The organism is Stenotrophomonas sp. ZAC14D2_NAIMI4_6, from assembly GCF_003086875.1.
GTDB lineage: Bacteria > Pseudomonadota > Gammaproteobacteria > Xanthomonadales > Xanthomonadaceae > Stenotrophomonas.
The window spans coordinates 3,131,810-3,189,349 of sequence record NZ_CP025996.1; the positions used below are offsets into that span (position 1 = coordinate 3,131,810).

The following is a 57,540-nucleotide window of genomic DNA, read 5'->3' on the forward strand; positions in this document are numbered from 1 at the left end:
ATGGTGAATCATTGGGCGAAAAGGGCTTGTTCCTGCATGGGGTGCCCTACGCCATCGCGCCGGCAGAGCAGACCCGGGTACCGATGACGATGTGGTTCTCGCCGGGCTTCGCGCACAGCCGTGGCTTGGATCTGCAGTGCGTGCGCAAGCGCGCGGCGGCGTACACCGACCACGACAACCTGTTCCCCTCAGTGCTGGGGCTGATGCAGGTGAAGACCGCACTGTACGAACGCGACCGCGACGTGTTCGCCAACTGCGCACGGTAGGGGTGTTTGTGGCAGGGCTTGCAGCCCTGCACCTGCCGAATCAACGTCAATGTCAACATCAACGTCAAAAGCGGGTGTGCTGAGGGTTGGCGGGGTGGGTCCGGTCGAGGGGGACGCTGCAAGTACGTCCATGTAAGCTCGGTCGCCGCATCCATGCGGCTCACGCCCCCTCGACCGGACCCACCCCGCCTTCGACAGATTCCTGCGATCTGTCGGAATGACGGGGTCGGATCCCGTTGCTTCGCAACGGGCTCTGACCCCAGATTCATCTGGATATCCGACACAATTCATCCACGCATGGCGTGGATCTACTGGCCGCCGACCAATTGTCAGAGGTGGGGCGGTGTCGGATTGCGGGGTGTCCGCGGCATGGATGCCGCGGCCAAGCCTACACGGGTGAGGGCGCTTTGCTTGCGAAGCACTGCTTCGCAAGCGCCCGAACGCACAGCCGCCAGCGGCTGGGCCGGGCCCCGGAGGGGTACTTGCGGCGTCCCCGCAATCCGACACCGCCCCGCCACCCCACGGATACCCAGCTTTTGACGTTGCCGTTGCAGTGAGCGGGTGCAGGGCGCAGCCCTGCCGGACCTTTGCCACTTGCGGTGGCTGCGGCTGCCCACTAGCCTTCGGCCGTCGTTCACCACCCAAGGACTACCCGTGAAACACCGCCATCTGCTGCTGGCCTCGGCAATCGCCGCCGCCACGCTGGCCCTGGTTGCCTGCAAGAAGGAAGCTACCCCCGGTTCTGAAGCCGCCGCCCCCAGCGCGCCGGCCGGGGAAACCGCCGACCAGTTCGTTGCCCGCATCAACGCTGAATACAAGGCCGCCTACCCCGAGATGACCTCGGCGCAGTGGCTGTCCTCTACCTACATCAACAGCGATTCCGAACGCATCGCCGCCAAGGCCAACGAACGCTCGCTGACCCAGCTCAACAGCTGGATCGAACAGGCCGCCAAGTTCGAAGGCCAGCCGATGAGCGAGGACAGCAAGCGCGCCATCCACCTGCTGAAGCTGATGTCGTCGATGCCGGCGCCGCGCGATGCCGCCAAGCTGGCCCAGCTGACCCAGATCGCCACCCGCATGGAAGGCAGCTACGGCGCCGGCAAGTACTGCACCGACGCCAACGATCCGGCCTCCTGCCGCCAGCTGGGCGACCTGGAACAGGTGCTGTCGCGCAGCCGCGACTATGACAAGCAGCTGGACGCCTGGCAGGGCTGGCACAGCACTACCAAGGGCATGCGCGGCGACTACCAGCAGTTCGTCAGTCTGGTGAACGAAGGCGCCAAGGGCATGGGCTTCAGCGATGCCGGGCAGATGTGGCGCAGCGGCTACGACATGCCGCCTGAGCAGATCGGGCCGGAAACCGACCGCCTGTGGGAACAGGTCAAGCCGATGTACGAGCAGCTGCACTGCTACACCCGCGGCAAGCTGGACAAGACCTACGGCAAGGACAAGGCCGAAGTGGGCAACGGCCTGATCGCCGCGCACCTGCTGGGCAACATGTGGCAGCAGGACTGGTCGAACCTGTGGGACCAGCTGGAGCCCTACCCCGGCGCCGGCAGCCTGGACATCACCGCAGCGCTGGAAAAGCAGTACCAGACCAACCTGAGCGCGGCGCTCGACAAGGCCGGCAAGGACGCCGATGTGACCGCGCGCTACAAGGCGCAGCGTGAGGCCGAGCTGCGCACCGCACGGCAGATGACCGAACGCGCCCAGGACTTCTACGTCTCGCTGGGCATGCCTTCGCTGCCGCAGTCGTACTGGGACAAGACCCAGTTCATCAAGCCCGACGACCGCGACGTGGTCTGCCACGCCAGCGCCTGGGACATGAACATGGAAGGCGACGTGCGCACCAAGATGTGCATCAAGCCGAACGAAGAGAACTTCACCACGATCTACCACGAGCTGGGCCACATCTATTACGACCTGGCCTACAACCCGCTGCCGCCGCTGTTCCAGGGGGGTGCCAACGATGGCTTCCATGAAGCGATCGGCGACACCATCGTGCTGGCGATGACGCCCAAGTACCTCAGCTCGATCGGCCTGGTCGATGCCCCTACCGAAAGCCGCGAAGCGGTGATCAACAACCAGATGCGCATGGCGCTGTCGGGCGTTTCGTTCCTGCCGTTCGGCCTGATGATCGATCGTTGGCGCTGGGGTGTGTTCGATGGTTCGATCACCCCGGACAACTACAACAAGTCGTGGTGGGACCTGAAGGCCAAGTACCAGGGCGTGGCTCCGGCCAGCGCGCGCGGCGAGGAGTTCTTCGATCCGGGCGCGAAGTACCACGTGCCGGGCAACACCCCGTACACCCGCTACTTCCTGGCGCGCATCCTGCAGTTCCAGTTCTACAAGGGCCTGTGCGATGCGGCTGGCTACAAGGGCCCGCTGCATGAGTGCACCTTCTACGGCAACAAGGAAGCCGGGCAGAAGTACTGGGCGATGCTGAGCAAGGGCGCCAGCCAGCCGTGGCAGGCCACGCTGAAGGAGCTGACCGGCAGCGACAAGCTCGACGCCGGCCCGATGATCGAGTACTTCACCCCGGTCAACGAGTGGCTGAAGCAGCAGAACGAAGGCCAGATGTGCGGCTGGCAGGCCAGCGCGGCACCGGCAAAGTAAAACGGAAAGGGGCGGATCCGCGAGGATCCGCCCCTTTCAAGCAATGCAGTCGAGCATGGCTCGACTCTACAAACGTAAGGCAGGCCTCAGCCCTTCTTCGCCGCCATCACTGCGGCCAGCTCGGCCTTGAACTCGTCGAAGGTCTGACCCTTCTCCTGCACTTCGGCCTGCGCCGCATCGCGCAGCGCATCGGAATAGATCAGGCGCACCGGCGTGCCATTGCGCTCGTGCAGCTCACCGGCCTGCATGATCATGGCCAGCACGTGCGCGGCGCTGTGGGTCTGGCCGGCAATGCGGCCATCCATGCCCAGCACCCATTCGCCATCGCGGCGGACCACACCGGCCAGCAGCGCACGCTGCGGATCGCGCAGTTCGGCATGCGGTTCGACCGGCGAAGCGGTGGCCGCCGCCTTGTTGGCAGCCTGCTTTTCCTGGCGGCGACGCTGGTCGCGGCGGATCTTGGACGTGGTGGACATGGGGGGTCGTATCGCACAGCAAGGGGGCGCAAGAATAACCCAGCCCGGCCGCCGCGCCGCTTCACGCCAGCGGCGGCTGCTCCTGGACAGGGGCCTGCAGGGCGCGCGGGCGCAGATGTTCCCAGTACCAGAACACGAAGCCGGCGGCGAAGAAACCGGCCTGGCCCAGCGCCAGATGCAGGGGGCTGGCACTGAGCAGCGGCGAGACCACACCGGCCACCACGGTGCTGATCATCAGCTGCACGAAGGCCTGCAACGACGAGGCCAGGCCACGCTGGTGCGGGTACATGTCCAGCACCGCCAGGGCCAGGATCGGGAAGATCAGCGCCATGCCGGTGCCGCCCAGGAAGATCGGCAGCACCGCCCAGGGCAGTGCCAGCTGCGGCGCCAGCGCCACGTAACCGATGTTCAGCAGCGCCGACAGCGCGCACAGGGTGAAACCGATGCTGATCTGGCGGGTCGGCAGGGTCCGCCCGGCCATGCGCCCGGACAGGAACGAGCCCAGGGTCATGCCGCCGATGGTGGGAATGAACAACCAGGCAAAGCCGCCTTCGCCCAGGTGCAGGTGCTGCATCACGAACACCGGCGCCGAGGCGATGTACAGGAAAATGCCACCGAAGTTGATGCTGCCGGCCAGCGCCAGCCGCAGGAAGCGCGGGTTGAAGCCGATGCGCACGTAGTCGCGCAGCAGGCCGCGCGGTGACAGCGGTACGCGGGCCTCCACGGGGTGGGTTTCGGGCAGGAAACGTGCCGCGGCCACCAGCAGCAGCAGCGAGAACACCACCAGGAACCAGAAGATGAGCGGCCAGCCGGCGCCGCTGAGCAGGATCCAGCCGCCGATGATCGGTGCGATGGCCGGGGCGATGCCGAACAGCATGGACACCTGGCTCATCAGCCGCTGCGCGTCATGGCCGTGGTACAGATCGCGGATGACCGCGCGGCCGACGATCATGCCCACGCCGGCCGACAGGCCCTGCACGGCGCGGAACACCAGCAGGGTGCTCAGATCGGTGGACAGCGCGCAGCCCACCGAGGCGCCGACGAACACCACCAGACCGCCCAGGATCACCCGCTTGCGCCCCCAGGCGTCGGAGAGCGGGCCGTGGGCCAGGCTCATCAGGCCGTAGAACAGCAGGTACACGCTGATGGTCTGCTGCACCGCCACTTCATCCACGGCCAGGCGCTGGGCCAGCTGCGGAAAGGCCGGGAAGATGGTGTCGATGGAGAACGGCCCGAACATGGCCAGGCCGGCCAGCAGCAGGGCCATGCGACGGGTGGAGGGTGCAACGGCGGCGGTCATCGGCGGGCGTCCGGCAGGGCCGTGCGCAGCATGCACGGCAGGCGCCGCTTCCCCGTGGCAGGGACGGCGCCAGATGAATACGAGAGTCCGCCCATGATAGGCGCCCCGGCCTGCCGGCGCCATGCATGAACGCGGTCGCTCACGGTCAGGGCCATCCTTCATTCAGCCCCGTCAACGCGGCCGCGACCCACTGCGCCGGCCCGGCAACCGGCTATAATCGGCGGGCAACACGGTGGGAGAAGCGGAACACCGCTGCCGAAGGCGCAACGCCCGTAATCGCTCAGGCCCGATACCACCCGTAACACAACTCTGGAGAGACCGGTTCGATCCGGCGCCGAAGGGGCACGAAGCTGCGGTTTTCCGCGCTTTTAAACTCTCAGGCAAAAGGACAGAGGGGCGCCCCGCAGACCGCCGACCGGCGGCTTGTGCCCGTGCGTGTGCCCTTCCCTGACGGATCCTTCGCCATGTCCCAGAACACCCCCTCCCTGCGTGAGCTCGAGCACCACAGCGCGTTCGTTGAACGCCACATCGGCCCCAACGACGCCGAGATCGCGCAGATGCTCGACGTGGTTGGCCACGCCACGCTGGATGCGATGACCGATGCCATCGTGCCGGCGAAGATCAAGTCGCCCGCGCCGCTGGCCCTGCCCGAATCGATCACCGAAGTGCAGGCACTGGCCAAGATCCGTGCGATCGCCGACAAGAACACCGTGCTGCGCAGCTTCATCGGCCAGGGCTACTACGGCACCCACACGCCGAACGTGATCCTGCGCAACATCCTGGAAAACCCGGCCTGGTACACCGCCTACACCCCCTACCAGGCGGAAATCTCGCAGGGCCGCATGGAAGCGCTGATCAACTTCCAGACCCTGTGCGCCGACCTGACCGGCATGGAGATCGCCAACGCCTCGCTGCTGGACGAAGCCACCGCCGCCGCTGAAGCGATGACCCTGGCCAAGCGTTCGGCCAAGTCGAAGTCGGATACCTTCTTCGTGCACGACGCCGTGCACCCGCAGACCCTGGAACTGCTGCGCACGCGCGCCGAGCCGATGGGCATCGTGCTGCGCGTGGGCACCCCGGCCGAAGCGCTGGAAGCCGAAGCCTTCGGCCTGCTGCTGCAGTACCCCGATACCTTCGGCCAGGTGGGCGACTACAAGGCGCTGGTCGATGCCGTGCACGCGCGTGGCGGCCTGGTGGCCGTGGCCACCGACCTGCTGGCGCTGACCCTGCTGGCCGCCCCGGGCGAATGGGGCGCGGACATCGTGGTCGGCAACAGCCAGCGCTTCGGCGTGCCGTTCGGCTTCGGTGGCCCGCATGCGGCCTTCATGGCCTGCCGCGATGCCTACAAGCGCTCGATGCCGGGCCGCCTGATCGGCGTGTCCATCGATGCGCAGGGCAACCCGGCCTACCGCCTGACCCTGCAGACCCGCGAGCAGCACATCCGCCGCGAGAAGGCCACCTCCAACATCTGCACCGCGCAGGTGCTGCTGGCGGTGATGGCGTCCATGTACGCCGTCTACCACGGCCCGGATGGCCTGACCCGCATCGCCCGCCGCACCCACCGCCTCGCCTCGATCCTGGCCGCGGCGCTGCGCACGGCCGGCGTGCAGGTCGGTGGCGACTTCTTCGACACCCTGCACATCACCGGCGTGCACGCCGATGAGATCCACGCCAAGGCGCGCGCCGCCGGCTACAACCTGCGCGCGATCGACAGCGACTCGGTGGGCATCAGCCTGGACGAGACCACCACCCGCGCCGATATCGTGGCCCTGGCCGCCGTGTTCGGTGCCGGCCTGGACGTGGAAGCGCTCGATGCCAGCACCGCCGATGCGCTGCCGGCCGGCCTGCTGCGCCAGTCCGCGTTCCTGACCCACCCGGTGTTCAATACCCACCACAGCGAGCACGAACTGCTGCGCTACCTGCGTTCGCTGGCCGACAAGGACCTGGCGATGGACCGCACGATGATCCCGCTGGGCTCGTGCACCATGAAGCTCAACGCCACCGCCGAGATGATCCCGGTCACCTGGCCGGAGTTCTCGCAGATCCACCCGCTGGTGCCGGCCGACCAGGCGCTGGGCTACAAGGAACTGATCGAATCGCTGGAAGCCATGCTGGTGGAATGCACCGGCTACGATGCGGTCAGCCTGCAGCCGAACTCCGGCGCGCAGGGTGAGTACGCCGGCCTGCTGGCGATCCGCGCCTACCACCGCTCGCGCGGCGAAGGCCACCGCGACATCTGCCTGATTCCGGATTCGGCGCACGGCACCAACCCGGCCTCGGCGCAGATGTGCGGCATGAAGGTCGTGGTGACCAAGACCGATGCCAACGGCAACGTCGATGTCGAAGACATCCGCGTCAACGCCGAGAAGTACAGCGACCGCCTGGCCGCGATCATGATCACCTACCCGTCCACGCACGGCGTGTTCGAGGAAGAAGTGGTCGAGATCTGCGAGATCATCCACCAGCACGGCGGCCAGGTGTACACCGACGGCGCCAACATGAACGCCCTGGTCGGCGTGGCCAAGCCGGGCAAGTGGGGTTCGGACGTGTCCCACCTGAACCTGCACAAGACCTTCTGCATTCCGCACGGCGGCGGTGGCCCGGGCGTGGGCCCGTGTGCAGTGAAGGAACACCTTGCACCGTTCCTGCCGGGCAAGCTGGGCGACAACGGCCCGGTCGGCATGGTCAGCGCGGCCAGCTTCGGCAGCGCCTCGATCCTGCCGATCAGCTGGATGTACATCGCCATGATGGGCACCGAAGGCCTGCGCAAGGCCACCCAGGTGGCCCAGCTCAACGCCAACTACATCGCCAAGCGCCTGGCCCCGCACTTCAAGACCCTGTACACCGGCCGCAACGGCCTGGTGGCACACGAGTGCATCCTGGACGTGCGCCCGCTGGAGAAGACCAGCGGCGTGGGCGCCGAGGACGTGGCCAAGCGCCTGATCGACTTCGGCTTCCATGCCCCCACCCTGAGCTTCCCGGTGGCCGGCACGCTGATGGTCGAACCGACCGAAAGCGAATCGCTGCACGAGCTGGACCGCTTCATCGACGCGATGATCCAGATCCGCGAAGAGATCCGTGCGATCGAAGACGGCCGTCTGGACCGCGAGGACAACCCGCTGAAGAACGCCCCGCACACCGCCACCGCGGTGACGGCCAGCGAGTGGACCCACGCTTACCCGCGCGAACTGGCCGCCTTCCCGCTGCCCAGCCTGAAGCTGCAGAAGTACTGGCCGCCGGTGGCGCGCGTGGACAACGTGTACGGCGACAAGAACGTGATGTGCGCCTGCATCCCGGTCGATGCCTACAAGGACGACGAAGTCGAGGCATGATCGACAAACGGCCCGCGCAAGCGGGCCGTTTTCGTTCAGGGTAGCGCCGGGCCATGCCCGGCGAGCGCAGCGGCTGAACCGATCACGGGTCCGGCATCTGCCCCAGGCTCAACTGCCACGACACGCCGAAGCGGTCCTGCACCCAGCCATAGCGGTTGCTGAAATCGTAATCGCCCACCGGCATCAGCCAGTGCCCGCCCTCGCCCAGCACCCGCGCCGCACGCTCGAACTGCTCGGCGCCGGAACATTCCACGAAAAGGGAGATCGACGGGCTGAAGGTGAAATCGTGCACGTCCAAGCTGTCGAAGCACAGATAGTGCGTGCCACCCAGCAGGAAGATCGCCTGCCGCACCTGCCCCGGCACGCCCGCGCCGGCGCCTTCGGGATGGCGCTGCAGGGCCAGCAGGCGGAAATCGGCGAAGGCTTCGGCGTACAGCGCCAGGGCGGCCTCGGCCTGGCCGGTGAACATCAGGAAAGGACGGCTGCGCAGCATGCGGTGCTCCTGTTCGACGGGTCGTTCAGGACCCAGGCCATCAGGATCGCACCGCAGATGTAGGCAGCATGTATCGATCACGCCGGGCCACGCCCGGCGGCTTCGATCCGAAGGCGGCGGTCAGGCCTCGCGCAGGCGCCGTGCGATCGCGCTGCCGGCCGCGATGGTCGCCGTCAGCGCCACCATGGACAGGAACTGCAGACGGGTCTGCGCTTCGCTGAGCAGCAGGCCGAAGATCAGCGCCAGGATGGCCAGCGCGCACACCGTCAGCCACGGGAAACCGGCCATGCGGAACGGCAGGCGCGTGCCCAGGCGGTCGGCGCGGCGGCGCAGCACCAGCTGCGAGACCAGCGACAGCGTCCACACCAACAGGCAGGTGGAGCCGACGATGTTCAGCAGCACCGGCAGCACCTTGTCCGGGAACAGCAGTTCCATGATGGTGGCGGCGAAGCCGAACAGCACGCTGGCCAGCACGGCGATCACCGGCACCTGGCGCGGGTCGGTCCAACCCAGCACGGCCGGCGCTTCGCGGCGCTGGGCCAGCGAGAAGATCATGCGCGAGGCACCGTACAGGTTGGCATTGAGCGCCGACAGCAGGGCAATGACCGCGATCAGGGTGATGGCCGTGGCCGCGCCTGGAATGTTGGCGACCTGCAGCACGGCGGCAAACGGCGATTTCAGCGACTCGCTGTTCCACGGCACCACCGCGATGATGACGCTGAGCGAACCGATGTAGAACACCAGGATGCGCCAGGCCACGGTACGGATCGCGCGGGCGATGCTGCGCTCGGGGTCTTCGGTTTCCGCGGCGGCCACCGCCACGATCTCGGTGCCGCCAAAGGCGAACACCACCACCAGCAGGGCCGCACCGATGCCGGCCAGGCCCTTGGGCGCGAAGCCGCCGTGCTGGGTGAAGTTGCTCAGCCCCGGCGAGGTGACCTGCGGCAGCCAGCCCATCAGCAGGGCGATGCCGATGGCGATGAAGGCCAGGATCGCGGCGACTTTCAGGATGGCGAACCAGAACTCGAACTCGCCGAAGTTCTTCACCCCCAGCAGGTTGATGGCGGTGAAGAACAGCATGAAGGCCAGCGCAGCCATCGGTACCGGTACTGCGGGCCAGACGGTGGCCAGCAGCCCGGCCGCGCCCACCGCCTCGGCAGCGATCACGATCACCAGCTGCACCCACCACAGCCAGCCCACGGTGGCACCGGCGGTGGCCCCCATGGCATCGGCGGCATACACCGAGAACGCACCGCTGGTCGGCTTGGCCGCGGCCATCTCGCCCAGGGCGTTCATCACGATGATCACCAGCGCGCCGGCCACCAGGTACGACACCAGTACCGCCGGCCCGGCCGCCTGCACGCCTACACCGGAGCCCAGGAACAGCCCGGCGCCGATCGCGCTGCCCAGGCCCATCATGATCAGCTGGCGCGGCTTGAGCGAATGGCCCAGGCGCGAGGTCGAAGCGGTCGAAGAAGGGTTGGCGGGCATCGGCAGGGCTGGCGGCGGCTACAGGGGCGACACCTTACATTGTCCCCCACCCGGCGGGATAGGCACAGTGCAGCAGGGCGCTCAGGCCGGCAGCGGTTCGCCGATGCGGGCCCGGTAGGCGCGCGGCGAAAAGCCGGTTTCCGCCTTGAATTTACGGGTGAAGGCGCTCTGGTCGCTGAAACCGCAGGCCTGGCCGATGCAGGCAATGCTGTCCTGGCCGTGCAGCAGGTGCATGGCCATCTGGATGCGCAGGCGGGTCAGCACCTGCTGCGGGGTCATCTGGAACACCTTGCGGAAGCTGCGCTCGAGCTTGGACAGCGAGAAGCCGGTGATGTCCAGCAGGGTCTGCATGCGCACGTTTTCGGCGTAATGCGCGTTCAGATGGGCCAGCGCCAGTCGCAGCTGTTCGTACTGCGCGCCCAGGCTGTCCTTCTGCCCCAGATCGCGGGAGATACCGATCAGCCCCTGGATCTGCCCCTCCACCAGCAGCGGTCGCTTGCAGGTCAGGCACCAGCCCGGCTCGCGGTTGGCGAACAGGTGCAGCTCCATCAGGTTCTCGATCACTTCACCGCCCAGCACGCGCGCGTCCTGGTCCACGTAGTCGGCGCTCAGGCCGGTGGGATAGATCTCGGCGGCGGTGCGCCCGATCACGTCCTTGCGCGCACGCAGCCCCAGCCGCCGCAGCATGGTCTGGTTGACGTGGGTATAGCGCCCCTGCCGGTCCTTCATGAAGAACAGCACGTCCGGAATGGCGTCGAACAGGGCTTCGATGTCGGTGGGCTCGACTCGCATGCGGCAAGCATACCCGAGCCGGCTTTTGCCCGTACGTTCACCCGCGGCGGACCGTGGGTTAACGGACCGGGCGCGACTGTCATGCCCTGCCCCCTCGTACCCCGGAGATACCCTGATGGCCGCCAGCAAGCCCACCGGCAAGCGCGCAACCGCCCCGTCGCAGAAGACCCAGAACCCGCCGCGCGGTGAGGGTGACGAACTGCACCTGCAGGCCGGTGGCACGCACCCGGCCATGACCACCGCCCAGGGTATCCCGGTGGCCGACAACCAGAATTCGCTGCGGCAGGGGCCGCGCGGCCCCACCCTGCTGGAGGATTTCATCCTCCGCGAGAAGATCACCCACTTCGACCATGAGCGCATTCCCGAACGCATCGTGCATGCGCGCGGCACTGCGGCCCATGGCTATTTCCAGTTGACCACGTCGCTGGGCAAGTACACCCGCGCCCGCGTGCTCACCGAGGTGGGCGCGAAGACGCCGGTGTTCACCCGCTTTTCCACCGTGGCCGGCGGTGCCGGCTCGGTCGATACCCCACGCGATGTGCGCGGCTTCGCGGTGAAGTTCTACACGCCGGAAGGCAACTGGGACCTGGTCGGCAACAACATCCCGGTGTTCTTCATCCAGGACGCGATGAAATTCCCCGACCTGGTGCACGCGGTGAAGATGGAGCCGGACCGCGGCTACCCGCAGGCCGGCAGCGCGCACGATACGTTCTGGGATTTCATTTCGCTGATGCCCGAATCGATGCACATGATCATGTGGGCGATGAGCGACCGCGCCATTCCGCGGTCACTGCGCATGATCGAAGGCTTCGGCGTGCACAGCTTCCGCCTGTTGAACGAGGCCGGTGATTCCACCTTCGTCAAGTTCCACTGGCGGCCGAAACTGGGAATCCAGTCCACCGTCTGGGACGAAGCGGTGAAGCTGCAGGCCGCCGACAATGACTTCCACCGTCGCGACCTGTTCGAGGCCATCCAGCGCGGCGACTTCCCCGAATGGGAACTGGCCGTGCAGCTGTTCAGTGAGGAAGATGCCGAGTCGTTCCCGTTCGACCACCTGGACCCGACCAAGATCATTCCCGAATCGCTGGTGCCGCTGCAGGTGATCGGCAGGATGGTGCTGGACCGCTGGCCGGACAACTTCTTTGCCGAAACCGAACAGGTGGCGTTCTGCCCGGCCAACGTGCCGCCGGGCATCGACTTCAGCAACGACCCGCTGCTGCAGGGCCGGTTGTTCTCGTACCTGGATACGCAGCTGACCCGGCTGGGCGGCCCGAACTTCCATCAGATTCCGGTCAATGCGCCCAAGTGCCCCTTCGCCAACCACCAGCGCGATGGGCACATGCAGATGCAGGTGCCGAAGGGGCGCGTGGCCTATGACCCCAGCTCGCTGGAAGACGACAGCCCGCGCGAGACGCAGGCCGGTTTCCGCAGCCACGCCACGGCCGACGACGGACGCAAGGGGCGCACCCGTGCGGAGAGCTTCGCCGACCACTACAGCCAGGCGCGTGCGTTCTTCCGCAGCCTGGAAAAGCCCGAGCAGGCACATCTCGCCTCGTCCCTGGTGTTTGAACTGTCGAAGGTGGAAACCCTGAAGGTGCGCGTGCGCACCGTCAGCCATCTGCGCAACATCGATGAATCGCTGGCCAAGCGCGTGGCCGACGGACTGGCCCTGGTGGAGCTGCCCGAACCTGCGCCGACCGCAACGCCCGCACGCGACATGCCCGCCGTTCCGGAAGTGCGCATCATCGGCCGTACCAAGGACACGCTGCAGGGGCGCTGCATCGGCATCCTGTTCGACGAAGGCTCGGACGCGGGGTTGATCGCCAGCCTGCGCAAGGCCGCACAGAAGGTCGGCGCCGAGGTGAAGCTGCTCGCGCCGAAGGTAGGCGGTGCGCGCCTGAGCGACGGCAAGGTGCAGGCCGCCGACGGCCAGTTGGCCGGCACGCCGTCGGTGCTGTTCGATGCGGTGGCGGTGGTGCTCAGCGCTGACGCCGCCAAGGCACTGGTCAAGGAAGCGGCCGCCGTGGAGTTCGTCAGCCATGCCTGGGCCCATCTGAAGGCAATCGCCAGCGATGCGGGCGGCCAGGCGCTGTTGAAGGCTGCACGCGTGGGCAACGATGCCGGCATCGTCGAGGCCGAGGACGCCAAGGGTTTCCTGGCTGTCGCGGCCACCCGCCAATGGGCGCGCGAACCCAAGCTGCGCCTGCTGGCCTGAATCTTCCTCCCCGGAGAAACGACATGTCCCAGGGTGACAAATCCGCGTACACCGACAAGCAGAAGCGCCAGGCCGCGCACATCGAAGAAAGCGAACGCGAGCGCGGCGCCAGCAAAAGCACGGCCGAGCGTATTGCCTGGGCCACCGTGAACAAGCAGGACGGCGGTGGCAAGCGCAGTGGCAGTGGCCGCAAGGACCACCGCTAGCGAACGGCGCGTCAGCCCGGCAGGGCCTTCACCCAGTTGGACACCACGGTGGCGGCCGCGTCGGTGCGCGCCTGCAGCAGCAGGTGTGGCCCTTCCAGGGTGACATGCCGGGCGTCCGGCAGCAGCGCCTGCAGTTCGGCCACGCTTGGCGGCCACAGCAGGCGGTCCTGGCGGGCCTGCAGGCACAACGTGGGCACTGCAATGCGCGGCAGCGCCTGCCGCGCATCCACGCGCAGGGTGGCGGCAGCACGCTGGCGCAGCGTGGCTGCTGGCACCTGGGCAAGCGCCAGGCGCAGCTCACGCACGGTCTGCCGGCTGCGCCAGCGCCCCAGCAAGAGCCGCGACAGCAGCAGCAACGGTGGCATCGGCCACGCCGGCAGTGGCCAGGCGGGCGCGAGCAACGCTGCACCGGCAGCCGGAACCGGCAACGGCCGGCGCGCGAAGGTGGTGCACAGTGCCAGTCCGCGCAGCGCGGGTGGCGCCTCGGCCGCCAACTGCATGGCCAACGGGCCGGCGAAGGATTCACCCAGCAGCACGAACGGCTGGCTGGGCAGCTGCGGGCGCAGCAGCTGCAGCAGGCTGGCGTAGTCCTGCGGGCCGTTGCTGGGCAAAGCCAGCGCGCGGGTTGGCACACCGTGCGCGCGGACGGCGGCCAGGAACGCGACCGACAGGTGGCCGGTGCCATCCAGCCCCGGCAACATCACCAGGCAGGGCGGCACCGGGCCGGTCAACGTTGCGCCCCCGGCGCGGGTGCGGCCGGCGCCGGCGTGCGCACCGCGACCGGCAGCGCCTGCAGCTTGCGCACGGCGGCGATCGGAATCGCTTCGGCACGCCGCTGCTGTGGCCACCAGACAAACAGGAACGCGCTGCTGGAACCGAGCAGGCGTGCGGTGCCCGGCAACGGTGCTGCATCGCCATTGAGCTGCAGCTGCACGACTTCGCCGCGCCCGTGGTTGCGGATCTGCTCGCCGCGCACCATCACATAGTTCGCCGCGCCGACGGCCATGAACCCGGCCACACCCAGGGTCATCGCGGTGAGGGCGCGCAGCCCCACTCCATCCCAGCTGGTCAGCACCGAGCGCGACAGCGCCACCCGCCACAGCATGCTGCGCTGGCGCAGCGTCTGCAGCTTGGCCGCATTGCGCGCGCGCAGGGTGTCGGGCCAGCTAACCAGCAGCACCAGCAACACGCCCAGCAGCAGCAACAGCACGTAGGCGGGGTCGCGCATGCCGGCCACCAGGAAGTCGCTGGGCTGCATGTAATCCAGGATCGACAGTTCAAAGCCTTGGTAGAACCAGAAACTGCACCACAGGCCCAGCAGTGACACCAGCAGATAGGCCACGGTGAACAGCAGCGCCGGTTCGCGGCGCATGCGCCGCAGGGCCCTCATCACCAGGGAATCATCGTCGCCACGGGTCAGCGGCAGCATCGACCAGTCGGTCGGTGGCTCGCGCGCGGCAACGGCTACGACCTCGATATCCTGCAGCCGTGGCACATCGCCATAGGCCGGTTCCGGTTCCCTGCTGTCCATGCGCGATCCCCCTTTGCCCCCGAGCATCGCCGAAAACGGCGCCCGGCGGTAGAGTCGAGCTTGCTCGACTGCCTGCGCGGGTAGATCAAGAGCAGTCGAGCAAGCTCGACTCTACGTTCTTGACCGCCGCAGTCCCGGTAGAGTCGAGCAAGCTCGACTCTACCGGGGGCGGCCGGTCAGGCCGCGCGCGCCACCGCAGCGCGGGCAGCGGTGCCCTGCTCCAGCTGGAACACCGCGACCGACGTGGCCAGCGCTTCGGCCTGTTCTTCCAGCGCGCGGCTGGCCGCGGTGGCTTCTTCCACCAGTGCGGCGTTCTGCTGGGTCACCTGGTCCATCTGCACCACCACCTGGTTGACCTGCTCGATGCCGGCGGCCTGTTCCTTGCTGGCCGCGGCAATATCGCTCATCAACTGGTTGGTGCGTGCGCTGGCCTGGGCCAGGCGCGCGATTGCGGCCTGCGATTCCACCGTCACGTCCAGGCCGCTGCGCACCTTGGCCGCCGAATCGTCGATCAATTCCTTGATCTCCTTGGCGGCCACGCCGGCGCGCTGGGCCAGGGTGCGCACTTCACTGGCCACCACGGCAAAGCCACGCCCCTGCTCGCCGGCACGCGCCGCTTCCACGGCGGCATTGAGCGCCAGGATGTTGGTCTGGAACGCGATGCCGTCGATGGTGGCGGAGATTTCCGAGATACGTGCCGAGGACTGGTCGATTTCACCCATCACCGTCGCCATCTGCGCCATGGCCTGTTCGGTGGCACGCACCGCGGCACCGGCCGCATGGGCTTCGCTGTCGGCCTGGCGGGCCAGCTCGGCATTCTGCCGCACGGTCGAGGTCAGCTCTTCCATCGAAGCCGCTGCTTCTTCCAGATTGGCCGCCTGCTGTTCAGTACGGCGCGACAGGTCACTGTTGCCGGCGGCCAGTTCCTGCGCCGCGTTGTTGATGCTGCCGGCCGCATCCTGGATGCCGCGCACGATGCCGGTCAGCTGCGCGGTGGTGGTGTTGGCATCGTCGCGCATGCGCGCGAACACGCCCTGGTACTGGCCCTCCATGCGCGCGGTCAGGTCGCCCTGGGCAATGGCCTGCAGCACGTCGGACACGTCGGAAATGCTGGACTGCGAGCTGGCCATCATCGCGTTCAGATGCTCGACCATGGCCTGGTACTGGAACTGGAACGCAGCGGCATCGCCACGCACGCTGAAATCGCCGGCGCCCGCTGCACGGGCCAGGCCGTCGATCTGCGCACTGATGGCCATCAGGCTCTGCTTCACCGCAGCCAGGGTGCGGGTAAACTCGCCCTTCTCGCCCGGGTACTGCGGCAGATCACGGCTGAGATCGCCAATTGCGTAGCGCTGCATGACTTCGGCCATCAGCAGTTCCACCTGCACGTGCGATTCCACCAGCGTGTTGGTGGCCTGCACCATGCGGCCGAAGTCGCCGGGGAAGGCGCTGGCGTCCATGCGGTAACGGATCGCGCCGGCCTCGTGCTGCTCGGCCATCTGCAGCTGCGCGCCGATGGCGGCCTGCACGCTCTGCCGCACGCTGGCCATGGCCTCGCCCAGCTGGGTCAGCTCATCGCGGCCACCCGGACGGAATTCCTGGTCCAGTTCGCCCTTGGACAGGCGCTGGGCCAACTGCACGGCACGCGCCAGCGGCGCGGTCATGCTGCGACCGATCATCATCGAAGCCGCAATGCCGACCAGCAGCGCAACGCCGCCCAGCACCAACAACTGCAGCAGGCTGCGCTCGCCCAGGCGGATGGCTTCGGCGGCCGCTTCGCGGCTTTCCTTTTCCTCGTAGGCCACGCCATCGGCCAGGGCCTGGTTCCAGCCATTGGCTGCTTCCTGCACCGGACCCAGGGTCAGGGCTACCGCGCCGGGGAAATCGCCCTGCGACATCAGCTCGCTGGTCTGCTTGTTGAGGGGCCGTGCGATGGCGCGCTTTGCCACGATGGCCTCGCCAATCGCCTTGCCGTCGGCATCACCGGGCAGCGCCTGGTAGCGGGTCCAGCTGGTTTCGTAGCGCTTGACCAGGTCGGCAATGCGCTGCTCGTCGGCCTCGCGCGCATCGCCCTGGCGGATCAGCATTTCGCGGCGCACGACCATCATCTGGTTGTTGGCGTCCAGCATTTCCGAGAGCAGCCGCACCTTGGCCACGCTCACGTCCACCACCTGCTGCATGGCGTGCTTCTGCACGGCAGTGGCGGTGGCACCGGTGGCGACCACGGCCGCGACCAGCAACAACAGCAGGCCAAAGCCAAGGCCAAGGCGCCAGGCAACCCTGACGTTCCTCAAGTAGTTCATCGATGCATCCAAAAACGTGGGGGGTCCGACCTTATCGGCCCGCCCTCACGCCGCCTTGACGCGCGCAGTGTGAACGCTTCCGGTGCCGTTCACGTTGTGCGGCCGGTTCACCTCAGCCGGCGCTGGGCTGCAGCGGGCAGGCACTGGCCAGGCGGCCGGCCAGGTCATCGCGCAGCGCGCTGAGGGCATGGATGCGCGCATCGATGTCGGCCAGCTTCTGCTGCAGGGCGATGGCCAGCAGTGCGCCGGCATCCTCCTGCTGCCACAGCGCGGGCAGGCGCTGGCCGATCTCGGCCAGGGTGAAGCCCAACTGCTGTGCGGTGCGGATGTAGTGCACCAGCATCGCCGTTTCCGGCGGGTAGTCGCGGTAGCCGTTGCCCAGCCGGCGGGCGCCGATCAGGCCCTGCTTCTCGTAGAAGCGCAGTGCTTCGCGGGACAGCCCGCAGGCCTGGGCCAGTTCGCCGATGCGCATGGATTCTCCAACAAAGCTTGACCTTGAAGTTTACTTCAGGCCTGACAGTGGGCGCTCTTTCAGAGAACGAGTACTCCATGCAGCTCCCCTCCTATCTGCGAATCGTCCGTGCCAGCGCCGCCTACGACCTGCTGGTCACCCTGCCCTTCGCGCTGCCCTGGGGCTTTTCCGCCGTGCATGCGGCCATGGCCGCGCTGGCCGCCGCCTGGTCGCTGCCCGGCACGGTGCCCGCGCTGGACCCGCTGCACATGTTGCTGGCCAACCTGCTGGGATCGGTCGTGGTGGTGTGGTCACTGGCGCGCTGGTGGGCGCCCAGCGCGTTGATGGGGCGTCTGGATGCCGTTGCACGCGGCTTGTTTGCTGTCTGGCAGGTGTACGCCGTGGTACACGGGGCCAGCAGCATCGTGCTGCTGTTCACCGCGGCCGAAGTGGCGTTCGGCGTACTGCAGCTGCAACGGATTGCGCGGCCTGCGGTCGAGAAGGCAGACACGCCCTGACCGTCCCGCTTCACAGACCCAAGGCGGCGCGTTCACGCAGGCTGGCCGCGGGGCACAGGCATGGTGGATGCGTACCCCGCCGGAGTTTTCCATGCTTTCACCCCGTGTAGCCGTCCTTGCGCTCTCGTTGTTGGCCAGCCCTGTGTTCGCGCAGGCGCCACCCGCCGGTCTGCCCGCGCCCATTGCCGAACAGGCCGGCCCGGACACCGCATTGCGCTCGCCGCTGCACGCGCAGGTACTGCTGGACCGCGCCAATTTTTCGCCCGGCCAGATCGATGGCGAAGTGGGCAGCAACCAGCGCCGTGCGGTGTCGGGCTTCCAGGCGGCGCACGGGTTGACGGTGACCGGCGAACTGGACGATGCCACCTGGAAGGCGCTGCAGGCCGATGCCACCGCGCCCCTGACCAGCTACACGCTGACCGCCGAAGACGTGGCCGGTCCGTTCCAGCCGGTACCGAAGACACCTGCTGCGCAGTCCAAGCTGAAGGCCCTGGGCTATGCCAGCGTGGAAGAAGCGCTGGGCGAGCGCTTCCACGCCTCGCCCGAGCTGCTGAAAGCGCTGAACCCCGGCGTGGACCTGGGCAAGGCCGGCAATCGCATCCAGGTACCCAACATCGCCCCGGCGCCGCTGGCGAAAGCGGCCAAGGTGCTGATCGACAAATCCGATTCCACCCTGCAGCTGCTGGATGCGCAGGGCAAGGTGATCGCGCAGGTGCCGGTGTCTTCGGGCAGCGAGCACGATCCACTGCCGATCGGCGAATGGAAGATCCTCGGCGTGTTCCGCGACCCGCCGTTCCACTACAACCCGAAGCTGTTCTGGGATGCGCGCAAGGGCGACAAGAAGGCGACGCTGCCGCCGGGTCCGAACAATCCGGTTGGCCGGGTCTGGATCGATCTGTCCAAGCCGCACTACGGCCTGCACGGCACCCCCGAACCCGGACACGTGGGCAAGACCGAATCGCATGGCTGCGTGCGCATGACCAACTGGGATGCGCTGCGCGTGGCCGATGCGGTGGACGAATCGGTGCCCGTGGTGATGCAGGAGTAATGCCATGCGGCTTTCGCAGCTGATCGTGCTGGGGGTGGTGTTCGGCCTGGGGTTGGGATGGTGGCTGCGGCGTGATGCCGAGCCTGCGCGTGCTTTCGTACCAGCGCCAACGCAGGCCACGGCGCAGAACGCGCCAGCGGCGTTGGCTGCGCCTGCGCCGGCCACTGCGCCGACGCCCGCGCCCACCGTGGCGCCAACCGCTGCCGCCGCCGCTGCGCAACCGATCGGCCTGCTGCTACCGGTGCAGGGCGTGCAGCGCGCGCAGTTACGCGACACCTTCACCGATGCGCGCAGCGAAGGCCGCGTGCACGATGCCATCGACATCATGGCGCCGGCCGGCACACCGGTACTGGCGGTGGCCGACGGTACGGTGGAAAAGCTGTTCGACAGCGAACGCGGTGGCCTGACCGTCTACCAGTTCGAACCCAGCGGGCAATGGTGCTACTACTACGCGCACCTGCAGCGTTACGCCGACGGCCTGATGGAAAAGCAGGCGATCAAGCGCGGCGATGTGATCGGTTATGTGGGCAGCACCGGCAATGCCAGCGCCGATGCCCCGCACCTGCATTTCGAGGTGCATGTGCTGGGGCCGGAGAAGCAGTGGTGGAAGGGTGAATCGATCAACCCGTACCCGTTGTTCTAAAGCCCGCTGTTCTAGAGCCCAGAAGCAACCCGCACCGCCTCGCACGCGGCAATCAGGTCTTCGACCAGGCGACCGCTGACATCCAGCTCGCCCTCGTACTCGGCCAGGTTGCGCTGCTGGTGGCACTTGTCCAGCACGCGCCAGACCTCCGGGCCCACGCCCAAGGTGTGCTTCAGTGACTGGAACACGATGTAGCGGTTGCTGGGCCGGTAGCCCTGCCCGCGCAGTGCCGCCAGGCTCAGCGCGTGGGCCGCGTTGTAGGCCAGGTCGAAGCGGCTTTCCAGCGAAAGCGTGCCATTGCGTGCATCGCGCAGGCGCGCCAGGCCGGAACGCTGCAGTCCCTCGATCTCGCGCGCGTCCGGCGGCTCCAGCGAAAGCGGTTTACCCGGCCCGACCAGATTCTGCAAAGGCGAGGTCATCCTTTCCTCCAATCACCCACAGCTTGGGTTGTTCCAGCACCCGCTGCAGGAAGGCATTGCCTTTGCGCAGGCGCTCGCTCAGTTCTTCGTGCGTGTACAGCGTCGGATTCACGGGACGCCCCAGGCGTTCCTCCAGCGGGTCCAGCGCGGTCATCAGGTCAGCATAGCCCAAGGTATTGGACACCAGCAGCAGATCGATGTCGCTGTGTGCGGTGTCGCTGCGCTTGGCCACTGATCCGTACACGAATGCGCAGGTGATCTGGCTCTGCAGCGGCTGCAATGCGTCGCGCAGCGGACCGGCCAGGCCCACGGTCTTGTGCACCAGCGACACCAGTTCGGCGTGGATGGGCGACTGCGCGTTGGCCCGGTAGCGCTTCTGGTTGCCCACCTTGCGTTGGTTCACCAGACCGCTGGCGACCAGCTTGGCCACTTCGCGCTGCACGGCGCCCGAGCCGGCGCCACTGCCGCTGATCAGTTCGGAAATGCTGAAATCGCTGCGGTCCTGACCGAACAGCAGGGCCAGCACCCGTTGCTGGGTCTGGGTGAACAGCGCGTCGGCCAGGCCGATGGGGCCGGATGAAGAGGCAGTGGCGGCGGATATACCCATATTGGGCATTATTGTGCCCATATTGGGTATTTGGCAAGTGCCTCGCCAGGCATGGCCCGGCGCTACCGGGCGGATACGCGGCGGCGCCAGCGGCGCAGGGCGATGCTGGCGATCGCCAGCCCGGCGCCGACGATCAGCAGGCCCAAGGCCAGCGGCTGCCAGAAGAAGAACGGCCACAACCAGACGTAATCCAGATCGGTCAGCTTCAGCACGTCCATTGGCGGCAACAACTCCACCGAAGCCGCACGTCCAGCCAGCGCCGGCTCGACATCCAGCACGGTCACCCGCAACCAGGAACGGCCGCGCGGCAGCGCATCGCCGCGGCCGTAACCGAAGTACGCGTCAAACAGTCCCCCGCCCGCGATGGTTTCCAGCCGGCGCACGACGTCCGTGGTCGGAGGGCCGGCACGTACGCTGGTGCGGAACTGCGCCTGCTGTGTGGGGGTTTCCACGCTGAAGCGCACCGTGGGGTCCAGCGCCGGATCCGCTGCTTCGGGCAGATAGCGCAGGCGCAGCCGCAGGCGATCATCAATGAAGCGGTAGACCGTCACCTGTGCAGAGGCGCCCGGCTGCAAGCGCAGCGGCAGCGTCTGCGTGCGAGACGCGAGGTGGTTGGCGACCGCGCCCACCAGCAGCACAAGGCAGGCCAGCCCCCACAGGCTCCACAACACCCACAGGGTGACCCGCGCGACCGTCTCGCCCTTCACCGTTGTCCTCGTCATTGCACTACGTCCCTGCAGGCATGGCCCACACAGTAACGAAAAAGCCCCGCATGCGCGGGGCTTCTCCTTGCAACGACGCCGGGCCTGGCCCGGCGCTACCGGTCAATCGCTCAGGCGAACGGGTCCTGCAACACCATGGTGTGGTCGCGGTCCGGGCCGGTGGAGACGATGCTGATCGGGCAGCCGGCCAGCTCTTCCAGCGAACGCAGGTAGGCGCGTGCGGCCGGCGGCAGGTCGTCCCAGTTGGTGATGCCGTGGGTGTTCTCGCTCCAGCCCGGGAACTCCAGGTACACCGGGGTGCAGTCTTCCCAGCCCTGCGCGTCCAGCGGCGCGTACTCGGTACGCTTGCCGTTGTATTCGTAGGCAATGCAGACCTTCAGCTTTTCCATGCCGTCCAGCACGTCCAGCTTGGTGATGCACAGGCCGCTGATGCCGTTGATGGCCACGGCGCGCTTCAGCGCGACGATGTCCATCCAGCCGCAGCGACGCGGGCGACCGGTGGAGGCACCGTATTCGGCGCCGCGGTCACGGATGCCCTGGCCGATTTCATCGTCCAGCTCGGTCGGGAACGGGCCGCCGCCGACGCGGGTGGCGTAGGCCTTGGCGATGCCCAGCACGTAGTCGATCGAATCGGCGCCCACGCCGGTACCGGCCAGCGCACCACCGACGGTGGTGTTGGAGCTGGTGACGTACGGGTAGGTGCCGTGGTCGATGTCCAGCAGGGCGCCCTGCGCGCCTTCGAACAGCACGCGCTTACCCTGCTTGCGCAGGTCGTGCAGGATGCCGGCCACGTCGGACTTCATCGGCTGCACGTATTCGCCGAAGGCCAGCGCTTCGTCGTAGGTCTTCTGGAAATCGACCGCTTCGGTGCCCAGGTACTTGGTCAGCACGAAGTTGTGGTAATCCAGCGCGGTGCGCAGCAGTTCTTCCAGCTGCTTGGGGTAATGCAGGTCGGCGATGCGGATGCCGCGACGCGCCACTTTGTCTTCGTAGGCCGGGCCGATGCCGCGACCGGTGGTGCCGATCGCCTTGCCACCGGCAGCGCGCTCGCGCGCCTGGTCCAGGGCGATGTGGTACGGCATGATCAGCGGCGCGGCCGGGGAGATCTTCAGGCGCGAACGCACTTCCACGCCAGAGGTTTCCAGCTCGGCGATTTCCTTCTGCAGTGCGGCCGGCGAGATCACCACGCCGTTGCCGATCAGGCACAGCGCATCGTCACGCAGGATGCCCGACGGGATCAGGTGCAGGACGGTCTTCTTGCCGTTGATGACCAGCGTGTGGCCGGCATTGTGGCCGCCCTGGAAGCGCACGACGGCGCCGATTTCCTCAGTGAGCAGATCGACGATCTTGCCCTTGCCTTCATCGCCCCACTGGGCACCCAACACTACGACAGACTGACCCATGACGGGCTCCTCGATTTTGTTGCGGCCATCGGGGCCGCGGACGGTTGACCCGTGGCGAGGCTGGCCAGCGCGTGGGTGGCGGCTCCAAACGGGGAGCGGCCGGCGATGGATGGCCCAGACACGGAAAAAGCCGAACGGGGAGGCCCGTCCGGCTTTTGTGCATTATCCGGGTTTCCGGGGTCCGCTGCCACCCTTCCGACGGACGGCTTCACCGGCCGGTCAGGCGCCCCGCCCGGTCGCGCCGGCCGCTGGCCGGCAATGCCAACCAAGGTTGGCATCTACCAAAGCAAGACCACGCATGTGAACGCAGGCGGCCCGGCAGGCCCTTCAGTGCCGGGCCCACCACAGCAGGCTCAGGCCGGCCAGCAGCACCAGCCCGCCGAAGCTGCGCAGGGCCGGGCTGGGCAGGTCCAGCAGGCGCTCGGCCATGCGCTTCCAGGCCAGCGGCGCGGCGAACAGCAGCAGCCCTTCCAGCACGGCCACCAGGCAGAGGGCGGCGAACAGGTCTTTCATGGGGGTACTCCGGAAAAAGCACGGGGCCCGGCTGTTGGCCGGGCCCCGTGGGTCATGCGTGAAACTCAGCGGTCGTTCTTCAGGTACTGCAGGAACGGGTCGTTCTTGTCCAGCACGATCACGCCGTTACCGTCGGTCATGGAGCCACGGTAGGCCTCCAGGCTGCGGTAGAACGCATAGAACGACGGGTCGGCAGCGCCGGCCTGGCCGTAGATGCGTGCGGCATCGGCATCGCCTTCACCGCGCAGGCGCTGGGCATCACGCTCGGCCTCGGCGATCAGCACGGTGCTGTCGCGGTCGGCCTGGGCGCGGATGGTCAGCGACTGCTCTTCGCCCTCGGCGCGCAGCTTGGCCGCTTCCTGCTTGCGCTGGGCGCGCATGCGCTCGTACACGTCGTTGATCACCTGGCTGTCGGTCGGCAGGTCCACCTGCTTGATGCGCAGGTCGATCATCTGCATGCCCAGCCCGGCCACCGCTTCGTTGATGCCCTTGAGCTGTTCGGCAATCAGTTCGCTGCGGTCGCCGGAGACCAGCTGCTGCAGGGTGCGCGAGTTGATCTGGTTGCGCAGCGAATCGGTGATGATCGGCGCCAGGCGGGCATTGGCCACGCGCGGGTCGCCACCGGTGGCACGGAAGTAGTCGCCCACGTTGGAGATGTAGCCGATGGCGAAGAAGTCGACGCTGACGTCCTTCTGTTCGGCGGTGAAGTAACGTGCCGGGGCGGTGTCCAGCACCTGGAAGCGGCGATCGAACACACGCACCGTCTCCACCACCGGCAGTTTGAAGTGCAGGCCCGGCTTGATGTCCGAACGGACCACCTTGCCCAGGTTCAGCACCATCGCCGTCTGGTCTTCACGCACCACATAGACCGAGCCCAGCAGGCCCAGCAGGGCCGCTACGGCGACCGCAATCCACATCGAACTTCTCATCGGCTGCCCTCCTCACGGCCACTGGGTCGCCCGGTCGGGCGGCCGACCGGCCGGCCCGGGTCACGGGAAGCTTCCACCGCCGTGGCGCCCGGCAGCGACGGCATCACCACCTCCGGGTTCACCACCGGGGCCGGCGCCGAGGCGCTGGGGCGGGTATCGCCGGTCATCGGCACGTAGATCAGCTGGCGGCCATCGCCACCGATCACCTTGCGGTTCTCGCTCAGCACCTGCTGCACGGTCTCCAGCCACAGGCGCTTGCGGGTGACTTCCGGGGCGTTCTTGTACTGGGCCTGCAGCAGGCTGAAGCGCTGCGCATCACCCTCGGCCTTGGACACCACGGCCTGCTTGTAGCCTTCGGCGGTGGTACGGGCACGCGAGGCCTGGCCACGCGCTTCGGGCACCACCTTGGCGGCGTAGGCCTGGGCCTCGTTGATCAGGCGTTCCTTGACCTGCTGGGCGCCGTTGACCTCGTCGAAGGCCGGCTTGACCTCTTCCGGCGGACGGGCGTCCTGCAGGGTCAGGCCGGTCACGGTCAGGCCGGTCTTGAACGCCTTCAGCAGCGCCTGCAGGCGTTCTTCGGCGGCCACGGCCAGCGGACCACGGTTGTTCAGCACGGCATTGAGGTCGGCACGGCCGACTTCCTCACGCACCGCGCTCTGCGCCGACTGCTCCAGCACCTGGTTGGCATCGACCGTGCCGAACAGGTACTGCTGCGGGTCGTCGATGCGGTACTGCACGTTCAACGAGACATTGACGATGTTCTCGTCGCGGGTCAGCACCGGTACCTGGATCGAGAAGGTCTTGATCTCGGTGGCGTTGACCTTGGTGACCGACTCGATCGGCCACGGCAGCTTGAAGTTCGGGCCAGGGGTCAAGATGCGCGAGAACTGGCCAAAGCGCAGCACCACGCCGCGCTGCTGTTCGCCGATCAGCTGGAAGCTGGAGAACAGCACCAGCAGCACCACGGCCGCCGCCACCCAACGCAGGATGCCCCCGTCGAACAGATCCTTCAGCGGCCCGGGCAGACCGCCCCAGCCACCGCCATTGCCACCGCCGCGTGACCGGAACGGCCCACGTCGATTGTCCTCGGGGCCTTGTCCGCCCTTGTTGCCGCCGGGTGTATTCCAGGCCATGCACGCTCCATCAAGATATGGGCTGCGACGCGGGCCCTTCCCGCAACGCCAGCCGTGAACCATCTCCGATCATACAAGATGGGGCGGACCGGCAGGATTGAAAGGGTGGTGACGCGGTAAGGTTGTGTTTTCCTCGAAGTCAGGCAACGCCGATGGCCCCCACCCCTCCGTTCACCGCCTTCCGGATCGAAAACGACAGTGCCGGCTACCGCAGCGGCCTGACCCAGCTGGGCGTGGACGACCTCAACCCCGGCCAGGTGCTGATCCGCGCCCACTGGTCATCGGTGAACTACAAGGACGCCCTGGCCGGCACTGGCAAGGGCCGGATCCTGCGGCGCTTCCCGCTGGTGGGGGGCATCGACGTGGCCGGCACCGTGGTGGCTTCCAGCGACCCGGCCTGGCGCGAGGGCGATGCGGTGCTGGCCACCGGCTGCGGCCTGAGCGAGACCCGCGACGGCGGCTACAGCCAGTACGTGCGCCTGGAATCGAGCGCGGTGATCGCTCAACCCAGCGGCCTGACCCCGCGCGAGGCCATGGTGCTGGGCACCGCCGGCTTCACCGCCGCGCTGGCGCTGCTGCGCCTGCAGGACAACCGGCAGACCCCCGGGCACGGTCCGCTGGCAGTCACCGGCGCCAGTGGCGGTGTGGGCGCGCTGGCCGTGGATATCTTCAGCCGCGCCGGCTACAGCGTGCATGCCATCAGCGGCAAGCCCGAACAGGCGGGGTTCCTGCGCGACATTGGTGCGGCCGAGGTGCTGCAGCGTGACGCATTGGCTGATACCGCCCCGCTGCAGTCGGCCCGCTTCGGCGGCGGCCTGGACAATGCCGGCGGCCCGATGCTGGCCAGCCTGCTGGCGCAGACCGTGCCCTACGGCAGCGTGGTCAGCGCCGGCCTGGCCGCCAGCCCGGCGTTGGAGATGACGGTCATGCCGTACATCCTGCGCGGCGTGTCGCTGCTGGGGGTGTCCTCGGCCAACGCCCCGCGCGATCTGCGCGAAGCGGTGTGGGCCAAGCTTGGCGGCGCATGGAAGCCGCAGCACCTGGACCGCATCTGCACCGCTGAAGTGGGCCTGGACGAACTGCCCGGCGTGTTCGAACGCATGCTGGCCGGCGGGTCGCTGGGGCGCACGGTGGTGCGGATCGACTGAGCGTTGCAGGCAGGCGACGGACGGCAGGGCGCGGCCCTCCCGCCATCACGTTGCCCGCACTACACTGCGGGCAACACATGGGGAACAACATGGCACGCATTCTGATCGTCGACGATTCACCGTCGCAGCTGTTGGGGATACAGCGCATCGTCGAGAAGCTCGGGCACCAGATCCTGACCGCCACCGATGGCGCGGCCGGCGTGGAAACCGCCAAGGCCGAGCTGCCTGACCTGGTGCTGATGGACGTGGTGATGCCCAACCTCAATGGCTTCCAGGCCACCCGCACGCTGGCCCGCGACGAGGCCACCCGGCATATTCCGGTGATCCTGGTCACCACCAAGGACCAGGACACCGACCGCATGTGGGGCATGCGCCAGGGCGCCAAGGCCTACATCACCAAGCCGTTCTCGGAAGACGAACTGTCCGAAGTGCTGGAGCGGGTGTTCGCCGGCCAGGGCTGAACCCGTTTCTGTAGAGTCGAGCCATGCTCGACTGCTCTTGGTTGCAGCAGTCGAGCATGGCTCGACTCTACATTTCATAGCGCCAGGGCGATCTCAGATCGTTTCGCCGAACGCCTTGGCCAGGTTGCGATAGGCCTTCTTCTGCGCATCGTCGGTCGCGGCCGGGGCCACGATCTCCAGCTCCACGATCTGGTCGCCGTCGGGGTTGCCCGGCAACCCTCGACCGCGCAGGCGCAGCTTGCGGCCGGCATCGGAATCGGCCGGGATCTTCAGCTCCACGCTACCGCCCAGGGTCGGCACGCTGATGCTGGTCCCCAGCGCCGCCTGCCAGGGCGTCACCTGCAGGGTGTACAGAATATTGCGCCCGTCCACCTCGAACTGCGGGTGCGCGGCATATTCCACTTCCAGCAACAGGTTGCCGCCGTGGTTGCCCTGCCCGGCCAGGCGGATCACCTGCCCCGGCCGGATACCCTTGGGCACGCGCACGTCCAGCTGCCGGCCATTGACCGTGATGCGCAGGCTGTCGCCCTTGTAGGCCGCTTCCAGCGGTACCGACAGCTTGGCCCGGGTATCGCGGTTGGGCGCGTGGCCCTGGCTGCTGAAGCCCGGGGCGGCGCCCGGCCCCTGGCCGCCGCGCTGGCGTGCGAACAGGCTTTCGAAGAAATCGCTGAAGCCGCCGCCGGCACCACCGCCGCCGCCGAACACTTCCTCGAAGTTGAAACCGCCGCCACCATAGTTGGGCGGCACGTTGAATTCCTCGCCGGGCCGGTAGCCCTGCGCGCGCAGCTGGTCATAGGCCGCGCGCTTTTCGGGGTCGCGCAGCGCCTCGTAGGCCTCGTTCACCGCCTTGAACTTGTCTTCCGCCCCGGCCTCCTTGCTGACGTCCGGGTGGTACTTGCGTGCCAGGCGGCGATAGGCGGTCTTGATTTCCGCATCGCCCGCGCTCGGCTCCACCCCCAGGGTGGCGTAGTAATCCTTGAATTCCATCCAGCTACCTCGATCTGCTTCGGCCGCGCCGGTGGCGCCGCCCCGGGTTCATTCTACGCGCCGGCGATGCTACGCCGCGCACCGTGCGGCCCTGGTGAGGCCGACTGATCCTGCGCAATGCAGCCGCCCTGCCGGTGCGGCAGGCTGAGGCTGGCGGCCCCCGCCGCAACGTTCCAAGATGGGGCGTGCACGCCGGGTTTCCAATGTCTTGACGCGTTCATCCCACCCACCCTTCTAGCCTGCCCCCGCAAGGAGTTCCCATGACCATCCACGTCGGCGACCGCATTCCGGAAGTCACCCTCAAGCGCATCCGCGAAGGCGTCGAGACCCTCGATACCCACGCCCTGTTCGACGGCCGCAAGGTCGTGCTGTTCGCCGTGCCGGGTGCCTTCACCCCCACCTGTTCGGCGCGCCACCTGCCCGGCTACGTGGAGGCGTTCGATGCGTTCCGCCAGCGCGGCATCGAGGTCTACTGCATGGCGGTCAACGATCCGTTCGTGATGAAGGCCTGGGCGGCCGACCAGCGCGTGCCCGACGGCCTGCTGATGCTGTCCGACGGCAATGCGGGGCTGACACGTGCGCTGGGCCTGGAGCTGGATGCCAGTGCCTCGGGCATGGGCATCCGCGCGCGCCGCTTCGCCCTGTACGCCGACGACGGCGTGGTGCAGGCGCTGTGGATCGAGGAACCCGGTCAATTTGAAGTGTCTTCGGCGCAGTACGTGCTGGAGCATCTGCCCACCTGACACCCCACCCAGAGGAAACGGCCAGCCATGTCCACCAAGCCAGCCAAGACCAGCAAGCCCAGTGCCACCGTCACCGCCATCAGCGACCGCAAGGCGCTGCGCGAGCGGGCCCGCCGCAACATCGAAGACGGTGCCATCACCGACAGCTACAGCGCCGACCGCAAGGCGGTGATCAAGCTGCTCAACGATGCATTGGCCACCGAGTATGTGTGCGTGCTGCGCTACTACCGCCACTACTTCATGGCCAAGGGCATGCTGGCCGATGCGGTGAAGGCCGAATTCCTGGAGCACGCCCAGCAGGAACAGGCCCACGCCGGCAAGCTGGCCGAACGCATCGTGCAGCTGGGCGGTGAACCCGACCTCAATCCGGACACGTTCTCGGCGCGCTCGCATGCCGAATACAAGGAAGGCAGCGATCTGCGCGACATGGTGCGGGAAAACCTGGTGGCCGAGCGCATCGCCATCGACAGCTACCGCGAGATGATCAATTTCGTCGGCGACCGCGACACCACCACCAAGCGCATCCTGGAAGAGATCCTGGCGCAGGAAGAAGAACACGCCGATGAGTTTGCCGATCTGCTGGATGGCTGGATCGGGAAATAGCGGCCCGGCAAGCGCTCTGGTAGATGCCCACCTTGGTGGGCAGTTGTTCCGGGGTGTGCCAACCAAGGTTGGCACCTACCGTAGATGCCCACCTTGGTGGGCAGTTGTTCCGACGTGTGCCAACCAAGGTTGGCACCTACCAAAGCAGGTCGCGGCGCTACCGCAGCACGTTGAACCGCACCTGGGTCCAGGCGCCGTCGGACGCCAGCGCGGTCAACGTATGCGCGCCGGGCTCGGCAAATTCGCGCTGCATCAGCTGCGCACCCTGCGTCTGCGCGATCCAGCGGCCATCCAGCAGCCAGTCCACGTGCTGCTCGCTGCCCAGCGCGCGCAGCTGCAGGCGCACGCCATGCTCGGCATTGGGCGCGCGCGCCAGTGCGGCGCCGTCGTTCAGTCCATCGATATGCAGGGCCACGCTGGCCTCGCGACCGTCGTCGCGACAATCCGGTGAGAGCGCCGGCAACTGCGAGGCGTCGCGCGTGGCCTTGGCCAACCACGGTGACAGCAACGCCGGCCAGCGCGCGATCTCGCCCGGCACTTCCACATGCGGCGCGCTGCAGTCGGCGGACAGGCGCAAGCCGCTGCGCGCATCGGCCACGTAGCGCTGCCGCCCCGGTTGCCAGCGCCGCGCGTCGCGCTCGGGGAAGGTCAGCGGCGCCGCACCGTCCAGCAGGAAGGCTGGCATGCGCCGCTGGCACAGCGACGCCGGCAGCCCCTCGGCGCGCTCACCGGTGGGCCAGCACACGTCTGCCTCGCTGACACTGGCCGGCATCGGCGCGGCCGCCGAATCACCGCGCTGGCGCGGCAGGCTGTCCACCACTTCGAACATCAGCGGCAAGGCGGTCACCGCACCGTACTGGCCGGGCAGCGGCGTGCCATCGGGCCGCCCCACCCACACGCCCACGGTGTAGTGGCGGGTGCCGCCGATCGCCCAGGCATCGCGGAAGCCGTAGCTGGTGCCGGTTTTCCACGCCACGCGCGGGCGCCCGCCGACATCGAAGGTGCCCACGCCGTAGCCTGGCCGTGGATTGGATTCAAGCATCTCGCGCACGATCCATGCCGCGCCCGGCGACACCAGTCGGCGCTCCACCATCGGCTCATCGGCGGTATAGCGCACGCGACCGGCAATGCCATTCCGATTCAATGCAGCGAACGCGCCCACCAGGTCTTCCAGGCGCGCGCCGGTGCCGCCGAGAATCAACGACAGATTGGGCTGCGCGCCCGGCGGGAATCGCAGCTGGATGCCGGCGTGGGACAGACGGGCGGCGAAGCGTGCAGCCCCCACCCGTTGCAGCAGGTCCACCGAAGGCACGTTCAACGACAGGCGAAGCGCGGTGGCCGCACCTACCGGGCCGTTGAAGGCCATGTCGAAATTTCCGGGACGGTAACTGCCGAAGCTCTGCGGCGCATCCACCAGCAGGCTTTCCGAATGGATCAGCCCATCGTCCAGCGCCATGCCGTACAGGAAGGGCTTGAGGGTGGAGCCGGGCGAGCGCCAGGCCTGCACCATGTCCACGTGCCCCAGCCGCTGCCGATCACCGAAGGACAGCGTGCCCACGTAGGCGCGCGCCTGCAGGGTCTGGTTGTCCACCACCAGCAGCGCGGCGGAGGTGCGCTCGGGCAGGCCGGAAAAATAGCTGGCCACGCGCTCTTCCAGGGTGCGCTGCAGGCCGATGTCGATGCCGCTTTCAATGCGCGCCTGGCCGGGATAGGTGGCGTGCAGCCGCTGCGCCAGCAGGGCCGCATGCATCGGCGGCCGCAGCGAGCGCGCCACCACGTTTTCGACGCGTGCATCAGACACCTCGTCGGCCGACCACACGCGCTGCTGGGCCATGCGCGCCAGCACCTTGTCACGTGCTTTCTGCGCCGCTTCCGGGTGCCGGTCCGGGCGCAGCCGGCTCGGTGCCTGCGGCAGCACCGCCAACAGGGCCGCCTCGGCATGCGAAAGCTGCGCCGCCGACTTGCCCAGGTACGCCCAGCTGGCTGCCTCCACACCTTCGATGGTGCCGCCGTAGGGCGCCCGTTCCAGGTACAAGGCCAGGATCTGCGCCTTGGACAGGTGCACTTCCAGCTGCACCGCGCGCAGCATCTGCTTCAGCTTGCCCCATGGCGTACGCGAGTGCGGGTCGAGGATGCGCGCCACCTGCATGGTCAGGGTGGAGCCACCGGACACGATGTGGCCGCCGCGCAGCAGCTGGGCTCCGGCACGCAGGATCGCCAGCGGATTGATGCCAGGGTGCTTCCAGAACCAGCGGTCTTCGTAGGTCAGCAGGGCCTGCAGGTACAGCGGCGACACGCTGTCCACCGTGGCCGGGTAGCGCCACACGCCTTCGGCATCGGCGAAGGCCCGCAGCGGACTGCCATCGGCGGCCACCACCAGCGTGCTGGTGTCGCGCTGCTTCGGTAGCGGCGGCGGGAACGCCCAATCCAGTACCAGCAGCAGGGCCAGCAGCGCGGCGGTGCCCCAGCGCAGCCACGGCCACAGGGGCCGCAGCCGGCGGCGCAGGGCCGCCAGCCGCATTCTGATCGATCGCTTCATGGTCTGCGGTCAGCAGGACGGACCGCGCCACCGCGGCCCGTCCGCGCCATCACGGCTGCACCACCGTGATCGTGGTCGGGTTGCTGCGACCAACGCCACGCAGCTGCGGGCGGTACATGTCTTCCACCAGCGGCGGCGGCACCGTGTAGGTACCCGGAGTGACCGCGCGCACCAGATAGAAGACGTTCGCCTTGCTGCCACGGGACAGCTTCAGCGCCGCCACGTAGCGGTCATCGCGGAACTCCTCGTGCTTGGTATCGGCCGCTTCGCCACGGTCGCTGATGGTGATGCCATCGACCACCACGTCGGCCCACTGCTTGGCGTCGCCCAGGTTGAAGTTCTCGATTTCCAGGCCGGCCGGCAACAGGTCCGTAAGCAGTGCATCGGGCATGGTGGTATCGGCGGTGACGGTAACGCGCACGATCAGTGCCTCGCCTTCCTTCAGCGGGCGCGGCGTCCACGGCTTGCCATCGGTGCCGTAGTAGCTGCGCTCCACGCCCAGCACGCTGTTGTCCGGTGCCGGTGCCGTGCGCGGAATGCCGGCCACGTCGATGCTGGCGAACATCGGCGGCTGCCCCTGCGGGCTGAAGCGCACGCCGCTGGCCAGTTCGCCAGCGCTGAAGTTGCGACCGAACAGCTTGCGCTCGCCAATCGCTTCGGTGTTGCCACCGATCACCAGCTCACCGGCGACCAGCGCCTTCTGGTTGGCCGACAGCGCCTTGCCCAGGCGCGCGATGGCGACCTGTTCCTGGGTGCTCAGCCACATCCAGCCGGCATTGCGGCGCGCATCCAGGCCGCGGCCCAGATCAACGGCGCGGGCATCCCAGGCCGGCTTGGCCAGCTTGTTTTCATGGGTCAGCGCGATCATCAGCGCGTCGTCACGGATGGCACTGCCGTAGTCGCCGAAGTACGACGGCCGTTCGCTGCTGGACTTGGCGAACGCCGCCGCCAGTGCCGCCTGGCCACGCTTGGCATCGCCCTGCAGCGACAGCGCCACGCCCAGGTGGACCAGCGACAGGCCACCGACCGCCTTGCTGCGCTCGTTGTCGTACAGCGTGCGCAGGGTGCCCAGCGGGGCACGGTTGACCCGCGCCAGCACGTAGCCCGAATAGGCCTGGTTGGCGAACTTCAGCTTTTCGCGTTCGTCCTGGCCATAGAACTGGTTGCCACCGGACAGCAGGTCCTCGCTCAACCGGTTCAGCGCCTTCTGCAGCACGTTGTCCGGCACGGCGAAGCCGGCGTCCTTGGCATCGAGCAGGAACTCGGTGATGTACGGGGTCAGCCACGGGTTCACGTAGCCATCGTCACCCCACATGGAGAAGTTGCCGTTGGCCACCTGCATCGATGCCAGTCGGCCGAACGCGCCTTCCATGCGCTCACGACGGGTCTTGGCATCCAGGCCATCGGCACCCAGCATCGACGAGGTGGCCTGGTCCAGGATCAACGCGGCGTAGCCCTTGCTGGTGGTCTGTTCGGCGCAGCCATACGGATAGTTCAACGCGCCCTGCAGCGCACTGGCGAACGGAATGGGCGGCAGCGGGCTGACCAGCAGGCGCGCGTTCACCGATTCGGCCATCAGCCCCTCGGTCAGGCTGCCATCCAGACTGACCGCGGCCAGCGGATCGAGCGTGCGCACCTGCGAGCGCACTACCTGCGGCCACGCCGCGCGCACCGGCAGTTCGTAGCTGCGGTCGGCCTTGAAGCCGTTGCCGTCCACCCGCACCCGCACCTTGGCCACGCTGTGCCCCTCGCGCGCCGACAGCGGGAAGCTGAGCGTGCTCTTGGCATCGGCATTCAACTGCACGCTGCGCGTGCCTTCGGCCAGCGACAGCGGACCTTCGGTTTCCACCCGCACGTTGAACGCGCCCGGCTTGCCGGTGAAGTTCTGCACGTCCAGGGTGACCGTGCTGCGGTCGCCCGGGGCGAGCACGCGCGGCATGCTGGCTTCGGCCAGGATCGGCGCGCGCACCACGGTTTCCACGTCGCGCTTGCCGTACTGGTCGTCGCTGTAGACCACCGCCGACACGCGCAGGGTGCCGTTGAAGTCGGGCACCTTCAGGCGGATGCGCGCGATGCCCTTGGCATCGAGCTGCACCGGGCCGGAGAACAGGTCCACGGTCTGCACGCGCGCGGTCGGCCGCTTGGCCTGCGGCAGTGCCTGCAGGCCCATGTCGCCGCCGAACTTCAGCTTGCCGCTGCCGCCATCGAAGCTTTCGATCACCCGGCTGTAGATGTCGTAGGCATCGATGCCCAGGCGGCGTTGGGCGAAGAAATGCGCGCCGGCATCGGGCACCGGGAAGCGGGTGATGTTGAGGATGCCCACATCGACAGCCGAGACCGTGACATGCGCGGTCTTGCCGGCCAGCTGCGGTGCGCTGACCGTCACCGGCAGGTCCTGTTCCGGACGCATCTGCTTGGGCGCGACCAGGCCCACGGCCACGGTGCGGCCCTTGCGGTCCATCGGCACGTGCACCACGCCCACCGCGCGCGCCGGGGTGATCTTGCTGGGCGCGGTACCGCCACGGAACACCAGCGCGGTGATGTAGACATCGTGGCGTTCCCAGTCGGCCGTGACCGGAATCTTGAAGGTGGCGCCCGGCTTGGCGTCGATCTCCTGCACGTACAGCATGCGATCGGATTCGACCATCAGCAGGCCCTTGCCGGCGTGCGGCGGGGTAACCGTCACCTGCAGGGTGTCACCGGCCTTGTAACCGGTCTTGTCCAGGCCCAGCTTGACCTTGTCCGGGCGGGCGTCCAGGCCGCGGTTGTCATCGCCCCAGCTCCAGCCAGCGCGGAACGGATAGCGACTGGTCAGGCCAGTGGACGGATCGAACACCTCCACCCGATACTCGCCCCACTCCACCGGGAAATCGAAGGCCACCGCGCTGCTGCCGGCATCGACGGTGCGCGTTTCCTTGTTCTCGAAGCGGCGGGTGAAATCGTAGTCCCAGCGGTTGTCGTTGAAGGTCCAGTGGTAGTCGCGCAGCTCGCGCACCAGGGTCACCTTCAGGCCCTTGGCCGGCTTCGGCGTGCCTGCCGCATCCACGCGCAGCAGCTCGAAGCGCGCATTGCCATTGGAATCGGCGCCATCATCGGGGTTGAACAGCGGGCGCACGCCGACCAGCGCATCGGCCGGCCACATCACCCGCTTCAGGGTGCGGGTGACCGTGCGGCCACCGGTCTCGTACAGGCTGCCCGACAGCACCACGGCAATCGGCGCCTTGGCCTTGGCCGCCTCTTCGGGCAGTGCAACGTCCTGGCGCAGCTGGCCGTTGGCCGGCAGCGTGGTATCGATCACATCCTTGGCATCACGCGGCAGCTGCAGGGTCGGGTCGCCGAAGAAGTAGCCCGGCAGGCCGTCCACCGGCTTCTGCTCGGCGGCCACGGCCATGCGCGCGGTGAAGCGGTTGCCATCGGCCGGCGCACCATACAGATAGGCGCCGTTGGCCTGCAGGCGCAGTTCCTCGCCCGGCTTCAGCGTCTTCTGCGCGCTGTCCAGGTCCAGCTTCATGCGCTCGGGCAGGAACTCTTCGATGCGCAGGGTCATGCCCTGGATCGCTTCCTTGCTGGCCGGGTCGGTACGGAACTCGACCTGCCAGCGCCCGGTCGGCGCCTCGGCGGGAATGACCTGTTCGAAGTTGATGTAGCCCTGCTCGCCCGGCTGCAGGCGGGTTTCGCGGAAGGTCTTGCCGTCGGGCTGTTTCAGGCGCAGGAACACCGGCTGAGGCTTGACGGGCTTGCCGTCGTTGTCGCGCAGCAGCGCCGACAGGCGCACGGTCTCGCCCGGGCGGTACAGATCGCGCCCGGACCAGGCGTAGACATCGAACCAAGCGTTGTCACGACCGGCCACGGCGAATTCGCTCAGGTCCAGCGCGGGCTGGTTGAACGGCAGGAAGCTGGTGTCCTTGCCACTGCTGGCCACCAGCACATGGGCCGCGTCCAGGGTGTAGTTCAGCAGGGCGTTGCCGTTGCCGTCGGTGCTGCCCTTGAGCACCACTTCGCCCTTGGCATCGAGCACGCGCAGATCCACGCTTTTCAGCGCGGCGCCATCCTTCAACGAGGCGGTGTGGACGAACAGCTTGTCCTTGTAGGCGCGGGTATGCAGGCCGATGTCGCTGACCGAGAAGAACGCGGTGTCGAATTCGCCTTCGTAATCACCGGTGCGCTTGAGCAGGGCGAAGTACAGGCCCGGTTCCTGCAGTTCCTTGATGTCCTGGGTTGGCAGATACGTCAGAACGCGCTCGTTCTGCTTGCCGCCCAGGATGAAGCGGTTGACGTAGACCGGCTCGGCCAGCTTGTTGATCGGGCTGCGCTCGTAATCGCTGCTCAGTTCCCAGCTGCCGCGACGGCCGCCGCGCTGGTACTGGCTGAAGAACGTCGGCAGGTCCTTCTCGCGCACGCGCAGGAATTCGACGTCCACTTCCGGCACGTTCACCGACACCACCGGCAGGCCGCGGCTGTCCTTGGCCGGCAGCACGCTGCCCTGCGAAGCGAAACCGGCCACCGGTTTCAGTTCGCCGCTGAACACCTTCTGCTTCAGTTCCTTGCCCAGGCGATTGCCGTCGGCGGCCAGCAGGTCCGGGGACACGACCAGGCTGTATTCCTTGCCGGCCTCCACGAACGGGTAACGCAGGGTCAGACCGTCATCGGACAGGGTCCAGCTGCTGTCATCGGTGCCGACCTTCTCTTCGAAGCGCACCAGCTTGTCGAAATCCTGGGTGCCGACCAGCGGGCGCGAGAACTCCAGCGCCAGCGACAGGCCGTCATTCTTCTGGTCCGGATAGGCGCGCAGCAGGGTGAAGTCCTTTACCTGCTCGGCCTGGGTGGTGATCGCTTCACCACTGGCCTTGGGCAGCTGCCCACTGTCGTTGCGGCAACCGGCCAGGCCCAGCAACAGGCCTCCTGCCAGAACAGCCGCCGCCCAACCCCACCGCTTCCGCCGTGCCGGACCGCTCATGTCGTCACTCCTTGATCGAGGCGGCCATTATAGGGCCGCCGCGTCAAGGTGTTGACGGCGGGTGGCCGGTAGTCGCCAACCTTGGTTGGCGCTGGGCCCCACGCACGCGCGGGGGCGCGCCTGCCCACCAAGGTGGGCAGCTACCAGGCCCCGTGCAGCTACCGGCCTTATTCGGCCGGCACCCGTACCTTGCCTTCCATCAGCACCCGGGCGCTGCGGCTCATGATCGCCTTGGTCACCGTCCACTGGCCGTCCACCTTCCCGGCCTGGGCGCCGACCCGCAGGGTGCCGGAGGGATGGCCGAAGGTGACTGCCTCACGCTGGCCGCCACCGGCCGCGCGGTTGACCAGGGTGCCCGGAATCGCCGCGGCGGTGCCAATGGCCACTGCCGCGGTACCCATCATCGCGTGGTGCAGCTTGCCCATCGACAGCGCGCGCGCATGCAGATCGATGGCCGAGGCCGGGATGGCTTTGCCGCTGGACGACACGTAGTCCTGTGCCGGCGCCACGAAGGCCACCTTCGGCGTGTGCTGGCGGGTCGCCGCGTCTTCCAGCTTCGCGATCAGGCCCATGCGCAGTGCACCGTGGGCACGAATGGTCTCGAACTTCTGCAGGGCCGCCTTGTCTTCGTTGATGGCCGGCTGCAGTTCGGTGCCGGTATAGCCCAGGTCGGCCGCGTTGAGGAAGATGGTCGGGATGCCAGCGGTGATCATCGTCACCTCGAAGCTGCCCACACCCGGCACGTCCAGAGTGTCCACCAGGTTGCCGGTGGGGAACATCGCGCCGGCATCGCCGTCATCGGACGGATCGATGAACTCCAGCTGGATCTCGGCCGCCGGGAAGGTCACGCCATCCAGCTCGAAATCACCGGTTTCCTGCACTTCGCCGTTGCACATCGGCACGTGGGCGATGATGGTCTTGCCGATGTTGGCCTGCCAGATGCGCACCGTGCACAGGCCGTCGCGCGGCACGCGGGCCGGGTCGACCAGGCCATTGGCAATGGCGAACGGCCCCACCGCCGTACTGAGGTTGCCGCAGTTGCCACTCCAGTCGACGAAGGAGGTATCGATGGAGACCTGGCCATACAGGTAATCCACGTCGTGATCCGGCACCGACGCGGCGGAAATGATCACGCACTTGCTGGTGCTCGACGTTGCCCCGCCCATGCCATCGGTGTGCTTGCCATAGGGATCGGGCGAACCGATCACCCGCATCAGCAGCGCATCACGGGCGGGGCCCGGCACCTGCGCCGCTTCGGGCAGGTCCTGCAGGCGGAAGAACACGCCCTTGCTGGTGCCACCGCGCATGTAGGTGGCGGGAATACGGAGTTGCGGGAGGAAGGTCATCGTCGGATCCAAGCGTTTGAATGTCAGGAGATGTCTTGCATCAGCCCATCAAGGCCACGGTCAACACACCACACGCGTATGACGTGCACGCGCGCAGGCTGGTCAATGTAGTAAACGAGATAGCGTTCAAATGACGATACCGGGATGAAACGCAACGTGCCCGGCAACTGCGCGGCAAGATCGGCGTGTCTGCTGGAGCCCGAAGCGGGAAACAAGGCAATGCGCTGCAGGGTGGCCTCCAACTCGACCAGGAAACGCGTACCTAACGCGGCTCCTCCCTGTCGCGCAAACCACAGCGCGGCATCTGCAGCGTCGGTCTCTGCCCTCGGCCTCCAGTCAATCGCCTTCACGCTCCATCCTTTCGGTCAGTTCGCGACGCATGCGCTCGAACGTGTCAGCCGTCACAGGCGTGGCAGGCCCTGAGGCCAAGCCCTCGGCGATCAACTGTCGAAGCAATGCTTCCGCCTTGCTGCGCTGACGCTGGCGGATCAGGTCGCGCACGTAGTCGGAGGTGCTGGAGTAACCGCCTTCGCGCACTTCCTCGTCCACGAACTGCTTGAGCGGATCGGTCAGCGAAATGTTCATGGTGGCCATCAGACTCTCCTTTGGCAGTTTTTGCCAAGTCAGTGTGCGCCCCACCCTGGTGTCGGACAAGCCCGCCCCCCGACAGTCAGGGGCAGGCATTCAGCCCGGCCTCACGCCACCTTGGCTCCTTCCAGGAAGTCCTGTGCGAAGCGCTGCAGCACGCCGCCGGCCTCGTAGATCGCCACTTCCTCGTCGCTGTCCAGGCGACAGGTAACCGGCACCACCACGTCCTGACCGTCGCGGCGGTGGATGACCAGGGTCAGGTCGGCGCGCGGGGTGCGCTCGCCCACTACGTCGAAGGTCTCGGTGCCGTCGATGCCCAGGGTCAGGCGGGTGGTGCCCGGCTTGAACTCCAGCGGCAGCACGCCCATGCCGATCAGGTTGGTACGGTGAATCCGCTCGAAGCCCTCGGCCACGATCGCTTCCACGCCGGCCAGGCGCACGCCCTTGGCGGCCCAGTCACGCGAGCTGCCCTGGCCGTAGTCGGCACCGGCGATGATGATCAGCGGCTGCTTGCGGTCCATGTAGGTTTCGATGGCCTCCCACATGCGCATCACCTTGCCTTCCGGCTCCACCCGCGCCAGCGAACCCTGCTTCACGCTGCCGTCGTCGTTGCGCACCATTTCGTTGAACAGCTTCGGGTTGGCGAAGGTGGCGCGCTGCGCGGTCAGATGGTCACCACGATGGGTAGCATAGGAATTGAAGTCTTCTTCCGGCAGGCCCATCTTCGCCAGGTATTCGCCGGCGGCGCTGGAGGCCAGGATCGCATTGGACGGCGACAGGTGGTCGGTGGTGATGTTGTCCGGCAGCACGGCCAGCGCACGCATGCCCGCCAACGTGCGTTCACCGGCCAGCGCACCCTCCCAGTACGGCGGGCGGCGGATGTAGGTACTCTGCGGGCGCCAGTCGTACAGCGGGCTGACCGCCGCGCCATGCTCCACGCGCACGTTGAACATCGGGTTGTAGACCTTGCGGAACTGCTCGGGCTTCACCGAGGCCTTCACCACGGCATCGATCTCGGCATCGCTCGGCCAGATGTCCTTCAGGCGGACTTCGTTGCCTTCGGCATCCACGCCCAGCACATCCTTTTCGATATCGAAGCGCACGGTGCCGGCGATGGCGTAGGCGATCACCAGCGGCGGCGAGGCCAGGAAGGCCTGCTTGGCATACGGGTGGATGCGGCCATCGAAATTGCGGTTGCCCGACAGCACGGCGGTCGCGTACAGGTCGCGATCGATGATTTCCTGCTGGATCTTCGGGTCCAGCGCGCCACTCATGCCGTTGCAGGTGGTGCAGGCGAAGGCCACGATGCCGAAGCCCAGCTGCTCCAGATCGGGCAGCAGGCCGGATTCTTCCAGGTACAGCTGCACGGCCTTTGAGCCCGGTGCCAGCGACGACTTCACCCACGGCTTGCGCTGCAGGCCGCGCGCGTTGGCGTTGCGCGCCAGCAGCGCCGCGGCGATCACGTTGCGCGGATTGGAGGTATTGGTGCAGCTGGTGATGGCCGCGATGATCACCGCGCCATCGGGCATCAGGCCCTGCGCCTGTTCGCCACGGCCCGCCGCCAGCTTGGCTTCATCGGCGATGCCGCGCTCGGCCAGCTCGGCGGTGGCCACACGCTTGTGCGGGTTGCTCGGCCCGGCCATGTTGCGCACCACGCTGGACAGGTCGAAACGCAGCACGCGCTCGTACTGGGCAGTGACCAGGTCGTCGGCCCACAGGCCGGTGGTGCGCGCGTAATTCTCCACCAGCGCTACCTGCGATTCCTCGCGACCGGTCAGGCGCAGGTAGTCGGTGGTCTGCGCATCGATGTAGAACATCGCTGCGGTGGCACCGTACTCGGGGCACATGTTGGAAATGGTGGCGCGGTCACCGATGGTCAGTGCCGCAGCGCCTTCGCCATAGAACTCAAGCCAGGCGCCGACCACGCGTTCCTTGCGCAGGAACTCGGTCAGTGCCAGCACCACGTCGGTGGCGGTGATGCCCGGCTGCGGCTTGCCGGTCAGCTCCACGCCGACGGTGTCGGGCAGGCGCATCCACGAAGCGCGGCCCAGCATCACGTTCTCCGCTTCCAGGCCGCCAACACCAATGGCGATCACGCCCAGCGCATCCACGTGCGGGGTGTGGCTGTCGGTACCCACGCAGGTATCGGGGAAGGCCACGCCGTCCTGCACGTAGACCACTGGTGACATCTTCTCCAGATTGATCTGGTGCATGATGCCGTTGCCCGGCGGAATCACGTCCACGTTCTGGAACGCCAGCTTGGTCCAGTCGATGAAGTGGAAACGGTCTTCGTTGCGGCGGTCTTCAATGGCGCGGTTCTTCTCGAACGCCTGCGGATCGAACCCACCGCATTCCACCGCCAGCGAGTGATCGACGATCAGCTGCACCGGCACCACCGGGTTCACCTTGGCCGGATCGCCGCCCTTGTCGGCGATCGCATCGCGCAGGCCGGCCAGATCGACCAGGGCGGTCTGCCCCAGGATGTCATGGCAGACCACGCGCGCCGGGAACCACGGGAAATCCAGATCGCGGCGGCGTTCGATCAGCTGCTTCAGCGAATCGACCAGCGTGGCCGGCTCGCAGCGGCGCACCAGGTTTTCAGCCAGCACACGCGAGGTGTACGGCAGCGTGGCGTAGGCGCCGGGCCGGATGGCATCGACGGCGGCGCGCGCGTCGAAATAGTCCAGCGTGCTGCCGGGAAGGTTCTTGCGGTAGTCGGTATTCATGGGCTGGCGGAATGCTTGGGGCGGGCCGGGTGCCGGCGATGCGGCGGCGAAATCACCCGGCCGGCAACGAGCCGGCCGGGTGCAGACAGCAGGTGGATCAGGCGCGCTTGTCGATGGCGACGAACTCGCGGTCTTCCGGGCCGATGTAGTTGGCACTCGGGCGGATGATCTTGCCGTCGATGCGCTGTTCGACGATGTGCGCGCTCCAGCCGGCGGTGCGGGCGATCACGAACAGGGGGGTGAACATGGCCGTCGGCACGCCCATCATGTGGTAGCTGACCGCGCTGAACCAGTCCAGGTTCGGGAACATCTTCTTGATGTCCCACATCACCGATTCCAGGCGCTCGGCGATGTCGTACATCTTCATGCTGGACTGCTCTTCGGACAGCTCGCGGGCCACGTCCTTGATGACCTTGTTGCGCGGGTCGGACACGGTGTAGACCGGGTGGCCGAAACCGATCACCACTTCCTTGCGCTCGACGCGGGCCTTGATGTCTTCCTCGGCTTCATCCGGGCTGTCGTAGCGCTTCTGCACTTCGAAGGCCACTTCATTGGCGCCGCCATGCTTGGGGCCGCGCAGCGCGCCGATGCCACCGCAGATCGCGCTGTACATGTCGCTGCCGGTACCGGCGATGACACGGCAGGTGAAGGTGGAGGCGTTGAACTCGTGCTCGGCGTACAGGATCAGCGAGGTGTGCATCGCACGCACCCACGAATCCTGCGGCTTTTCGCCGTGCAGCAGGTGCAGGAAGTGGCCACCGATGGAGTCGTCGTCGGTTTCCACGTCGATGGCGCGGCCGTTGTGGCTCCAGTGGTACCAGTACAGCAGCATCGAACCGAGGCAGGCCATCAGCTTGTCGGCGATGTCGCGCGCGCCCGGATGGTTGTGGTCGTCCTTCTCCGGGGCCACGCAGCCGAGCACGGATACGCCGGTGCGCATCACGTCCATCGGGTGCGCCGACGGCGGCAGTTCTTCCAGCGCGGCCTTCACCGCGGCCGGAATGCCACGCAGCGACTTCAGCTTGGCCTTGTACGAGACCAGTTCGGCGCGGGTCGGCAGCTTGCCGTGCACCAGCAGGTAGGCGATTTCCTCGAACTCGCTGGTGTTGGCCAGGTCCAGGATGTCGTAGCCGCGGTAGTGCAGGTCATTGCCACTGCGGCCCACGCTGCACAGCGCGGTGTTGCCGGCGGCGGTGCCGGACAGGGCGACGGACTTCTTCGGCTTGAAGGTCGGGGTTGCGGTCGTATCGTTCATGTTTTCCCTCCGAAAACTGATGGTGCAGGGTACTGCTTATTTCTTGGCGGCGAACAGGGCGTCGAGCTGCTGCTCGAAGGCGTGGTAACCGATGCGGTCATACAGCTCTTCACGGGTCTGCATGGCGTCGACCACGTTGCGCTGATGGCCATCGCGGCGCACCGACTGGTAGACGTTCTCGGCAGCCTTGTTGGCGGCACGGAAGGCCGACAGCGGGAACAGCTGGATGGCCACGCCGGCCGAGGCCAGTTCGTCGCGGCTGAACAGCGGGGTGGCACCGAATTCAGTGATGTTGGCCAGCACCGGCACCTTCACCGCATCGACGAAGCGGCGGTAGGTGTCCAGGTCATAGGCGGCCTCGGCGAAGATGCCGTCGGCGCCGGCCTCGACGCAGGCGATGGCGCGTTCGATGGCCTTGTCCACGCCGTCCACCTGGATGGCGTCGGTACGCGCGATCAGGAAGAAGTCCGGGTCGGTCTTGGCATCGGCGGCGGCCTTCACCCGGTCGACCATTTCACCCTGCGAGACGATTTCCTTGCCCGGGCGGTGGCCGCAGCGCTTGGCACCGACCTGGTCTTCGATATGGCAGGCGGCCGCACCGGCCTTGATCAACGACTTCACCGTGCGCGCGATATTGAAGGCGCTCGGGCCGAAGCCGGTATCGATATCCACCATCAGCGGCAGGTCGCAGACATCGGTGATGCGGCGCACGTCGATCAGCACGTCTTCCAGAGTGTTGATGCCCAGGTCCGGCAGGCCCAGCGAGCCTGCGGCCACGCCGCCGCCGGACAGGTAGATGGCGCGGAAGCCGGCGCGCTTGGCCAGCAGCGCATGGTTGGCGTTGATCGCGCCGATCACCTGCAGCGGCGATTCGGCAGCCAGGGCCTGGCGGAAGCGGGCGCCGGCGGAAACAGGGGTGGAAGCAGTCATGCGGCAGTCCAGTAGATAAGTCAGGGGTACAGGCGCAAACACCGTGCCAAGGTGCAAGCCATTGATTTCAAAAGGGTGACCGTGCAGGCAACCTGAAACATATGAAACATTGAAACAGGCGTATCATGAAACATCCTCAGTAACCGCCGCGCCATGTACCTGCCCCGCTCGCCCCTGCCCCCTGTCGATGCCGACCGCCCGGTGATCTGGACCGTCAGCGTTTCGCGCCTGACCGGCCTGCTCGGCGATGTCATTCCCGAGTTCGACCGCCGCGCGCGCATCGAACAGATCAACCTCGGCTTCGAGGAGGCCGTGGAGGTGATCGGCCAGCGCCTGCGCCGCGAGCATTGCGACGTGGTCATTGCCGGTGGCTCGAACGCGGCCTGGCTGCGCGGCCGCCTGGACTTGCCGCTGGTGCCGATCCAGGCCAACGGCTTCGACCTGATGGAAGCGCTGGCGCGGGCGCGGCGCATCGCCAGCCGCATCGGCCTGGTCACCCACGCCAGCGATGTGCCGGTGTTCAGCAACTTCCAGCACAGCTTCGGGCTGGACATCGAGCACCGCCGCTTCGTCACCCGAGAGGACGCGCGCGACTGCATCGCCGATCTGCGCGCCAACGGCATCGAGGTGATCGTGGGCACCGGCATGGCCATCGACCACGCCGAGCAGATGGGCCTGCCCGGCGTGCTGCTGTACTCGGCCGATTCGGTGCGGCAGGCGTTCGAACATGCGCTGGAATTGACCCAGGCCCTGGCCCGTTCCGGTGGCACCCGCCCCGCGCCGCGCCGGCGTGCAACGGCGCGCAGCGAGGCGCACGAGCTGCTGGGTGACAGCGATGCAATGGCACAGGTGCGTGCACAGATTGCGCTGTATGCGCCCCACGACAGCACCGTACTGGTGACCGGCGAGACCGGCACCGGCAAGGAACTGGTGGCACGCCAGCTGCACGCCGCCAGCGGCCGCCGCGGCCGTTTCGTGGCACTGAACTGCGGAGCGATCAGCGAATCACTGCTGGAGTCGGAACTGTTCGGTTACAGCGATGGTGCGTTCACCGGCGCACGCCGTGGCGGCCGCGTGGGCCTGGTGGAAGCGGCCGATGGTGGCACCTTGTTCCTGGATGAAATCGGGGAGCTGCCGCTGCCCCTGCAGACACGGCTGCTACGGGTGCTGGAAGAGCGCGAAGTGCTGCGGGTGGGCGCCACCGAGCCCACCTCGGTTGACCTGCGCGTGGTGGCCGCCACGCTGCAGTCGCTGGAACAGCGCGCGGCCGCAGGCAGCTTCCGTCGCGATCTCTATTACCGATTGGCTGCACTGCGCATTGCCCTGCCCGCACTGCGCGCGCGTCGCAGCGATGTACCGCTGCTGGTCCAGCACTTCTTCCGCCAGCTGCGCGGCATCGATGCGCCGTTGGCCGAGGACGCCATGACCGTGCTCACCACTGCCGGCTGGCCGGGCAACGTGCGCGAGCTTCGCAACCTGGTGGATCGCCTGCGCATCCACTGGCAGCCGGGCGAAGGACTGATCGACGCCGCGCGCCTGCTGCAGCTGGCGCCGGAGCTGGTGCACGAAGGCATACCGGCGCTGCCACTGGAAAGCAACGGCAAGCGCCCGCCCCGCGCCCAGCTGGAAAGCCTGCTGCAGGAACACCGCAACGACCGCGAAGGCATGGCCCAGGCACTGGGTGTATCGCGCACCACGCTGTGGCGCTGGCTGCGCGCGGAGGGGTTGTAGAGTCGAGCTTGCTCGACTTATCGAAGACCCGAGACGCTCCTTTGCCGTCCCCACCGCGCTTCGACGGCCAACCGGCCACTGCCCGCCGTGGCAATCCACAACAGCAACATACCCAACGCAACTTCGCTCAGATAGAAGAACCAGCTCAACCAATCCAGCACGCCCAGCCCCGCCGGAATCCGTGCAATGCCATCGGTCAGCGCCGCCACCGCGCATATCGCCGCGAGCATCAGGGCCGAGGGGCGGCTCAGAACCCCCAGTACCAGCAGGCCGCCCGCAATCCATTCAATCGCGCCGAGTACCGGCGCACTGAACACCGGGAACGGGATGCCGGCATCGACCAGCGTATGCACCATACGCTCGCGCCCCTCGTCGGTGAACACCTTGTTCCAGCCGGACACGCTGAACATCACCCCCGCCACGATGCGTGCTGAAAGCAGCAGCAGACCTTCAATACCACCGCGCGGGGACGGCACGGCAAACAGACAGCGCCAGGACGGCATGGCAACTCCGGAGCAGGGAACATCATCCCGAGTGTGCCGAGTGGCGGCCATCTCGGAGATGAAGCTGGCCGGTCCATTGGCGACATCTTGTTCCCTGCAGAACCGCAGAGGTGCGAGAGGGACCGAATGATCAATGCTATACCCGTTCCCAGAGGATTCCGCATTCGCGCCTTTGCACGACGGAGACCCACCAGCACTCCCTCACGACTGTATATGCTCGAGAATCCTGCTCGTTGATGGAAGCTGCGGCTAGCGCATGCTCGCGGATGGAACGAACTGCCAAATAGCTCACACAGGACTACACCGGCACGCGATATCAATCAGAACCATGACGTTCAAAAAAATCACTCCGCCAATCCCGATGAAAGGACGTCATATCCACGTACACCCTGACAATCGATAAGCACATCCAGTGAAAACCTCATCCGGATCACGCAACATCCTGACTGCATCCGTCACCCTGCTTGCAGCATCTGCGATATTCAATCTGAACGCAGCGACTCAGAACAGGGACATGGTTTCTGAAAAGTACGCAGACACTTACAGGACGTCCACCGAGGAGGCAACACAACGAATCGCCGCGTCGAGAGACGCCGGTCGACTGCAGCAACGCATCGCGACGGAAAACCCGGAAACGTTCGCAGGCCTCTACATCGAGCACTCGCCCGAATTCCAGATCGTCGTGCTGTTCACCAAAGATCCAGAGCGGAATCTAGCCAGGTATACGCAGAGCAGATTGTATTCCGCGAGAGTCGCGCCACGCTCCCTTGAAACTATACGGTCGGCACAAGAAGAAGTGGGCGAACAGCTGTCGAGATCGGAAATTCGTTTCGAAAGCGGAATCGACATCAGAAGGTCGGAAGTCGAACTACGGGTATTGGATGCCAGAAGAGCGGGAGAGGTGCTGGCAAAACTCCTTGCTGCAACAGACTTCATCAGGATCCACGAAACAACGGGACTGCCTCAACCAACGGCACTTATCGGCGGATCCAAGGTCAGCGGCTCCAGAATGCACTGGACCATGGGACTGAACGTCGAAGAGCACGACATACGGGTACCGGGGATCGTAACGGCCGGGCATTGCGAGAACAATCTGACATACTCGACCTCCGCTCTACAGTCGGTCACGGCCCTCTTGGCGGATAGGACGGACCTGTAGAGTCGAGCTTGCTCGACTGGCCCAAGCAGTCGAGCAAGCTCGACTCTACAAAGGCGGCCCCGCCCCCTGTCCGGTTGCGCACGCAACCTGCGTAGGGCTATCGGGATAGGGGGGAAGCCTGATGAGCCACGCCGTACCGGGTCCGCGCCAGTTCCGCATCCGTGTCCATATCACCGCGCTGACCATGACCTGCATGGCCCTGGTCGCCGCACTGCTGATCGGCTGTGGCGTGATTGCCACCTACCAGCGCCTGTGCGCGGATGCCCGGCAGCGCGCCATGCGCGATACCACTCTGCTGGCCGAACAGTTGCGCCTGCAGTTTGCCCCGGCACAGGTGGCGCTGGGCCAGATCGGCGCCGGCCAGCTACCCGCCCTGGCCGACGAACGCAGCCGCCTGGACCATGCCGTGCCGCTGCTGGCCGCACTGCGCGCGGCGCCGGTGGCAGCCTCGGTGTACGTGGCCTACCCCAATGGCGATCTGCTGCTGGCCCGATCACTGGCGGTGCCGGCCGTGCGCGAAAGCGTGGCGGCGCCCAGTACTGCCGACATGCTGCTGCAGACGCTCAGCCAACAGGTCGACGGCACGCGCGTGGCACGCTTTCACTTCCTGGATGCGCAAGGCCAGCCGCTGCCGACACGCCCATGGCCCAGCCATGACTTCGATCCGCGCCAGCGCAGCTGGTACCAGCAGGCGTGGCAGCGCCCGGGCAGCGTGCATGTCTCGGCGCCGTATCGCTTTGCCACCACCGGCCGCATGGGCGTCACGCTCAGTGAACGTGCCAGCACCGCCGATGCCGTGGTCGGTGTTGATGTGGCGCTGGACGATCTGGCCCAGGTGCTGGCCACGCTGCGGGCCACGCCGGACACCGAGCTGGCGCTGCTGCATGGCAACGGCGAGATCGTTGCCAGCACGCTGGCCGCGCAAGCAGGCCACACCCCCCTGGCGCAGGCCCAGATACGCGCCACGCACAGCGGCCTGCCCGTGCAGTTCAACACCGCAGGTCGCACCTGGATCGGGTTGCGCTCGCGGCTGCAGACCGGGCACGGACAGACCTTCGATCTGCTGGAAGCGCTGCCGATGGACGAGCTGGCGGCCGACGCGCGCCGGCGTGCCGCGCAGACGCTGGGCCTGGCGCTGTTGCTGACCCTGCTGCTGCTGCCGCTGGGCTGGCTGGCCGGGCGTGCCCTGGGCCGCAGCCTGGTCGGCCTGCGCGAACGCAGCCTGCGTATTGCCCGCTTCGATTTCACCGGCGCGCCCCTGCCTGCGAGTCGCGTGCGCGAGGTGAGCGAGCTGTCGCAGGCCATCCAGCATATGGGCGGCACGATTGCCGCGTTCCTGGACCTGACCGAATGCCTGGCCACCGAGCGGCAGATGGAGCGCATGCTGCAGCGGGTGCTGGAGCAAATGGTCAAGGCCACCCAATCGCGCGCGGCGGCGGTCTATCTTCCAGATGCACCCACCGGTGCCCTGCACCGCGCGGCTCTGGTGGGCACGCTGCACACGCCCTTGCCTGCGCACATCGCGTGGCCGGCCGACGCGGCGCACGACCAGCCTCCGGCAGGGCAACTGCGACTGCCCCTGCGCGGCCGGCAGGGCAACCTGCAGGGACTGCTGGTCCTGGAGCACCCGACCGATGCCGCCCACGATGATGCCGCCTTCCTGCAGTTCACCCAGCGCCTGTCGGGCATGCTGGCGGTGGCCATCGAGACCCGCCAGCTGTCCGAGGCGCAACGGCAGTTGTTCGAGGCACTCATCCGCCTGCTGGCCGATGCGATCGATGCCAAGAGCCCCTACACCGGCGCCCACTGCGAGCGCGTGCCGCAGATGGCCATCGAGCTGGCCGAGCACCTGCACCAGGCCGAAGACGGGCGCTACGCTGCGTTCCGCATGAGCGAAGGCGAGCGTGAGGCGTTCCGGCTTGGCGCCTGGCTGCACGACTGCGGCAAGGTCATCAGTCCCGAGCACATCGTGGACAAGGCCACCAAGCTGGAGGTCATCCGCAACCGCATCCACGAGGTGCGCCTGCGCTTTGAGATCCTGTGGCGCGATGCGGAACTGTCCGCCGCACGTGGCGAAACCAGTGCAGCCCAGCTCGCCAGCCGACAGCAGCAGCTGCAGGATGATTTCGCGTTCGTGGCCGGCTGCAACCTGGGCGGCGAATTCATGGCCGATGAAGCCATCGCGCGGCTGCAGGCCATCGGCCAGCAACCCTGGCAGCGCAACTTCGACGACCGCCTGGGCCTGTCGGCCGCCGAGCTTCGCCATCTGCAAGCACAGCGCCCGCAGGCTCCGTCCCTGCCGGCCGCGGCCACCCTGCTGCAGGACCTGCCCGAACACCGCGTGCCGTGGGGCAGCGACCGCCCGGCCGTGGAAGCAGGCGACCCGCGCAATACGCTCGGCTTCAACATGGAACTGCCCCCGTGCCAGCAGAACATCGGCGAGCTGTACAACCTGGGCATCCGGCGCGGCACGCTCACCGACGAAGACCGCTTCCGCATCAACAACCACATCGTGCAGACCTACGTGATGCTGAAGGCCCTGCCCTGGCCGCCGGGCCTGGAAATGGTGCCGGAGCTGGCCGCCACCCATCACGAGCGGCTGGACGGCAAGGGTTATCCGCGGCGCCTGCCCGGCGACCAGCTGGGGTTGCTGGACCGGGTGATGGCACTGTGCGACGTGTTCGAAGCACTCACTGCCGCTGACCGGCCCTACAAGCCGGCCAAGCCGCTCAGCGAAACGCTGCGCATCATGGCCCTGATGTGCAACGAGCAGCATCTGGATGCCGAGCTGTTCCGCTACTTCCTGCGCAGCCGGTTGTGGGATGTATTTGCCGAGCGATTCATGACGGCAGCACAGCGCGACCCTGTGGACGTGGAGGCGCTGGAAGGACTGCTGACAGCCCCCCGGTAGGTGTCGACCTGGGTCGACACGGACAGAGCAACGGCGCGGCCAGGTAGGTGTCGACCTTGGTCGACACGGCGAAAGGCCAACCAAGGTTGGCCACTACCAGAGCAATGGCACCGCGCAGCCCGGTAGGTGTCGACCTTGGTCGACACAGCAAACCGCCAACCAAGGTTGGCGACTGCCAGAGCAGCGCGGCCGCGGCGTCGATCACGGGTACAGCAGGCGCTTGCTCCAGCGCCCTTCGGCACCCACTTCGTAGCACCAACGCTCGTGCAGGCGGAACTGCGCGCCGTACCAGAACTCGATGCGGTCGGGCACCACGCGCAGGCCGCTCCAGCCGTCCGGGCGCGGCACATCCTGACCTTCGAAGCGTGCTTCCACCTCGGCCACCCGCGCATCGAATTCCTCGCGGCTGGCCAGCGTCTTCGACTGCAGTGACGCCCAGGCGCCGATCTGGCTCATGCGCGGACGACTGGCGAAATAGGCATCGGCCTCGGTATCGGCCACCGGCTCCACGTGCCCTTCAATGCGCACCTGGATGCCGGCCTCGCGCAGGCTGCGCCACAGGAACAGCAGCGCGGCCTGCGGGTTGGCCTGCAGCTCGCGGCCCTTGTGGCTGTCCAGGTGGGTGTAGAACACGAAGCCTCGCTCATCGAAGGCCTTCAGCAGCACGGTGCGCGCCGACGGACGGCCCTGCGTATCGGCGGTGGCCACGGTCATCGCATTGGGCTCGACCTCGCGGCTCTGCCTGGCCTCCTCGAACAGGGCGGCAAAGGTGGACAGGGCTTCGGCGTAAAGGTCGCTCATGGTTCGCTTCTTCTCACTCGGATTGGGCTATTGTGGCGGCATGGTTGCTGCTGCGTACATGCCCGTGGTGAAAGGATTCCCCGAAACGCTTGCCGAGCAGGCGCTGGATGACGCGCTGGCCAGTACTGCCACGGTGCCAGTATTGGCCATCAGTGGCGTGCAGGGGAGCGGCAAATCGACGCTGGCCGCACAGGTAGTTGCGCGCGCCCGGTCGCGCGGCCTGAACGCGGCGGCCCTGTCCATCGACGATGTCTACCTGACCCGGGCGCAGCGCCAACGTCTGGCCCGCCAGGTGCATCCGCTGCTGATCACCCGCGGCCCGCCCGGCACCCACGACCTGCCGCTGGCCCACACAGTGCTCGACGCGGTGGCCGCGCGCCAGCCGCTGGCGCTGCCGCGCTTCGACAAGCTGGCCGATGAGCGCCTGCCCGAAGCGCAGTGGTCGGCGCTGGACGCACCGCTGGACCTGCTGGTGTTCGAAGGCTGGTTCCTGGGAACGCCCGCGCAGGCCGATGCCGAACTGGACAGCCCCTTGAACGCGCTGGAGCAGGAGGCCGACCCGGACGGGCGCTGGCGGCGCTGGTGCAACCAGGCCCTGGCCGACCACTACCCGGCGCTGTGGCAGCGCTGTGACCGCCTGTGGTTCCTGCAGCCGCCGGATTTCTCGGTGGTTCCGCGCTGGCGCTGGCAGCAGGAACAGAACCTGCAGGCGGCGCAGCCCGGTCGCCATGGCATGACCCGCCCACAGCTGGAGCGCTTCGTGCAGTACTACGAGCGTGTCAGCCGCCAGGCGCTGCGCGCCCTGCCAGCGCTGGCCGACCACGTGGTGCAGCTGGACGGGCAACGGCAGGTGCAGGCCGTGCGCTGACAGCGCCGCGCGGATGCTTCCAACCGCAACCATCGTGCCGGGCCCGGGGCGTGAAGGTGTTAGCATCACAGGGCATGAATCCTGCTCCGAACCTGATCCTGATCGGCCCGATGGGCGCCGGCAAAACCTGCATCGGCCGCCGCCTGGCCGAACGCTTCACGCTGCACTTCGTGGACGTGGACCAGGCCATCGTCGATACCGCCGGCGCCAGCATTCCGACCATTTTCGAGCACTCCGGCGAAGCCGGCTTCCGCGCCCATGAACGCCAGGCCCTGGCCCAGGTGCTGGCTGGCCGGGGCCAGCTGGTATCGACCGGCGGCGGCGCCGTGCTGGACCCGGACAACCGCGCCCTGATCGCCCAGCGCGGCTTCGTGGTGCACCTGCATGTGAGCGTGGCGGCACAGCTGGAACGGCTGGCCCGCGACAAGGGGCGCCCGCTGCTGCAGCGCCCGGACCGCGAGCAGGTGCTGCACGACCTGGCCGCCGTGCGCGACCCGCTGTACCACGCGCTGGCCGACATCACGCTTGACACCGACCCGTACACCGCCGCCGATGCGACCGCCCAGCTTGTCGTCAAGCTGGCCGCGCAATGGCAGCGCCAGGACCTGAACGCATGACCACCCCTTCCCTGCTGCAGGTCGCCGTTGCCGGCGACCGTCCCTACACCATCACCATCGGCGCCGGCGCCCAGGCCGACGGCGCTGCGCTGGCCTCGCACGTGCGCGGCCGCCACGTGCTGCTGCTCAGCGACAGCGAGGTGGCGCCGCTGTACCTGCCTGCCCTGCGCGAGGCCCTGCTGGCCGCACGCCCGGACCTGATCGTGGGCGAACACGTGCTGGCCGCCGGCGAGGCATCCAAGACCCTGGCCGAATTCGGCCGTGCCATCGAAGCACTGGCCGCGCTGGGTGCCACCCGCGACGCCTGCGTGTTCGCCCTGGGCGGCGGCGTGGTCGGCGACCTGGCCGGCTTCGCCGCGGCCTGCTGGATGCGGGGCGTGGACTGCGTGCAGCTGCCCACCACCCTGCTGGCCATGGTGGATTCGTCGGTGGGCGGCAAGACCGCGGTGGATATTTCAGCCGGCAAGAACCTGGTCGGCGCCTTCCACCCGCCGCGCGCGGTGATTGCCGATACGCGGGTGCTGGCCACGCTGCCGCCGCGCGAACTGCGCGCGGGCCTGGCCGAAGTGGTGAAGTACGGTGCGCTGGGCGATGCGGTGTTCTTTGAATGGCTGCAGCAGCACGCCGAGGCGCTGGTGGCCGGTGAGCAGGTCGCGCTGGCCGAGGCCATCGCACGCAGCTGCCGGCACAAGGCCGCCATCGTCGAACGCGATCCCTTCGAGAAGGGCGAGCGTGCGCTGTTGAACCTGGGCCACACCTTCGGCCACGCCATCGAGACCGAGCAGGGCTACTCGGCGCCCGGCCGCGATGCCCTGAACCACGGTGAGGCGGTGGCAGTGGGCATGGTGCTGGCCGCGCGGCTTTCCACCGACCTGGGCCTGGCCGACGATGCCGACCGCGTGCGCCTGCAGGCGCTGCTGGAACGGCTGGGGCTTCCGGTGGCCATTCCCGCCGGGCTGGACCCGCAGGCCCTGCTGGGCCGCATGCGGCTGGACAAGAAGAACGTGGCCGGCCGCCTGCGTCTGGTGCTGTGGCGGGGCATGGGCCGCGCCGAAGTGGTGCCGGACGTGGATGAAGCGGCGGTGCTGAAGGTCCTGGGCGCGGGCTGACCGTTTCCGGCGTCGCCGGGCATGGCCCGGCGCTGCCGACGGCGCGTTGCGGCAGGGCTCACCCCTGCCCCGCTACAATCGGCCCATGCATGTCTACCTGCAACATCCCGATGCCGGTGCGCAGGCGCCGCGCTTCCTGCGCCTGACCCTGCTGCCGGACCTGTTCGGCGGCTGGGAACTGCTGCGCGAGAGCGGCCGCGTCGGTGCGCGCTCGCAGCTGCGGCGCGAGCTGTTCCTGCAGGCCGATGAAGCCCGCCATGCCTTCGACAAGGCCCGCGATGCCGAACTGCATCGCGGCTTCCAGATTCTTTCGCACGGCGATTGAGCCGCTGCCCCTCTTCGCCCAAGGAATGCCCATCGTGACCAGCCCCCTCCGCAACGATCGCCTGCTGCGCGCCCTGCGCCGTGAACCGGTGGACTGCACCCCCGTCTGGCTGATGCGCCAGGCCGGCCGCTACCTGCCGGAATACCGCGCGACCCGGGCCAAGGCCGGCAGCTTCCTGGGGATGGCCAAGAACCCGGAAATCGCCTGCGAAGTGACCCTGCAGCCGCTGCGCCGCTTCCCGCTGGACGCCGCCATCCTGTTCTCGGACATCCTGACCATTCCCGATGCGATGGGCCTGGAGCTGTACTTCGTCGAAGGCGAAGGCCCGAAGTTCCGCCATCCGGTGCGTGACGAAGCGGCCATCGCCAAGCTGGCCGTGCCGGACATGGAACAGGACCTGGGCTACGTGATGGACGCGGTGCGCCTGATCCGCCGGGAACTGGACGGCCAGGTGCCGCTGATCGGCTTCTCCGGCAGCCCGTGGACGCTGGCCTGCTACATGGTGGAAGGCGGCGGCAGCAAGGATTTCGCGCGCATCAAGGCGATGGCGCTGAACCACCCGCAGGCCCTGCACCGCTTGCTGGAGGTGACCACCGAGGCGGTGATCGCCTACCTGGGCGCACAGCGTGCCGCCGGTGCGCAGGCCCTGCAGGTATTCGACACCTGGGGCGGCGTGCTGTCGCCGGCGATGTACCGCGAGTTCTCGCTGCGCTACCTGCAGCGCATTGCCGAAGGCCTGGAGCGTGGCGAAGGCAGCGAGCGCACGCCGCTGATCCTGTTCGGCAAGGGCACCGGCCTGCACCTGGAAGCGCTGTCGCAGACCGGTGCCGATGCACTGGGGCTGGACTGGACGCTGGACCTGGACGAGGCGCTGCGCCGCACCGGCGGCCGGGTCGCCCTGCAGGGCAACCTGGACCCGACCACACTGTACGCCTCGCCCGATGCGATCGCTGCCGCGGCCGCGCGCGTGCTGGACACCTACGCCGCCGGCAACGGCGGTTCGCGCGAGGGCCACGTGTTCAACCTGGGCCATGGCATGTCGCCGGACATGGATCCGGCGCACGTGCAGGTGCTGGTGGACGCGGTACACAGCCACAGCCGCCGCTGATCGAGTCAAATACGTCACGGCGCGACGTTTATCGCGCCGTGACTTCACATGGGCGATCATGGCCGCCCCGCTCCACCGGCTCCCCACGCCATGTCCGATCCGTCCGTGCCGGCTTCGCCGTCCGACTACGCCCGCTTCCGTCCCCTGCTGTGGCTGGTTTCACTGGCCATCTTCATGCAGATGCTGGACTCGACCATCGTCAACACCGCGCTGCCGGCCATGGCCGCCAGCCTGGGCGAAAGCCCGCTGCAGATGCAGTCGGTGGTGTTCAGCTACGCGCTGGCGGTGGCCACGTTCATTCCGGCCTCCGGCTGGATCGCCGACCGTTACGGCACGCGCCGCACCTTCCTGGTGGCGATCATCCTGTTTACCCTGGGCTCGCTGGCCTGTGCGCTGGCCCAGCACCTGCATCAACTGGTCGGCGCGCGCGTACTGCAGGGCATCGGCGGCGCCATGCTGCTGCCGGTGGGCCGCCTGGCGGTGATGCGCTCGGTGCCGCGCGAGGATTTCCTACGCGCGATGAGCTTCATCGCCATTCCCGCGCTGATCGGCCCGCTGATCGGCCCGACCCTGGGCGGTTGGCTGGTGGAGATCGCCTCGTGGCACTGGGTGTTCCTGATCAATCTTCCCATCGGCGTGATCGGTTTCATCGCCGCCATGAAAATCATGCCCGACCACTACGCCAGCCACCGCGTGCGCTTCGACCTGCGCGGCTACATCATGCTGGCCTTCGCCATGGTGGTGCTGTCGCTGGCACTGGATGGCATTTCCGGACTGGGCACGCCGCACGCACTGGTGATGCTGATGACCGTGGCCGGCCTGGCGGCGCTGGTGGGCTACTGGCTGCACGCGGCCAATTCCACCGCGCCGCTGTTCTCACTGGCGCTGTTCCGTGTACCCAGCTACCGCATCGGCATCCTCGGCAATCTGTTTTCGCGCATCGGCAGCAGCGCCATGCCGATGCTGATTCCGCTGCTGCTGCAGGTGGGCCTGGGGCTGGGTCCGATGCACGCCGGCCTGATGATGGTGCCGGTGGCCGCCGCTGGCATGGTGTCGAAGAAGCTGGCGGTGAAGCTGGTCGAGCAGTACGGCTACCGTCGCGTGCTGATGGTGAACACCGTGCTGGTGGGCCTGGCGATGGCCAGCTTCATCCTGATGACGCCGGGCCAGCACCTGGGTTGGCGCCTGTTGCAGCTGGCGTTCTTCGGCGCGGTCAATTCGCTGCAGTTCACCGTGATGAACACCGTGACCCTGCGCGATCTGGATCGCGAGTTCGCCAGTTCCGGCAACAGCCTGTTGTCGATGGTGATGATGCTGGCGGCCGGTTTCGGTGCGGCGGCCGCAGGCAGCCTGCTGGCAGCGTTCGGCACGCACCTGGAAGGCCATGGCGCCACTGCGGCGCTGCATGCCACCTTCATCTGCGTGGGTGCGATCACCCTCACCTCGACGATGATCTTCTGGCAGCTGCCCGACACCAAGCCCGAACCCCGCCAGGTCGAATCGGTCGCGGAGTAGTGTTTTCGGCAGGGCTTGCAGCCCTGCACCTGCTGTAGAGTCGAGCCATGCTCGACTGAAGCAACGTCAAAAGCAGGCATTCCGTGGGATGGCGGGGTGGGTCCGGTTGCGGGGGACGGCGCAAGTACGTACCTGTAGCCTCGGTCGCGCCATCCATGGCGCTGACGCCCCCGCAACCGGCCCCACCCCGCCTTCGACAGTTGGCCGCGATCTGGCGGAACGGCACGGGGTCGGATCCCGTTGCTTCGCAACGGGCTCTGACCCAAGGGAAAATTCGATATCTGACAGAGTGTGTCGACCAAGGTCGACACCTACCAACAGCAGAGTTGCCCCAAGCAGGTGCAGGGCTGCAAGCCCTGCCAACACACCCTACCGCCCCAGCACCCGGGCGATGGCTTCGACCAGCAGCTCACCGGTCACGGGCTTGCGCAGGAAGCCTTCAATGCCGGCCGCTTCCACCTGCTGCTGCAGATCCGGATCGGTGCGCGCGGTCACCGCCAGCAGCGGCAGGGTGTAACCCTGGTTGCGCAGGTGCTGGGCCAGCTCGAAACCACTCAGGCCGGGCAGGTCCAGGTCCAGCAGGCCCACATCGAATTCGCCCGCGCTGATCTCGCGCAATGCCGCCAGTGCATGCTCGGCATGGACCACCTCGTGACCGCGCGCGGTCAGCAGGCCCGTCACCACATCCGCCACGGTGCCATCGTCTTCCACCAGCAGCACACGCAGCGCCGGCAGGGGGCTGGCCGTGCCATCACCCTGCAGAGCGGCAGCGGGGTCACTGCCCTCCTCCAGGGCCAGCGGCAACGGCAGCCAGACCGCGAACGCGGTTCCCGTGCCCAGCTGGCTCTCCACCCGGATGCGCCCTTGCATGGCCAGGGCCAGTTCGCGGCAGATCGCCAGGCCCAGCCCGCTGCCGCCGTACTGGGCGGCGGTGCGTGCGCCATCGGCCTGTTCGAAACGGCGGAACAGACGCTGCTGCTGCTCCTGGCTGATGCCCGGACCGGTATCGCGCACGTCGAAGTACAAGCCATCATCGTCGTAGCGCGCGTGCAGGGTAATGCCGCCGCGCGAGGTGAACTTCACCGCGTTGGACAACAGGTTCAACAGAATCTGACGCACGCGCATGGCATCGCCGGTGGCCTGCAGCCCTGGCGGCAGGGCGTTGTCCAGGCTGAAGCGCAGGCCCTTCTGTGCGGCCAGCGG

Annotated in this window: 49 protein-coding genes and 1 riboswitch (2 of these 50 only partly in view); of the genes, 21 read left to right on the top strand and 28 right to left on the bottom strand. The window is 67.4% G+C overall.

Annotation, left to right across the window (positions count from 1 at the left end; all coding sequences use genetic code 11):
- Together C1933_RS14520 and C1933_RS14525 are read left to right on the top strand one after the other, a co-directional pair.
- Positions 1–266 carry the 3' end of a phosphoethanolamine--lipid A transferase gene (locus C1933_RS14520; RefSeq protein WP_108753816.1) on the top strand. 1,384 nt of this gene lie to the left of the window's left edge, so the window shows 266 of its 1,650 coding nt (coding positions 1,385–1,650); the start codon falls outside the window, past its left edge; its stop codon occupies positions 264–266.
- Between the two features lie 654 nt (positions 267–920).
- Positions 921–2,882: a M2 family metallopeptidase gene (locus tag C1933_RS14525; RefSeq protein WP_108753817.1), complete on the top strand. Its 1,962-nt coding sequence runs from the start codon at positions 921–923 to the stop codon at positions 2,880–2,882.
- An 86-nt stretch (positions 2,883–2,968) separates the two neighbouring features.
- On the opposite strand, the gene C1933_RS14530 is transcribed toward C1933_RS14525, so the two are convergent.
- Both C1933_RS14530 and C1933_RS14535 read right to left on the bottom strand, forming a co-directional pair.
- A complete protein-coding gene (locus tag C1933_RS14530; RefSeq protein WP_108750728.1) occupies positions 2,969–3,358 on the bottom strand; it encodes a hypothetical protein in 390 nt (129 codons plus the stop codon).
- A 61-nt stretch (positions 3,359–3,419) separates the two neighbouring features.
- On the bottom strand, positions 3,420–4,658 hold the full coding sequence (locus C1933_RS14535; RefSeq protein ID WP_108753818.1) for a multidrug effflux MFS transporter: 1,239 nt from the start codon (positions 4,656–4,658) through the stop codon (positions 3,420–3,422).
- Positions 4,659–4,957: 299 nt separating this feature from the next.
- Positions 4,958–5,060, top strand: a riboswitch (glycine riboswitch).
- A 62-nt stretch (positions 5,061–5,122) separates the two neighbouring features.
- Here C1933_RS14535 and gcvP point away from each other — a divergent pair.
- A complete protein-coding gene (gene gcvP / locus C1933_RS14540) occupies positions 5,123–7,990 on the top strand; it encodes an aminomethyl-transferring glycine dehydrogenase (RefSeq protein ID WP_108753819.1) in 2,868 nt (955 codons plus the stop codon).
- An 82-nt stretch (positions 7,991–8,072) separates the two neighbouring features.
- On the opposite strand, the gene C1933_RS14545 is transcribed toward gcvP, so the two are convergent.
- From C1933_RS14545 to C1933_RS14555, 3 genes are all read right to left on the bottom strand, one after another.
- Positions 8,073–8,483 (bottom strand): VOC family protein, encoded by a 411-nt coding sequence (locus tag C1933_RS14545; RefSeq protein WP_005418291.1) that lies wholly within the window; start codon positions 8,481–8,483, stop codon positions 8,073–8,075.
- 120 nt (positions 8,484–8,603) lie between these two features.
- Positions 8,604–9,980, bottom strand: a complete 1,377-nt coding sequence (locus C1933_RS14550; RefSeq protein ID WP_199911451.1) for an amino acid permease — start codon at positions 9,978–9,980, stop codon at positions 8,604–8,606.
- Positions 9,981–10,055: 75 nt separating this feature from the next.
- Positions 10,056–10,766, bottom strand: coding sequence for an AraC family transcriptional regulator (locus C1933_RS14555; RefSeq protein ID WP_108753821.1), 711 nt, complete (start codon positions 10,764–10,766; stop codon positions 10,056–10,058).
- Positions 10,767–10,998: 232 nt separating this feature from the next.
- Here C1933_RS14555 and C1933_RS14560 point away from each other — a divergent pair, with 232 nt between their 5' ends.
- Together C1933_RS14560 and C1933_RS14565 are read left to right on the top strand one after the other, a co-directional pair.
- Complete coding sequence (locus C1933_RS14560; RefSeq protein WP_234414736.1) at positions 10,999–12,981, top strand: catalase; 1,983 nt, start codon at positions 10,999–11,001, stop codon at positions 12,979–12,981.
- 23 nt (positions 12,982–13,004) lie between these two features.
- The gene (locus C1933_RS14565; RefSeq protein ID WP_108753823.1) at positions 13,005–13,187 is read left to right on the top strand and encodes a hypothetical protein; all 183 of its coding nucleotides are present in this window, start codon (positions 13,005–13,007) and stop codon (positions 13,185–13,187) included.
- An 11-nt stretch (positions 13,188–13,198) separates the two neighbouring features.
- Here C1933_RS14565 and C1933_RS14570 read toward each other — a convergent pair whose 3' ends face one another.
- The 4 genes from C1933_RS14570 to C1933_RS14585 form a co-directional block, all read right to left on the bottom strand.
- Positions 13,199–13,888: an alpha/beta hydrolase gene (locus C1933_RS14570; RefSeq protein WP_108754855.1), complete on the bottom strand. Its 690-nt coding sequence runs from the start codon at positions 13,886–13,888 to the stop codon at positions 13,199–13,201.
- A 26-nt stretch (positions 13,889–13,914) separates the two neighbouring features.
- The gene (locus C1933_RS14575) at positions 13,915–14,718 is read right to left on the bottom strand and encodes a hypothetical protein (protein ID WP_108753824.1); all 804 of its coding nucleotides are present in this window, start codon (positions 14,716–14,718) and stop codon (positions 13,915–13,917) included.
- A 176-nt stretch (positions 14,719–14,894) separates the two neighbouring features.
- Positions 14,895–17,021, bottom strand: coding sequence for a methyl-accepting chemotaxis protein (locus C1933_RS14580; protein ID WP_108753825.1), 2,127 nt, complete (start codon positions 17,019–17,021; stop codon positions 14,895–14,897).
- Positions 17,022–17,133: 112 nt separating this feature from the next.
- Positions 17,134–17,493, bottom strand: coding sequence for a MerR family transcriptional regulator (locus C1933_RS14585; protein WP_108753826.1), 360 nt, complete (start codon positions 17,491–17,493; stop codon positions 17,134–17,136).
- A gap of 77 nt (positions 17,494–17,570) precedes the next feature.
- Between C1933_RS14585 and C1933_RS14590 the strand changes: the two genes are divergently transcribed.
- From C1933_RS14590 to C1933_RS14600, 3 genes are all read left to right on the top strand, one after another.
- Positions 17,571–17,990, top strand: a complete 420-nt coding sequence (locus C1933_RS14590; RefSeq protein WP_108753827.1) for a hypothetical protein — start codon at positions 17,571–17,573, stop codon at positions 17,988–17,990.
- A 91-nt stretch (positions 17,991–18,081) separates the two neighbouring features.
- Positions 18,082–19,038, top strand: coding sequence for a L,D-transpeptidase (locus C1933_RS14595; RefSeq protein ID WP_108754856.1), 957 nt, complete (start codon positions 18,082–18,084; stop codon positions 19,036–19,038).
- Between the two features lie 4 nt (positions 19,039–19,042).
- Positions 19,043–19,681 carry a M23 family metallopeptidase gene (locus C1933_RS14600; protein WP_108753828.1) on the top strand — a complete coding sequence of 213 codons (639 nt, stop codon included), beginning with the start codon at positions 19,043–19,045 and terminating at the stop codon, positions 19,679–19,681.
- Positions 19,682–19,692: 11 nt separating this feature from the next.
- On the opposite strand, the gene C1933_RS14605 is transcribed toward C1933_RS14600, so the two are convergent.
- The 7 genes from C1933_RS14605 to hflK form a co-directional block, all read right to left on the bottom strand.
- A complete protein-coding gene (locus tag C1933_RS14605) occupies positions 19,693–20,100 on the bottom strand; it encodes a hypothetical protein (RefSeq protein WP_108753829.1) in 408 nt (135 codons plus the stop codon).
- Positions 20,063–20,707: a transcriptional regulator gene (locus C1933_RS14610; protein WP_234414539.1), complete on the bottom strand. Its 645-nt coding sequence runs from the start codon at positions 20,705–20,707 to the stop codon at positions 20,063–20,065. Before C1933_RS14610 ends, C1933_RS14605 begins: the two co-directional genes overlap by 38 nt.
- A gap of 62 nt (positions 20,708–20,769) precedes the next feature.
- The gene (locus C1933_RS14615) at positions 20,770–21,414 is read right to left on the bottom strand and encodes a hypothetical protein (RefSeq protein WP_108753831.1); all 645 of its coding nucleotides are present in this window, start codon (positions 21,412–21,414) and stop codon (positions 20,770–20,772) included.
- 125 nt (positions 21,415–21,539) lie between these two features.
- On the bottom strand, positions 21,540–22,832 hold the full coding sequence (locus tag C1933_RS14620) for an adenylosuccinate synthase (protein ID WP_108753832.1): 1,293 nt from the start codon (positions 22,830–22,832) through the stop codon (positions 21,540–21,542).
- Between the two features lie 327 nt (positions 22,833–23,159).
- Entirely contained in the window at positions 23,160–23,345 is a 186-nt protein-coding gene (locus tag C1933_RS14625; protein WP_108750746.1) for a DUF2065 family protein, read from the bottom strand.
- A 65-nt stretch (positions 23,346–23,410) separates the two neighbouring features.
- Complete coding sequence (locus C1933_RS14630) at positions 23,411–24,274, bottom strand: protease modulator HflC (protein WP_108750747.1); 864 nt, start codon at positions 24,272–24,274, stop codon at positions 23,411–23,413.
- Positions 24,271–25,407 (bottom strand): FtsH protease activity modulator HflK, encoded by a 1,137-nt coding sequence (hflK, locus tag C1933_RS14635; protein WP_108753833.1) that lies wholly within the window; start codon positions 25,405–25,407, stop codon positions 24,271–24,273. The genes C1933_RS14630 and hflK overlap by 4 nt, the downstream gene beginning before the upstream one ends.
- Positions 25,408–25,559: 152 nt before the next feature.
- On the opposite strand from hflK, the gene C1933_RS14640 reads away from it, so the two are divergent.
- Both C1933_RS14640 and pilH read left to right on the top strand, forming a co-directional pair.
- Positions 25,560–26,555, top strand: coding sequence for a YhdH/YhfP family quinone oxidoreductase (locus C1933_RS14640; protein WP_108753834.1), 996 nt, complete (start codon positions 25,560–25,562; stop codon positions 26,553–26,555).
- An 89-nt stretch (positions 26,556–26,644) separates the two neighbouring features.
- Positions 26,645–27,016: a twitching motility response regulator PilH gene (gene pilH, locus C1933_RS14645; protein ID WP_005410644.1), complete on the top strand. Its 372-nt coding sequence runs from the start codon at positions 26,645–26,647 to the stop codon at positions 27,014–27,016.
- Positions 27,017–27,109: 93 nt separating this feature from the next.
- Here the strand turns inward: pilH and C1933_RS14650 are convergent, their stop codons facing one another.
- On the bottom strand, positions 27,110–28,003 hold the full coding sequence (locus tag C1933_RS14650; RefSeq protein WP_108753835.1) for a DnaJ C-terminal domain-containing protein: 894 nt from the start codon (positions 28,001–28,003) through the stop codon (positions 27,110–27,112).
- Positions 28,004–28,263: 260 nt separating this feature from the next.
- Here C1933_RS14650 and C1933_RS14655 point away from each other — a divergent pair, with 260 nt between their 5' ends.
- Together C1933_RS14655 and C1933_RS14660 are read left to right on the top strand one after the other, a co-directional pair.
- The gene (locus C1933_RS14655; RefSeq protein ID WP_108753836.1) at positions 28,264–28,746 is read left to right on the top strand and encodes a peroxiredoxin; all 483 of its coding nucleotides are present in this window, start codon (positions 28,264–28,266) and stop codon (positions 28,744–28,746) included.
- A 27-nt stretch (positions 28,747–28,773) separates the two neighbouring features.
- Positions 28,774–29,349, top strand: a complete 576-nt coding sequence (locus tag C1933_RS14660; RefSeq protein WP_108753837.1) for a ferritin-like domain-containing protein — start codon at positions 28,774–28,776, stop codon at positions 29,347–29,349.
- Between the two features lie 157 nt (positions 29,350–29,506).
- Here the strand turns inward: C1933_RS14660 and pbpC are convergent, their stop codons facing one another.
- The 8 genes from pbpC to prpB all read right to left on the bottom strand — a co-directional run bounded on the left by pbpC (position 29,507) and on the right by prpB (position 43,690).
- On the bottom strand, positions 29,507–31,888 hold the full coding sequence (gene pbpC / locus C1933_RS14665; protein WP_108753838.1) for a penicillin-binding protein 1C: 2,382 nt from the start codon (positions 31,886–31,888) through the stop codon (positions 29,507–29,509).
- 49 nt (positions 31,889–31,937) lie between these two features.
- Complete coding sequence (locus C1933_RS14670; RefSeq protein ID WP_108753839.1) at positions 31,938–36,845, bottom strand: alpha-2-macroglobulin; 4,908 nt, start codon at positions 36,843–36,845, stop codon at positions 31,938–31,940.
- Between the two features lie 167 nt (positions 36,846–37,012).
- Positions 37,013–38,191, bottom strand: a complete 1,179-nt coding sequence (gene prpF, locus C1933_RS14675; RefSeq protein WP_108753840.1) for a 2-methylaconitate cis-trans isomerase PrpF — start codon at positions 38,189–38,191, stop codon at positions 37,013–37,015.
- A 23-nt stretch (positions 38,192–38,214) separates the two neighbouring features.
- Positions 38,215–38,541: a type II toxin-antitoxin system RelE/ParE family toxin gene (locus C1933_RS14680; RefSeq protein ID WP_108753841.1), complete on the bottom strand. Its 327-nt coding sequence runs from the start codon at positions 38,539–38,541 to the stop codon at positions 38,215–38,217.
- Positions 38,528–38,785, bottom strand: coding sequence for a type II toxin-antitoxin system ParD family antitoxin (locus C1933_RS14685; RefSeq protein ID WP_108753842.1), 258 nt, complete (start codon positions 38,783–38,785; stop codon positions 38,528–38,530). The genes C1933_RS14680 and C1933_RS14685 overlap by 14 nt, the downstream gene beginning before the upstream one ends.
- Positions 38,786–38,886: 101 nt before the next feature.
- Positions 38,887–41,505 (bottom strand): Fe/S-dependent 2-methylisocitrate dehydratase AcnD, encoded by a 2,619-nt coding sequence (acnD, locus tag C1933_RS14690; RefSeq protein WP_108753843.1) that lies wholly within the window; start codon positions 41,503–41,505, stop codon positions 38,887–38,889.
- 97 nt (positions 41,506–41,602) lie between these two features.
- Positions 41,603–42,760, bottom strand: coding sequence for a 2-methylcitrate synthase (gene prpC, locus C1933_RS14695; protein WP_108753844.1), 1,158 nt, complete (start codon positions 42,758–42,760; stop codon positions 41,603–41,605).
- Between the two features lie 36 nt (positions 42,761–42,796).
- Positions 42,797–43,690: a methylisocitrate lyase gene (gene prpB, locus C1933_RS14700; RefSeq protein ID WP_108753845.1), complete on the bottom strand. Its 894-nt coding sequence runs from the start codon at positions 43,688–43,690 to the stop codon at positions 42,797–42,799.
- A gap of 153 nt (positions 43,691–43,843) precedes the next feature.
- Between prpB and prpR the strand changes: the two genes are divergently transcribed.
- Positions 43,844–45,421 (top strand): propionate catabolism operon regulatory protein PrpR, encoded by a 1,578-nt coding sequence (prpR, locus tag C1933_RS14705; RefSeq protein ID WP_108753846.1) that lies wholly within the window; start codon positions 43,844–43,846, stop codon positions 45,419–45,421.
- Positions 45,422–45,438: 17 nt separating this feature from the next.
- Here the strand turns inward: prpR and C1933_RS14710 are convergent, their stop codons facing one another.
- Positions 45,439–45,924, bottom strand: a complete 486-nt coding sequence (locus C1933_RS14710) for a DoxX family protein (RefSeq protein WP_108754857.1) — start codon at positions 45,922–45,924, stop codon at positions 45,439–45,441.
- A 412-nt stretch (positions 45,925–46,336) separates the two neighbouring features.
- Between C1933_RS14710 and C1933_RS14715 the strand changes: the two genes are divergently transcribed.
- Both C1933_RS14715 and C1933_RS14720 read left to right on the top strand, forming a co-directional pair.
- Positions 46,337–47,083, top strand: a complete 747-nt coding sequence (locus C1933_RS14715) for a hypothetical protein (protein ID WP_159094003.1) — start codon at positions 46,337–46,339, stop codon at positions 47,081–47,083.
- A 121-nt stretch (positions 47,084–47,204) separates the two neighbouring features.
- Positions 47,205–49,994 carry an HD domain-containing phosphohydrolase gene (locus C1933_RS14720; protein ID WP_108753848.1) on the top strand — a complete coding sequence of 930 codons (2,790 nt, stop codon included), beginning with the start codon at positions 47,205–47,207 and terminating at the stop codon, positions 49,992–49,994.
- Positions 49,995–50,195: 201 nt separating this feature from the next.
- Here the strand turns inward: C1933_RS14720 and pdxH are convergent, their stop codons facing one another.
- The gene (gene pdxH / locus C1933_RS14725) at positions 50,196–50,795 is read right to left on the bottom strand and encodes a pyridoxamine 5'-phosphate oxidase (RefSeq protein WP_108753849.1); all 600 of its coding nucleotides are present in this window, start codon (positions 50,793–50,795) and stop codon (positions 50,196–50,198) included.
- Positions 50,796–50,835: 40 nt separating this feature from the next.
- On the opposite strand from pdxH, the gene C1933_RS14730 reads away from it, so the two are divergent.
- The 6 genes from C1933_RS14730 (at position 50,836) to mdtD (ending at position 56,337) form a co-directional block, all read left to right on the top strand.
- Complete coding sequence (locus C1933_RS14730) at positions 50,836–51,663, top strand: kinase (protein WP_108753850.1); 828 nt, start codon at positions 50,836–50,838, stop codon at positions 51,661–51,663.
- A 74-nt stretch (positions 51,664–51,737) separates the two neighbouring features.
- Positions 51,738–52,280: a shikimate kinase gene (locus C1933_RS14735; protein WP_108753851.1), complete on the top strand. Its 543-nt coding sequence runs from the start codon at positions 51,738–51,740 to the stop codon at positions 52,278–52,280.
- A complete protein-coding gene (aroB, locus tag C1933_RS14740) occupies positions 52,277–53,389 on the top strand; it encodes a 3-dehydroquinate synthase (protein ID WP_108753852.1) in 1,113 nt (370 codons plus the stop codon). The genes C1933_RS14735 and aroB overlap by 4 nt, the downstream gene beginning before the upstream one ends.
- Positions 53,390–53,474: 85 nt before the next feature.
- Positions 53,475–53,714, top strand: a complete 240-nt coding sequence (locus C1933_RS14745) for a WGR domain-containing protein (RefSeq protein ID WP_108753853.1) — start codon at positions 53,475–53,477, stop codon at positions 53,712–53,714.
- A gap of 25 nt (positions 53,715–53,739) precedes the next feature.
- The gene (hemE, locus tag C1933_RS14750; protein WP_108750768.1) at positions 53,740–54,822 is read left to right on the top strand and encodes a uroporphyrinogen decarboxylase; all 1,083 of its coding nucleotides are present in this window, start codon (positions 53,740–53,742) and stop codon (positions 54,820–54,822) included.
- Between the two features lie 90 nt (positions 54,823–54,912).
- Positions 54,913–56,337 (top strand): multidrug transporter subunit MdtD, encoded by a 1,425-nt coding sequence (mdtD, locus tag C1933_RS14755; RefSeq protein WP_108753854.1) that lies wholly within the window; start codon positions 54,913–54,915, stop codon positions 56,335–56,337.
- A gap of 369 nt (positions 56,338–56,706) precedes the next feature.
- On the opposite strand, the gene C1933_RS14760 is transcribed toward mdtD, so the two are convergent.
- Positions 56,707–57,540, bottom strand: the end of a protein-coding gene (locus C1933_RS14760) for a hybrid sensor histidine kinase/response regulator (RefSeq protein ID WP_108753855.1). 2,688 nt of this gene lie beyond the right edge of the window; only the last 834 of its 3,522 coding nucleotides appear in the window; its start codon lies off the right edge, out of view — the gene reads right to left on this strand; the stop codon is at positions 56,707–56,709.

Coding starts and splice junctions, on each gene's coding strand:
- C1933_RS14560 (WP_234414736.1), top strand. CDS start 10,999: ATGACCACCGCCCAGGGTATCCCGGTGGCCGACAACCAGAATTCGCTG.
- prpR (WP_108753846.1), top strand. CDS start 43,844: ATGTACCTGCCCCGCTCGCCCCTGCCCCCTGTCGATGCCGACCGCCCG.
- acnD (WP_108753843.1), bottom strand. CDS start 41,505: ATGAATACCGACTACCGCAAGAACCTTCCCGGCAGCACGCTGGACTAT.
- C1933_RS14590 (WP_108753827.1), top strand. CDS start 17,571: ATGCAGCTCCCCTCCTATCTGCGAATCGTCCGTGCCAGCGCCGCCTAC.
- C1933_RS14735 (WP_108753851.1), top strand. CDS start 51,738: ATGAATCCTGCTCCGAACCTGATCCTGATCGGCCCGATGGGCGCCGGC.
- C1933_RS14710 (WP_108754857.1), bottom strand. CDS start 45,924: ATGCCGTCCTGGCGCTGTCTGTTTGCCGTGCCGTCCCCGCGCGGTGGT.
- C1933_RS14530 (WP_108750728.1), bottom strand. CDS start 3,358: ATGTCCACCACGTCCAAGATCCGCCGCGACCAGCGTCGCCGCCAGGAA.
- hemE (WP_108750768.1), top strand. CDS start 53,740: ATGCCCATCGTGACCAGCCCCCTCCGCAACGATCGCCTGCTGCGCGCC.
- C1933_RS14640 (WP_108753834.1), top strand. CDS start 25,560: ATGGCCCCCACCCCTCCGTTCACCGCCTTCCGGATCGAAAACGACAGT.
- hflK (WP_108753833.1), bottom strand. CDS start 25,407: ATGGCCTGGAATACACCCGGCGGCAACAAGGGCGGACAAGGCCCCGAG.
- C1933_RS14730 (WP_108753850.1), top strand. CDS start 50,836: ATGGTTGCTGCTGCGTACATGCCCGTGGTGAAAGGATTCCCCGAAACG.
- C1933_RS14620 (WP_108753832.1), bottom strand. CDS start 22,832: ATGGGTCAGTCTGTCGTAGTGTTGGGTGCCCAGTGGGGCGATGAAGGC.
- C1933_RS14655 (WP_108753836.1), top strand. CDS start 28,264: ATGACCATCCACGTCGGCGACCGCATTCCGGAAGTCACCCTCAAGCGC.
- C1933_RS14630 (WP_108750747.1), bottom strand. CDS start 24,274: ATGAGAAGTTCGATGTGGATTGCGGTCGCCGTAGCGGCCCTGCTGGGC.
- pilH (WP_005410644.1), top strand. CDS start 26,645: ATGGCACGCATTCTGATCGTCGACGATTCACCGTCGCAGCTGTTGGGG.
- gcvP (WP_108753819.1), top strand. CDS start 5,123: ATGTCCCAGAACACCCCCTCCCTGCGTGAGCTCGAGCACCACAGCGCG.
- pdxH (WP_108753849.1), bottom strand. CDS start 50,795: ATGAGCGACCTTTACGCCGAAGCCCTGTCCACCTTTGCCGCCCTGTTC.
- C1933_RS14580 (WP_108753825.1), bottom strand. CDS start 17,021: ATGAACTACTTGAGGAACGTCAGGGTTGCCTGGCGCCTTGGCCTTGGC.
- C1933_RS14610 (WP_234414539.1), bottom strand. CDS start 20,707: ATGGGTATATCCGCCGCCACTGCCTCTTCATCCGGCCCCATCGGCCTG.
- C1933_RS14660 (WP_108753837.1), top strand. CDS start 28,774: ATGTCCACCAAGCCAGCCAAGACCAGCAAGCCCAGTGCCACCGTCACC.
- C1933_RS14575 (WP_108753824.1), bottom strand. CDS start 14,718: ATGGACAGCAGGGAACCGGAACCGGCCTATGGCGATGTGCCACGGCTG.
- C1933_RS14565 (WP_108753823.1), top strand. CDS start 13,005: ATGTCCCAGGGTGACAAATCCGCGTACACCGACAAGCAGAAGCGCCAG.
- C1933_RS14585 (WP_108753826.1), bottom strand. CDS start 17,493: ATGCGCATCGGCGAACTGGCCCAGGCCTGCGGGCTGTCCCGCGAAGCA.
- mdtD (WP_108753854.1), top strand. CDS start 54,913: ATGTCCGATCCGTCCGTGCCGGCTTCGCCGTCCGACTACGCCCGCTTC.
- prpF (WP_108753840.1), bottom strand. CDS start 38,191: ATGACCTTCCTCCCGCAACTCCGTATTCCCGCCACCTACATGCGCGGT.
- C1933_RS14600 (WP_108753828.1), top strand. CDS start 19,043: ATGCGGCTTTCGCAGCTGATCGTGCTGGGGGTGGTGTTCGGCCTGGGG.
- C1933_RS14745 (WP_108753853.1), top strand. CDS start 53,475: ATGCATGTCTACCTGCAACATCCCGATGCCGGTGCGCAGGCGCCGCGC.
- C1933_RS14555 (WP_108753821.1), bottom strand. CDS start 10,766: ATGCGAGTCGAGCCCACCGACATCGAAGCCCTGTTCGACGCCATTCCG.
- C1933_RS14595 (WP_108754856.1), top strand. CDS start 18,082: ATGCTTTCACCCCGTGTAGCCGTCCTTGCGCTCTCGTTGTTGGCCAGC.
- pbpC (WP_108753838.1), bottom strand. CDS start 31,888: ATGAAGCGATCGATCAGAATGCGGCTGGCGGCCCTGCGCCGCCGGCTG.
- C1933_RS14605 (WP_108753829.1), bottom strand. CDS start 20,100: ATGACCTCGCCTTTGCAGAATCTGGTCGGGCCGGGTAAACCGCTTTCG.
- C1933_RS14545 (WP_005418291.1), bottom strand. CDS start 8,483: ATGCTGCGCAGCCGTCCTTTCCTGATGTTCACCGGCCAGGCCGAGGCC.
- aroB (WP_108753852.1), top strand. CDS start 52,277: ATGACCACCCCTTCCCTGCTGCAGGTCGCCGTTGCCGGCGACCGTCCC.
- prpC (WP_108753844.1), bottom strand. CDS start 42,760: ATGAACGATACGACCGCAACCCCGACCTTCAAGCCGAAGAAGTCCGTC.
- C1933_RS14685 (WP_108753842.1), bottom strand. CDS start 38,785: ATGGCCACCATGAACATTTCGCTGACCGATCCGCTCAAGCAGTTCGTG.
- prpB (WP_108753845.1), bottom strand. CDS start 43,690: ATGACTGCTTCCACCCCTGTTTCCGCCGGCGCCCGCTTCCGCCAGGCC.
- C1933_RS14625 (WP_108750746.1), bottom strand. CDS start 23,345: ATGAAAGACCTGTTCGCCGCCCTCTGCCTGGTGGCCGTGCTGGAAGGG.
- C1933_RS14650 (WP_108753835.1), bottom strand. CDS start 28,003: ATGGAATTCAAGGATTACTACGCCACCCTGGGGGTGGAGCCGAGCGCG.
- C1933_RS14670 (WP_108753839.1), bottom strand. CDS start 36,845: ATGAGCGGTCCGGCACGGCGGAAGCGGTGGGGTTGGGCGGCGGCTGTT.
- C1933_RS14720 (WP_108753848.1), top strand. CDS start 47,205: ATGAGCCACGCCGTACCGGGTCCGCGCCAGTTCCGCATCCGTGTCCAT.
- C1933_RS14570 (WP_108754855.1), bottom strand. CDS start 13,888: ATGTTGCCGGGGCTGGATGGCACCGGCCACCTGTCGGTCGCGTTCCTG.
- C1933_RS14535 (WP_108753818.1), bottom strand. CDS start 4,658: ATGACCGCCGCCGTTGCACCCTCCACCCGTCGCATGGCCCTGCTGCTG.